Here is a 57,671-nt window from a genome sequence, read left to right as displayed (position 1 = left end):
CGAATCAGGAACGGAACGGAGAAGGTCCCGAGCGCGGCTATCATCTGCACGCTGGGATCTGCATCGGGGAAGAACACTTTGCCAAGTGCGTAGGCCACAAAGCCATAAACACCGAAATCGAACCACTCCATCGCGTTACCTAACGACGCGGCGGTAATGGCTTTACGCAGTTTCGCGTCGTCAATAATCGTGACGTCGCGTAGCGTTATCGGTTTGATTTTTTTCCTTTTTAACATCTCTGTTTTCCTCTTAAGACTCTCGCCCTGTATCGCCCGTTTACCCATCCGTGGCAGGCGTTTTTTATCGGCCTTGCGGCCATTCTTTCAAGCGTAGCAGGTTTACTTACACTAACTGTTCAAAGCCTGTACAACCGAACCTGTTGACGCCTGTTGGGCAGTGAATGAGCGAATTACCCTATCAGGGTTTATAAATGTGATCAAATTCACATAGTTGTAACCGGTAATCATCAACCACCGTTTTTACCTCACTTTTTGCCTCATTTCAAAAAAGCGCGATCGGCTTTCAACCCTCCTTTTTACAAGCCATTTACATCGAAAATAAATAAAGAAACATCGATAAATGTTTACGCGAATTATGTGATCGGTGTAACTAAAACACCGTTTCATTCTTATTGAATAGATATTCCAATCGCCTCATGATAGCCCCACTAATAGCAGCGTTAAGGGCTAACTCATCGGTATTGATGAGTCTGTTCAGGCCGCTCCGCCGCCGCCCATCGTCAATGCGCTGGCTTCTGAATGCTTTAAATCTCTGAAACATCGAATGATTCATTTTTAGCTTCCTCGTTCATCTGAATGACGAGTCGTGAGGATTGAGTATGAAAATTAAGGCCACGATTGAACGTATTCCTGGCGGGATGATGTTAGTTCCGCTCTTGTTAGGCGCCATTCTGAATACTCTGGCGCCCGATACCGGTGCCTATTTTGGCTCCTTTACTAAAGGCATGATTAGCGGAACGGTACCGATTCTGGCGGTGTGGTTTTTCTGTATTGGCGCCTCGATTGACCTGCGCGCGACCGGTACGGTGCTGCGCAAATCGGGCACGCTGGTGCTGACAAAAATTGCTGTCGCCTGGCTGGTGGCGATGATTGCCGCTTCCTTTATTCCCGATACCGGCATTCAGACCGGCTTTTTCGCCGGGCTGTCGGTGCTGGCGATTGTCTCAGCGATGGATATGACCAACGGCGGGCTCTATGCCAGCCTGATGAACCAGTACGGCAGTAAAGAGGAGTCGGGGGCATTTGTGTTGATGTCGCTGGAGTCCGGCCCGCTGATGACCATGGTGATCCTCGGCTCCGCTGGTCTCGCCTCGTTTGAACCGCACCACTTTGTCGGCGCGGTGCTGCCGTTCCTGATCGGCTTTGCCCTCGGCAACCTCGACCACGATCTGCGCGCCTTCTTCAGCAAAGCGACGCCGGTGCTGATCCCCTTCTTCGGCTTCGCGTTGGGTAACACCATCAACCTGAAAGTGATTATGGAGACCGGTCTGCTGGGGATTTTCCTTGGCGTGGCGGTAATTATCATCACCGGTATTCCGCTGATTATGGCGGACCGACTGATTGGCGGCGGGAATGGTACAGCGGGCGTGGCGGCCTCTTCGGCAGCGGGTGCAGCGGTGGCTAACCCGGTGATCATCGCCCAGATTAACCCGGCCTTTGAACCGGTTGCCGCATCAGCGACCGCGCTGGTCGCCGCGAGCGTAATTGTCACCGCCATCCTGGTACCGATTATTACCGCGCTCTATGCACGACGCTTCGGCAAGGTGCCGACACCGGAAGAGATGGCGACGCGAACCGAGTCGACGAGCCACTAAAGGTCGTCGAAAACCTCATCAACCATCGCCGTCGCCAGACGGGCTGCCGAGCAGAGTCTCGGCATCCCCAACGCGACGGGCTGCCAGCTCTGCGTCACCGACCAGCAAATCGGGTGGCGCTCTGCATCACACCAGTCCCCGAGCCAGCCCAGCAGATCTTTATACTCCATCACCCCTGGCGTCGACGGCGCGGCCAGCCATTGATGATAGAAATGGCGCGTCCCCTGCGACGCATCGATGCCCTGCGCCAGAAACTCTGCCGCCATTACCCGCAGGTTATCTTTCAGCATCGTCGCCACATCCTCATTCGCCAGGCGGCAGGCATCGCCAAACGCCCCCCAGCGCAACTCCTCCAGCGCGACGTAGCAGCGTCCGGCCATTGACCAGCCGTTGTAGCTTCCTGCCCGCCAGTGGGTAAAAACTTGTTCACTGTGATGACCCGCCTGCACCGCCAGCCCGCGCTGCGTCAGCGCTTTCTCCTTAAATGCCGCTCGCTGGCTAAAGTGCTCCAGCAACACGTCGTACTGCTGCTGCGCGCCGGGCGTGACGCTGCCGGGACGCCGCTCGGCGTGCTGCATCGCCTTCAGCCGCTGCGTAATGCGCGTCAGCGCCAGATAACCGGGATCGAGCATGCTCGCCAGCTTCTCTGCCAGCCCGAGCCGCAGAGCGTCGTTCTCCTCAAGCTTGCCGGAGATCGCCCACGGGCGCAGCTGCGTCTGGGTCATGATCTCCTGCGCCAGCCGCTCACGAAAAAGCTGCTGCTGTGGCGCGATCGTCGTCTGACGCGACGCATCGATGCCCTGTACCAGATCGACAATAAATTTCGGATGGATAGATTCCAGCACCCGGCCAGGGCCGTCGAGCAGTCGATTTTTCATGGTTGCTCCGCCGCGAAGAGCGTCTGTATATCGTCGCGTAACAGCCGCGCATCCTCATGGATCCAGTGCGCCGTCCTGATACAGTGCAGCAAATGGCGACGCAGCGCGCTCACCGAGGATTCGTTCTGCTGGCGGATCGCCATGCTCTCGCGCAGGCTCTCCTGCAGCCCGGAAAGACTCTGGGAGAACTCAGCAAAAAAGGTCGCCATGCCTGCGGTGACGGAAACATCAACCTGCGCGCTTAACGCTTTGCGGATCTGCTCGCAGAAGTGCGCCACATGGGCGGTCAGCTTCTTATGCAACGTGCCGAGGTCGATCACATACCGGGTACGCGTCGCCACATAGTCGTCCCAGCCCCAGTTGGGGTTATTGAGCCAGCGCGAGACCGTTTCGCGCACGCCGCCAATGCGGCTGGCCTGTGCGGCGCTGGTCTCTTCCGGCGCGATGACATTGTTAAACAGCGTGCGGGCATTGAAGTTGAGCGTGCTCGGCTGAAACGCGGGAAAAGAGATGCGGGCACGAAAACCGGCATGGCTCAGCTCCGCTTTGATGCGCGTTTCGATCGGGCGCATGGCGTCGTTCAGCGAGCGCGTCAGCGTGTTCTCCAGCTCATCAAAGCGCAGCGCCAGTTCACGGCTGATGCGCTCCTGCGCCGCCAGCAGGATCGTCTCGCAGGCGGAGCGCATTTTGCTCAGGGCGATCTGCGCCTGGCCTTCATCTTCCAGCACCAGTTGGCCGGGGCTTAGGCGCTCATCAAGGCGTAAATCGGCCTGGCTCTCGCTGGCCATCGCCATCAGTTGCCCATCATGGAACCAGGCGTCGATCGCTTCGACAATTTCAAACTGCTGACCGTTGATAAAGATCTCTGCCGCCGCGAGTGCCTCTTCCACTTCATGATCGACCTCATCACGCACCCGCGCCTGGCTGCTGCGCAGCAGGGTCATGTCCTCTTCCAGCCGGGTGATATTCTGCTCCAGCTGCTCATAGGCGACGGTCAACCCCTGATAGCGGAAATCGAGATACTCCCGCGCGCTCTGGGTGTAGTTAAGGAGTTTATGCGAGGCGGATCGCAGCGCATAAAGGGAAGCGTTGGCATGGGCCGCGTGCAACAAGTTGCGGATCGGCAGCTCAAACAGCGAATCCTGCCACAGCAGATCGGCGGCGTGACGAATATGTTCAGTATCATCCAGATCCGCCATGCGCCAGCGCCGACCGAGCGCCGCTTCGGCAAAGTCCTGCACCCAGGGCTGATCGTTTGGATCGGGCAAGCGCCCCTTTTTCTGCAACTCGTGACGGGCGCGGTTCGCCAGATAGCCCCACATTGAGGAGACCGGGTAGATCTGCGTCGGTGTGATATTGCCTTTCATTAAGGTGCCAGAGATAAGCGCGCGAACCTGGTGCTCATCGTCGCTGTTGCGATCTTTTTGATCGAACTTATTCACCAGCGCGTAGAGCGGAACCGAGCGGCCAACGGCCGAGATCGCCTGGCGCACCTCTTCATCGGAGATCGATTTCAGCTGGGTATAATCCATCACCGCCAGCACCGCCGAGGCGCGCGCCAGCTGCTCGCTGAGCATCTTCTGTAAATGGGGCTGCCCGGCTTCGTTCGGCCCCGGCGTGTCGAGCAGGGTCAGTTGACCAAGGTTGCTCTCCAGCCCCGCCAGATGGACAAACTCCACTTCGATAACCGGAATATGTTCAATCGCCGCGTAGGCCGAGAAGGGAAAATCGACGCCCAGCGCTTTCGACAGGCGTACAAGATCGTTGAGGCTTTTCAGGCAGTGGAAGATCGGCTGCGCGCCGAGATAGTGCTTATCAAACGCGTCGCCCTGCGCAATGCGCGCCAGCAGCGAGTCCATATCGCGATCGATCTCAATCTTCTGCGCCAGCTTGTCGCGATCGTAATTGAACAGCCGCGTCTGCAACTGCTGCGCAAGCGCATCAATCGGGCCGACGTGGGAGAAGTGGAGCACGGGCTCTTTCTGGCCGGGCGTATGGCGGATCAGCGTCGGCAAGGCCGTCATCGGACGGTTGCGGTTCGGCAACACTTCCGTGCCGACAATCGCGTTGATGGTGGTCGATTTACCCGCTTTCATGGTACCGACAATCGCCAGCACCATCTCCAGCCGGGTAATTTTGCGCAGTTCGTTCTGTAAGGTCGCCTCTTGCGCCTCAACGCCGCGGGCGCTGAAGTGCAGGGGCAACACATTTTTATTTTGCGCCGCGCCGCTGATATTTGTCTCATCAAGCTCCGCTGCCGGCATTTTTTTTAGAGCCAGCAGGTTGTGCAAAGAGAGTTGTAACAGCCGTTCTGCTTCCTGACTTAATTCAAATATTGTTTGTGTGTGCATGTCAAAAGTCTTTCCTTAACGCAAATTTTCTTTGTTTTATTTAGCCGTGGAGTTTTATTAGTGAAGTTTCGGCTTTTATAATTACGTGTAGAAAATATCTTCGAAAAGATAAACACCTGATGGCATTCGGGAAAATAATAATTTCCCCGTAAAAAGGAACAGCAATAGTACTCTGGTCTTTAAAAACCAAAGGGTTAGAGCTTAGCGCATTTTTATGAATAGCCAGGATATATCATCATTGATTTACCCACCCGATCTGAGAGGTAATTATTCGCCGGGAATGGCGCATTTAACAGGTGTGACAGCCTGGTTACAAATAACACCGGTTGCTAACTGTCACCATATCTGAATTAGTAAATGCTGGCAATTTCAACCAGCAAATATTGCAATTATCACACATAAGTAGATTCTCAATGATGTGATGAGATAAGCATCGCTTAAGCGAATGACAGAGGGTATCGCGAGGGTTGTCTTTTTATCTCCGGGATTAAAAAAATAATAACAACGGCAACTGTACGGTTTTGCTGTATAATCGCGCCCTTTCAGGCACTGCGCCTTTTGTGCCGGTAAACATCCGGCTCTCTCTGCTCTTGTTTGAGGTAACCCCTATGCAACTTCCCCACTGCCCAAAATGTAATTCTGAATACACCTATGAAGATAATGGCATGTTCGTTTGCCCGGAATGCGCCCACGAGTGGAACGATGCCGAACCCGCGTCGGTGAGCGATGAATTAATCGTCAAAGACGCAAATGGTAATCTGTTAGCCGATGGCGACAGCGTGACCGTAATTAAAGACTTGAAAGTAAAAGGCAGTTCTTCAATGTTGAAGATCGGCACTAAAGTGAAGAATATTCGCCTGGTGGAAGGCGACCATAATATCGATTGCAAAATCGATGGCTTCGGGCCAATGAAACTGAAATCGGAATTCGTTAAAAAGAATTGATGATTCGCCGGCGGTGTTTACCGCCGGGTGCATCACCGAAACAGGGAGCCGATCGCGGCTCCTTTTTCTTTTTTCATCCTGGCGCAATCAATACATAACCCAATTGCAACATTCCCCCGGCACTCTGGAGGCACATTAACTGAGTCTGCGGGGGAATGATGACTATCCACTTATCCAGACATCCGACCAGCTTCCCAACACGTTACCAGGAGATCGCCGCCAAACTGGAGCAGGAGCTGCGTACCCACTATCACTGTGGTGACTGGCTGCCCGCCGAACAGCAGCTGGCCGCGCGCTTTCAGGTCAACCGCCACACTCTGCGCCGCGCCATCGATCAGCTGGTCGAAAAGGGCTGGGTGCAGCGCCGCCAGGGCGTTGGCGTGTTGGTGTTGATGCGCCCGTTCGACTACCCGCTCAATGCGCAGGCGCGTTTTAGCCAGAACCTGCTCGATCAGGGGAGCCATCCCACCAGCGAACGCCTGCTGGCGGTATTGCGCCCGGCCTCCGGCCATGTCGCCGATGCGCTCGGCATTACCGAAGGCGATAACGTCATTCATCTGCGCACCCGCCGCCGGGTGAACGGTGTCGCGCTTTGTCTTATCGATCACTACTTTGCCGACCGCCAGCTCTGGCCGCTGCTGCAAGCGTTTGACAGCGGATCGCTGCATGACTTTCTGCGCGAGCGCGCCGGTCTTGAGCTGAAGCGCACGCAAACGCGCATCAGCGCCCGCCGTGCGCAGGTGAAAGAGAGCCGCTGGCTGGAGATCCCTAATATGGCACCGCTGCTCTGCGTGCGTACCCTTAACCACCGTGACGGTGAGATCAACGCGACGGAGTACTCCGTCAGCCTGAATCGCGCCGACATGATCGAATTTACCATGGAGCACTGAATGCAGGTTGATACCCCTACGCGCCACACCGGCCGGGTCGAGGCCTCTGTTCCGGTGCGCGGAGAGAATGCATGACACTACAACCCGCCTTCGCGTCAGCGGTTCACGACGCTCAGCACGCCTTTCGTCGCCTGTTAAAAGCAATGAGCGAGCCGGGGGTGATTGTCGCCCTGCCGCAGCTGAAACATAGCTGGCCACCGCTCAATGCGGCGACCACCAGCGTGCTGCTAACGCTGGCAAACAGCGACACGCCGCTGTGGATCGCAAACGCGCTGGATAACGATCTGCTGCGCCAGAACCTGCGCTTTAACACGCAGGCACCGCTGCTGGAGACGCCGCAACAGGCGCTTTTCGCCATTGCCGACAGCACCCTTAACCATCAGCAGCTCAGCGCCCTGCCCGTGGGTCAGCCGTTAAACGCAGAGAGCAGCGCGACGCTGATTTTACAACTGCCTGCGCTCAGCGGCGGGCGGATGTTACGTCTCACCGGCCCCGGCATTCAGGAGGAGCGGATGATCGCCCCGCTGCTGCCGGAGTGCATCACCGATGAGTTAACCGACCGTCCACACTCATTCCCGAGCGGAATCGATGTGATCCTCACCTGCGGCGAACGCGCGCTGGCGATCCCGCGAACCATCCTGGTGGAAGTGTGTTGATGGGGTAAGAATGACCTTAGACCGGGTGTGAGGCGCTGCACGACTTATCCTAACGCATATCAGATATGCCCTTGATCAAGGGATGATGAAAAACCCGCTGCCGACGGGGCCTGAAGCAGGTTATGATGGCCTGCGGATTGTGCTGGATTAGACTGACCATTGTGGCTATATTGCGTCCCGCAACGCCCGGCGATGCAGGGGCGGAAAGCAGCCAGTATGTGGTCGTTTGTAGGATGAAGCGGACAGACTCGCACCAGAGGGTTGCCAGAAAATAACGCAACCGGGTCTTAATACCCGCGTATGACAAGAGGTAACGGGCTCAGCGCGGCTTGATGAGTATCGACTTGCATGAATGTGCTTTTTATTTGTAGCCGGAACCAATGGCGCAGCCCCACCGCTGAGCAGCTGTTTCGCCGCTATCCTGGGCTGAATGCCCGCTCCGCCGGTATGCAACGCCAGGCAAAAAAAACCGTTTCGCCCGCGATTCTCTCCTGGGCAGATGTTATCTGCGTAATGGAAGAGGAGCACAAAGAGCGCCTGCTGACCGACTATACCCGTCTGGTGCAGCATAAACCGCTGCATGTGCTCAATATCCCGAATCACTACGCCTTTATGGACCCGCAGCTGGTCGCCATGCTGGAAGATATTGTTCCCGAACGGCTAGGGCTGCGCGTCCCTGCATAAGCGCTAAAAATTACCCCGCCGGGTGGAGAAACTGCACACGCGGCGCGGGTGAGATCAGCGGCGCGTGCTTATTGACATACTCCGTCAGCAACTCCGCCATCGGCATATCGTAACGATCGCGGATGGCGATGTCGCGAATGCCAAAATCACTCACCTGCTCATTACACGCCACGCGATAGATTTTATCCCGCGCCAGCGGTTGACCGTTGACCTCGATGGAGATCATGCGATCCCCGGCAGGCCGCGTGAAATCGACGCTGAAACGCAGGCCGCTGACGTGGGCATAAGCCCCGGAAATAATGTTCTGCTGCGCATAGTTGTGCTCAATGAACGCTTTGATCTGCTCGCCGCTCATCTCCCGCGTCACCAGCGGCAGGCGAAACGGCAGCGCATTCAGCACCTCGCCATAGGTCACCGGCCCGGCCGGAATGGTGTCGCGCAGAAATGCGCCGACGGTAAAGGCGATATCAGCGTTGGCATACTCCCGCTCGGCATCGGCCAGCAGGCTGCCGAGGTTGGTCTGCCCGGAGCGCACCCGCTCACGCTGGCCGTTGAGGGTAAAGGGGAGCGCCATCACCACTTTATTAAGCACCTCTGCGCTCGCAGCCCGCGCTTGCTCGATACAGGTCTCGGTTTCGCTATCCGCTTTCAGCGCCGTTAAGCTCGCCGCATCCAGCAGCTTTTCACTCCACGCGACGATCTTTTTATCTTTTACCGTGAGCGTCAGATGGCCGAGGTAATCACCATACTGCCCGGCGTTAACCATCACTGTTTTACCCATCTGCTTACCGGCCTGCACGGCAATATGGTCGTGACCATCCACCAGCACATCGATCTCCGGCACCGCTTCCAGCAGCTTGCTGATATTCACCGCCGGGTCGGTTTTCCCGAGATGCGCCAGCACAATGATCAGATCGCTCTTCCCTTTCACCTGTGCCACCGTGTTACGCACCGCCTGAATCGGATCGCTGACGGAAAAACCGGCTAGTTTGCTGTCGGTAGTCGCCACCATCGCATTGAGCGGCGACACGCCGATAATGGCGATATTCAGCCCCGCCATCTTTTTCATCACATAGGGGCGAAAGGCGAGCTTGTCGTGGTAGTAAATATTGGCAGAGACAAACGGGAAACGGGCTTTCTCCCGCAGCGAGAGCAACTCCGTGCCGCCGAAAATAAAGTCCGCATTACCGGGCGTAAAAGCGTCGTAGCCCATGGTGTTCATGGCGCGCACATTGCTCTCGCCCTGCGTCAAATCGGTCACTGGCATGCCGCTTACCGCATCGCCAACGTCGACAAACAGCACGTTGGCGTCCTGCTCGCGCAGATTTTTTACATAGGCGCTCATTTTGCCGTAGCCAATACCCGATTCGCTCATCCCGCGCCCGTGCGTATCCCCGGTGTGGATAAGCGTCACTTTAGCCTCTTGCGCCTGCGGTGCGCTGATGCTCATCAGCAGCAGAAACGCGATAACCCCTTTTTTCATTGTTACGTCCTTTTCCTTTTTATGACCGACAAAAACAAAAAAACCTGAAACGCAGCGCAGAGGTTAATCACCAGTGCGTGGGTTTCAGGTTTAGCCGTGAGGGAGTCACTATCCTTAAGGCAAATAATCTATCGGGCGACAGGCGTCCCGGCAAGCCAGCTTTTTATCACCCTGTGAGCGCCGTCACCTCATACCGCGATGCGTTGCAGGGCCTGCGCCAGCTGCGCGCGGGTGAAGGGCTTGCGTAACAGTTCGACCTCCGGCAGCGCCGGGTTGTGGGCAGGGCGCAGATCCTGGCCGCTGATCAGCAGCATCGGCAAGTTCGGCGCCTGCTGGCGAGCGGCGGCAATCACCTCCGCACCGCTTAAGCGCCCCGGCAGCATTAAGTCGCTGATCAGCGCGCCAATCTCGGTGGAGGCGGCAAGCATCTGCAATGCCGCATCGCCGTTTTCCGCCTCCAGCGTCAGGTAGCCCAGCTCGTGAAGCTGCTCGCACAGGGTCTGGCGCACGTCGACTTCATCCTCCAGCACCAGAATCAGCGTGTCGCTGCGCACATGGCGTGCATCGCTGGCCGGTTCAACGCTGCTCACCGCCGGGAGAGTTGCGCGCGGCAGTTGTAAACGCACCGTGGTGCCCTGCCCTGGGTTACTTTCAATCTCCACCCGTCCGCCGGACTGGCGCACAAAGCCGTAAACCATCGACAGGCCCAGCCCGCTGCCGCTGCCGGTCTGTTTGGTGGTGAAGAAGGGTTCGAACACCCGCGCTTTGACCTCCTGCGACATGCCGCAGCCGCTGTCGATCACCTCCAGCGCCACCATATCCTGCCTGCGTCCGTCGGTGCGGGTGACGCGCTGGTTCCAGGTGCGCACTTTGATCACGCCCGTTTGCCCCTCCATTGCATCGCGGGCGTTCATCACCAGGTTAATGATGGCGTTCTCCAGTTGCCCGACGTCGATCCACGCCGGCCAGGCGGCGTGCTGCGCTTCAATCTCCAGGGTCAGCGTTGAGGGAAGCGAGTGGCGCAGCAGCTCGTCGAGATTCTCCAACAGCGCCTGCATCTCTACCGCGTGCGGGTGGAGCGACTGCTTGCGTGAAAAGGCCAGCAGCCGCTGGGTGAGCAGCGCCCCGCGCTCGGCGGCTTTCAGCGCGCGCGAAATGCGTGCCGCGTCCGGCGAATCGGTTGAGGCCAGCTCCAGGCTGCCAATAATCACCGCCAGCAGGTTATTAAAATCGTGCGCCAGCCCGCCGGTAAGCTGGCCGACCGCTTTCATCTTCTGGCTGTGCAGCAGCGCCTCCTCCAGCCCTTTGCGCTCGGTGCGATCCAGCACCACGTTAACCATGCCGCGCCCCGGCACCGGGCTGAAGCGCAACTCAATGGTGCGGTTATCCGCCAGCCGCAACTCCTGAGTTAACGGCAGCGGGCGCGCCAGGTTCTCCTGCACATGACCGGGAAGATCGCTCACCTGCCGCAGCAGGCTGTGGTAGTGCTGACCGCGCCGCAGCGGCTCCTCGCCGAGGCCCAACAGCAGCGGGTATTGCGGGTTCCACACCACCAGGCAGCCCTGGTTATCAAACAGCGCAAAGCCGTCGCGCATGGCATGAAAAGTGGTCTCCAGCTGCGTACTCTTCTCTTTTAAAAGTGTGGAGGTGTACTCCAGCGAGGCGGTGTTGCGGGCAAAGACGTTAAAGGCGCGCGCCAGTTCGCCTAATTCGTCGCGCCGTTGCAGCGCAGGCACCGAAACATTCGCTTCCCCGCGCGCCAGCCGCGACATGGCACGTGAAATGGCGGTCAGGTTCGATCCCAGATTGCGGTAGATATACCAACCGGCGCAGGCGGTGATCGCCAGTGCCAGCAGGGCAAACAGGCTGATAAAGATGCTGATGGAGCGCATCTCCTGGTGGCTCTGGGCGGTGCGCTGTTCGGAGGCCTGCGCCACTTCCGCCACATACTTGTTGATATCGTTATTAAGCAGCGCGCCCAGCGCTTTGATATGAAACATCGACCAGGTGATCGCCAGATCGCTCTCCTCCAGCTGGCCCGCGAGCGGCATCAGCTTGTTAAGCTCGGCCTGAAAATCGGGCAGGATAAAATCGAGCAGCGGATCGCCCGCCCGCGTTGGGAGCTGGCCGACAATCTCCGCCAGCTGCGCCAGCGTCGCGCGCGGCGACGGCGTCTGGATGGCGGCGAGAAGCAGCCTGTCCATCTCACTGAGCAGGCGCGGATCGGGGGTGTTCAGCCCGTCGCGCGCGGCGATGGTCTGCAAATGGCGTAAATAACTCTGATTCTGGTAGAGGGAGCTGAGCAGCGCGTTGCGCTCAAGGTGGCGGCGCTGCCCGCGCTCCAGCATCTCCGTAACGCTCTGCTGTAACGCCTGGCTGCGGCGGGTGATCTGCGCCACCAGCTGCGGTTCGAGCCGCGCCAGCGGCGCGTTTGCCAGCTGTGTGAGCGAGCGTTGCAAGGCGCTTTGCGTCGCTTTCAGCCGCTCCGCCTCCCCTTTATATTCCTGCGCGCCAACCACCTGCGAAAGCCGCACCGCAGCGGTAGCGACGCTTGCGGTATCGCGCGCGAGGTTCATGCTGGCGGTCATATCATCCAGCGTCTGCTGCTGCACCTGCTCCTGTAACTGGCTGGCGTGGCGAAAGCCGAGCACCGCCACGGCGCAGACCATTAACGTCACCGCCACCACCAGCACATTGAAAAAGAGCAGTCGCCCACGGGCGCTGGTGAAAAAGGGGTTGGCGCGATACGGCATAACGGCTCCGGGAGAGGTCACAACAGTGGCGTGGCGCCACTATGACAAATATGAACAGCTTCTGACATTCTCCATTTACCAACGTGTGATGAAGTGCGTAAATCGTCACTCGCAGGAGCTTCGTCATGCCTAATGTGCCCGTGCTGGAGATGCGTAATATTGCCAAAGTGTTCGGCAAGTTTTATGCCCTCAAAGGGGTGGACCTGACGGTCTGGCCCGGCGAGATCCATGCCTTAATGGGAGAGAACGGTGCCGGCAAAAGCACGCTGATGAAGATCCTCGCCGGGGCCTACACCGCCACCAGCGGCGAGATCCTGATCGACGGCAAGCCTCACACCATTCGCGGGCCAAAAGACGCCCTTGCCGCCGGGATCACCCTCATCTATCAAGAGATGCAGCTCGCGCCCAACTTAACGGTGGCGGAGAACATCTTTCTCGGCAGCGAAATCGCACGCGGCGGGCTGGTGCAGCGCAAAACCATGGCGGCGCAGGCGCAGGCAGTGATTGACCGTCTTGGTGCCAATTTCAGCGCCACCGACCGGGTAATGAAGCTGACCATCGCCGAGCAGCAGCAGGTAGAGATCGCCCGCGCCCTGCACCGCAACAGCCGTATTCTGGTGATGGATGAACCCACCGCCGCCCTCTCCTCCCGTGAAACTCACCGCCTGTTTGAACTCATCATGCGCCTGCGCGATGAGGGGATGGCGATTATCTATATCAGCCACCGCATGGCGGAAGTGTATGAGCTTTCGGATCGCGTCAGCGTGCTGCGCGATGGCCAGTATGTTGGCAGCCTGACGCGCGACAACCTCAACGCCGCCGAACTGGTGCGCATGATGGTCGGGCGACCGCTCAGCGATCTGTTTAATAAAGCGCGCGATATCACCCCCGGTAAACCGCGTCTTACCGTTCACCACCTCACCGATGGCGGCAAGATCCAGCCGGTCAGCCTGCAAGTGCGCGCCGGTGAAATTGTCGGCCTTGCCGGGCTGGTCGGTGCCGGGCGATCCGAACTGGCACAGCTGATTTTCGGTGTGCGCAAAGCGACCGGCGGCATGATTGAGATCGATGGCGAGCCGGTGGTGATCCACTCCCCGCGTGCGGCGATCGATCTCGGCATCGGCTTTTTAACCGAGAACCGCAAAGAGCAGGGGCTGTTCCTTGAACTGGCAGCGCAGGAGAACATCACCATGGCGACGCTGGAGCGCGATGCGTCGTGGGGCATGCTGAACCGCAAAAAGGCGCAAACCCTCTCCGATGACGCGATCAAATTACTCAATATTCGCGTGCCGCACGCACAGGTGCGGGCGGGCGGTTTGTCCGGCGGCAACCAGCAAAAACTGCTTATCTCGCGCTGGGTGGCGATCGGCCCGCGCATCCTGATCCTTGATGAGCCGACGCGCGGTGTTGATGTCGGTGCGAAGAGCGAGATCTACCGGATCATGAACCAGATGGCGCGCGAAGGGGTGGCGATCCTGATGATCTCCAGCGAATTGCCGGAGGTGGTTGGCATGAGCGACCGCGTCTATGTGATGCGCGAAGGCACTATCGCCGGCGAGTTGCAGGGCGAGGCTATCACCCAGGAAGAGATTATGACGCTGGCGACCGGCGTTAACGACACCCATCACCAGGCGGTACACCATGACTGAAATGAAACCACACCCGGCCACCACGCCGCAGCAGGAGGCTAAATCTGCCTCCGCCAAAAAAGTGCTGATGGGCGATCTGATGCAAACCGTCGGCATCCTGCCGATTCTCATCCTGATCGTCGCGGTATTTGGCTTTATCGCGCCGAACTTCTTTACCGAGAGCAACCTGCTGAATATTACCCGCCAGGCGTCGATCAACATTGTGCTGGCGGCAGGCATGACCTTCATCATTCTCACCGGCGGGATCGATCTTTCGGTTGGTTCGATCCTCGGCACCACGGCGGTGGCAGCAATGGTGGTATCGCTGATGCCGGAGCTGTCGATGCTCTCGGTACCGGCGGCGCTGATGCTCGGCCTGCTGCTTGGCCTGTTTAACGGCGCGCTGGTCGCCTTTGCCGGATTGCCCCCCTTTATCGTCACGCTCGGCACCTATACGGCACTGCGCGGTGCGGCCTATCTGCTGGCGGATGGCACTACCGTTATCAACTCGGACATCAGCTTTGAGTGGATCGGCAATAACTATCTCGGCCCGGTGCCGTGGCTGGTGGTGATCGCGCTGGCGGTGATTGCGGTGTGCTGGTTTATTCTGCGCCGCACCACGCTCGGCGTTCATATCTACGCGGTCGGCGGCAACATGCAGGCAGCGCGCCTTACCGGCATCAAAGTGTGGCTGGTTTTGCTCTTCGTTTATGGCATCAGCGGGCTGCTCTCCGGCCTTGGCGGGGTGATGAGCGCCTCGCGCCTTTACAGCGCCAACGGCAACCTCGGCATGGGCTACGAGCTGGATGCGATTGCGGCAGTCATTCTCGGCGGCACCAGTTTTGTCGGCGGTATCGGCACCATCACCGGCACGCTGGTTGGCGCGTTAATCATCGCCACCCTTAACAACGGCATGACGCTGATGGGCGTCTCCTACTTCTGGCAATTGGTGATCAAAGGGGCGGTGATCATCATAGCGGTGCTGATTGACAAATACCGTACCCGACACCATCAGGCAGCATAATAAAACCCTACAAAACAGTAAGATAAGTGAGGATTACAGCATGCGTCTTAAACCTCTTGTCACCGCGCTCTGCGCCACGGCCCTGCTCGCCGCGACGCCGTTCGTCCAGGCGAAAGAACTGAAATCTATCGGCGTTACGGTAGGCGATCTCGCCAACCCCTTCTTTGTGCAGATCACCAAAGGCGCGGAGCTGGAAGCGCGCAAGCTGGCGGGCGATAAGGTCAAAGTGACGCTGGTCTCCAGCGGCTACGACCTCGGTCAGCAGGTCGGCCAGATTGATAACTTTATCGCGGCGAAGGTCGACATGATCATCCTCAACGCCGCGGATTCAAAAGGCATCGGCCCGGCGGTTAAGCGGGCGAAAGAGGCCGGGATTGTGGTAGTGGCGGTGGACGTGGCGGCAGAAGGTGCCGACGCGACAATCACCTCTGATAACACCCAGGCGGGCGAAATGGCCTGTAAATACATCACCGATCGCCTGAAGGGCAAAGGCAATGTGGTGATCATCAACGGGCCGCCGGTTTCTGCGGTACAAAACCGTGTCGAAGGGTGCCAGAAAGAGTTTAAACGTCACCCGGATATCAAGGTGCTCTCAGATAACCAGAACGCCAAAGGCAGCCGCGAAGGCGGGCTGGAAGTGATGACCTCCCTGCTGGCGGCGAACCCGAAAATCGACGGTGTCTTCGCGATTAACGATCCGACAGCGATTGGTGCCGATCTGGCGGCCAAACAGGCACAGCGTAACGAGTTCTTTATCGTTGGCGTTGACGGTAGCCCGGATGGTGAAGAGGCGCTGAAGCGTAAGAACTCGCTGTTTGTCGCTACCCCGGCACAGGATCCGCAGGTGATGGCGGCGCGCGCGGTAGAGATTGGTTACGACATTCTGCAAGGCAAGCCCGCGCCGAAAGAGCCGGTGCTGATCCCGGTGACGCTGATCGATAAGCAGAGCGTCGCCAACTACAAAGGCTGGACGGTGAAATAAGCCCTCTCCCTCCCCGCGCGGGAGGGAAAGCGCCATACGGAGAGACGATGAAACGCTCTGCCATTAATGACATTCTCGGCCACACGCGGCAGTTTTTCTCAAAGCACGACGTGCATCTGCCGCCTTTTGCTAGCTTTGCGCCGACCCAGTGGCGCGAGCTGGATCATGAGGCGTGGCGTGAAGTGTTCGAGCTAAAGCTGGGGTGGGATGTCACCGCCTTTGGCGGCGACAACTTTTACGCCGAGGGGCTGACGCTCTTTACCCTGCGCAACGGCTCGCCGGACGGCGCGCCCTATGCCAAGTGCTATGCAGAGAAGATCATGCATGTGCGCGACGGGCAGCTAACGCCAATGCATCTGCACTGGCGCAAGCGCGAGGACATCATTAATCGCGGCGGCGGAAACTTAATTATTGAACTGTGGAACGCGGATGCGCAGCACCAGACTGACAGCAGCGACGTTACCGTGGTCATCGATGGCTGCCGACACACGCACGCGGCGGGCAGCCAGCTGCGCCTCTCACCAGGGGAAAGCATTTGTGTCACACCGGGGCTTTATCATAGCTTTTGGGGCGAGCCGGGGTTTGGCGATGTGCTGGTCGGCGAGGTTTCATCGGTTAACGATGACCAGCACGACAACCACTTCCTCAACCCGGCGAACCGCTTTAGCGACGTGCTGGAGGATGAACCGGCACATCTGGTGCTCTGTAATGAGTACTCACTCTTTTTAGGGTAAAGGAGGCGGTTATGCCCATGATCTCTCTCGCCGCAGGGCTGGCGCATGCGCGCGAACACCAGTATGCCTTGGGCGCATTTAACGTGCTCGACTCCCACTTTCTGCGCGCGCTGTTCGCCGCCGCCAAGCGGGAGCGCTCGCCGTTTATTATCAATATTGCCGAAGTGCACTTTAAGTATGTCTCGCTGGAGTCGCTGGTGGAGGCGGTGAAGTTTGAAGCCGCGCGCAGCGATATTCCGGTGGTGCTTAACCTCGATCACGGGCTGCACTTTGAGTCGGTGGTGCGCGCCCTGCGCCTCGGTTTCAGTTCGGTGATGTTCGACGGCTCCGCGCTGGAGTATGAAGAGAATATTCGCCAGACGCGGGAGGTGGTGAAGATGTGCCACGCCGTGGGCGTCTCGGTAGAGGCGGAACTGGGCGCGGTTGGCGGCGATGAGGGCGGCGCGCTGTATGGCCACGCCGATGAAGCCTGCTTTACCGATCCGACGCTGGCGCGGGAGTTTGTCGATCGCACCGGCATCGACACGCTGGCGGTCGCCATCGGTAATGCGCACGGCAAATATAAGGGCGAACCGAAGCTCGATTTCGCCCGCCTCGATGCCATTCGCCAGCAGACCGGCCTGCCGCTGGTGCTGCACGGCGGTTCGGGCATCAGCGATGAGGATTTTCGTCGCGCCATTTCGCTTGGCATTCATAAAATCAATTTCTATACCGGCATGTCGCAGGCGGCGCTTGGCGCCATTGAGCAGCGCATGGCGGATCGCCAGCCGCTGTATGATGAGTTCGCCCAGTTGCTGCTCAGTGTTGAAGAGGCGATTGCCGATACGGTGGCCGGGCAGATGCGCATCTTCGGCAGCGCGGGGCAGTGCTGATGGCCCGCCACGGGGTTATCGCCGCCGGCAATATGCTGGTGGATCATGTGCATCATATTGCCCAGTGGCCGGAGCGCGGCTGGCTGGCGGAGATCGTCCAGAGCGAACGCTCGACGGGCGGCGCGCCGCTTAATGTGCTGCTCACGCTGGCGAAAATGCACGTTGGCCTGCCGCTGCAGGCGGTCGGGCTGGTGGGCGAAGATGGCGACGGCGACTACATTATGGCGATGCTCGATCAGTACCATGTTAATCGCCAGCACGTGCAGCGCACCCCTTCTGCCCCAACCTCGATGTCGCAGGTGATGACCGATCCCTCCGGCCAGCGCACCTTTTTCCACTCGCCCGGAGCCAACCGGCTGCTGGATATCGACGCCTTTGAGACGCTTAACGGCGAGATGAAGATTTTCCATCTCGGCTATCTGCTGCTGCTCGACAGCCTTGATAAGGCCGATGAGGAGTACGGCACGCGCAGCGCGCGGCTGCTGGCGCAGATGCGGGAACAAGGCTTTGAGACCTCACTCGATCTGGTGTCGCGCAAAGGCGACCCGCGCTATAAACCGCTGGTGCTGCCCTGCCTGCCGCACCTGGATTATCTGGTGATCAACGAGTTAGAAGCGGGCGAGTTCAGCGGCCTGCCGATGCGCACAGCGCAGGATAAGCCGCACGTTGAGAATATTGGCCGCGCGGCGGCGCAGCTTTTGGCGGCAGGGGTTAAACAGCGGGTGGTAATTCATTGCCCGGAAGGGGCGTGGGGTGAAACACCGGATGAAGCCGGAGCGTGGATCCCGTCGCGGATGTTAAGCCAGGCGGAGATTGTCGGCAGCGTCGGAGCAGGCGATGCCTTTTGCGCCGGATTTTTATACGGTTGCCATGAAGCGTGGCCGTTAGCGCACAGCATTCAGTTAGCCCATGCCTGCGCTCGCGCCAGCTTGTTGTCCGCCAACGCGATTGACGGCGCAAAAACCCTCGAAGAGTTACAGCTTGATATGGCGCTTTAAACGTTCGCAGGCCGGGAAGTTGTAGGCCGGATAAGCGTTAGCGCCATCCGGCATGCGGTGCCATATTCAGCACATCGTTCCACATATTCACATACCGGGGACATTCGTAGGCCGGATAAGCGTTAGCGCCATCCGGCACACGCCGTTTCATTCACACCGTTCCACATATTCACAGACCGGGGACATTCGTAGGCCGGATAAGCGTTAGCGCCATCCGGCATGCGGTGCCACATTCAGCACACCGCCGGATGGCGGCTGCGCCTTATCCGGCCTACGCCGTTTCAGTCACGCCGTTCCACATATTCACAGACCGGATAAGCTAAAGGCGCACCGGCTTGATGTTCCAGATATGCTCCGCGTACTCCTGGATCGTGCGGTCAGAGGAGAAGTAGCCCATATTGGCGATATTGCGCATCGCTTTGGTGGTCCACTCTTCCGGATGCTGATAGAGCGCATCCACTTTATCCTGACAGTCGACATAGCTGCGGAAATCCGCCAGCACCTGGTAGTGGTCACCAAAGTTAATCAGCGAATCGACCAGATCGCGGTAGCGCCCTGGATCCTGCGGGTTAAACAGACCGGTGGCGATCTGCGTTAACACCTGGTGCAGCTCTTCATCTTTTTCGTAATACTCGCGCGGTTTATAGCCCTGACGACGCAGCTCCTCCACCTCATCCGCGGTGTTACCAAAGATAAAGATATTCTCCTCGCCGACGTGATCCATCATCTCCACATTCGCGCCATCCAGCGTGCCGATGGTCAACGCGCCGTTAAGGGCGAACTTCATGTTACTGGTGCCCGACGCTTCGGTACCCGCCAGCGAGATCTGCTCTGAAAGATCCGCCGCCGGAATGATCACCTGCGCAAGGCTGACGCTGTAGTTAGGGATAAAGACAACTTTCAGCTTATCGCCGATATCCGGATCGTTGTTGATCACCTGCGCGACATCGTTGATGAGATGAATAATGTGCTTCGCCATGTAGTAGGCCGAGGCGGCTTTACCGGCAAAGATATTGACGCGCGGTACCCACTCCGCCGTCGGATCGGCCTTGATCCGGTTATAGCGGGTGATGACGTGCAGCACATTCATCAGCTGACGTTTGTACTCATGAATACGTTTGATCTGCACATCGAAAAGCGCTTTCGGGTTGACCACCACGTTAAGCTGCTGGGCGATCACCGTCGCCAGCCGCTTTTTGTTCTCCAGCTTGGCATGGCGCACCGCCTGGTTCACCGCCGGGAAGTCGATATGCTGCTCAAGCTCGCTCAGCTGGCTGAGATCGGTACGCCAGGTGCGGCCAATATGCTCATCCAGCACTTCAGAGAGCGACGGGTTGGCCAGCGCCAGCCAGCGGCGCGGCGTCACGCCGTTGGTGACGTTAAGGAAGCGCATCGGGAAGATGGCGGCGAAATCGGCGAACAGCGACTGCACCATCAGGTTAGAGTGCAGCTCCGAAACGCCATTCACTTTATGGCTCACCACCACCGCCAGCCACGCCATACGCACGCGGCGGCCGCTTGACTCATCAATGATCGACGTGCGGCTCAGCAACTCGATATCGTTCGGGTGCTGCTCCTGCAACGTCTTCAGGAAGTAGTCGTTAATTTCGAAAATGATTTGCAGATGGCGCGGCAGAATTTTGCCGAGCATCTCAACCGGCCACGTCTCCAGCGCTTCGCTCATCAACGTATGGTTGGTGTAGGAGAAGACCTGGCAGGTCACTTCAAACGCCTCGTCCCAGTCGAACTTATGCTCATCAATCAGCAGGCGCATCAGTTCCGGGATCGACAACACCGGGTGAGTGTCATTGAGGTGAATGGCGATTTTGTCCGCCAGGTTGCTGTAGGTCTGATGCAGCTGGAAGTGACGATGCAGAATATCCTGCACCGTCGCCGAGACCAGAAAGTACTCCTGGCGCAGACGCAGCTCGCGCCCGGAGTAAGTGGAATCATCCGGGTAGAGCACGCGGGAGACGTTCTCGGAGTGGTTCTTATCCTCCACCGCCGCGAAGTAGTCGCCCTGGTTGAATTTACCGAGGTTAATCGCACTACTGGCCTGCGCATTCCACAAACGCAGCGTATTGGTCGCGTCTGTATCATAACCGGGGATAATCTGGTCGTAGGCCACCGCGAGGATCTCTTCGGTTTCAACCCAGCGGCTCTTTCTCCCCTCCTGCTGAATGCGCCCGCCAAACCGCACTTTGTAGCGCGTGTTGTGGCGTTTGAACTCCCACGGGTTGCCATACTCCAGCCAGTAATCGGGGGACTCTTTCTGACGCCCCTCGACAATGTTCTGTTTGAACATGCCGTAATCATAGCGAATGCCGTAGCCGCGCCCCGGCAGCCCGAGGGTTGCCAGCGAATCGAGGAAGCAGGCTGCCAGACGCCCGAGGCCGCCGTTACCTAAGCCCGGATCGTTCTCTTCGTCGATCAGCTCTTCAAGGTCGAGGCCCATCTCATCCAGCGCGTTTTTCACATCCTCATAAATCCCGAGCGAGAGCAGCGCGTTGGAGAGCGTACGGCCAATCAGAAACTCCATGGACAGGTAGTAGACCTGGCGCACCTCCTGGGAGAGTTGCGCGCGGGTGGAACGCAGCCAGCGCTCCACCAGCCGATCGCGAACGGCAAACAGCGTGGCGTTCAGCCACTCATGTTTGTTAGCGATAACCGGATCTTTACCGATCGTGAACATCAGTTTATAGGCAATCGAGTGTTTCAATGCCTCGACACTTAGTGTCGGTGAAGCATAGGTAAACGGAGCATTCATATGCGTGATTCCTGGAAAACTATTTCAACCGAGTGTAAAGATCGCGGTATGACTGCGCTGCGACCTGCCAGCTAAAATCCATTGCCATTGCCTGGCGCTGAACAAAACGCCACAGCGAAGGACGGGACCACAATACGAAAGCACGACGAATCGCGCGAAGCAACGCTAATGCGTTGCTGTCCTCAAAAACAAACCCGCTGGCCACGCCGTCGGCGAGGTTCTCCAGTGAGCTGTCAGAGACAGTATCGGCTAACCCGCCGGTGCGTCGTACCAGCGGCAGGGTGCCATATTTCAGACCATACAGCTGCGTTAACCCGCACGGCTCAAAGCGGCTCGGCACCAGAATCACATCCGCGCCGCCCATAATGCGGTGCGAGAAGGCTTCGTGGTAGCCAATCTGCACCCCTACCTGGCCGGGGTGCTCTGCCGCTGCCGCGAGGAAACCCTCCTGCAGCACCGGATCGCCCGCGCCAAGCAGCGCTAACTGACCGCCCTGCTCCAGCAAACCGGGCAGCGCTTCCAGCACCAGATCGAGCCCTTTCTGGCTGGTCAAACGGCTCACCACCGCAAACAGCGGCACTTTGTCGTTCACCTTCAGCCCCATGGCGATCTGCAACTGGCGTTTGTTCTCCGCCTTCTCCTCCAGCGTGTCACGCGTGTAGCGCGCGCCGAGCAGCAGGTCAGTTGCCGGGTCCCAAATCTTCTCGTCAACGCCGTTGAGAATACCGCTCAGGCGGCCCTCTTTCTGGCGCTGGCGCAGTAACCCTTCCATCCCATAGGCAAAGTGCGGTTCGGTGATCTCCCGCGCGTAGGTCGGGCTGACGGCGGTGATGTGATCCGCGTAGTACAGTCCCGCTTTCAGGAAGGAGATCTGGCCGTTGAACTCCAGCCCGTGCATGTTAAAGAAAGACCATGGCAGATCGATGTCATCCATATGCTGCGCATAAAACATGCCCTGGTAGGCAAGGTTATGCACGGTAAACACCGATTTCGCCGAGTGGTCTTTCAGCGCCATATACGCTGGCGTCAGCCCGGCGTGCCAGTCGTGCGCATGCACAATGTCCGGCCGCCAGAAAGGATCGAGACCACAGGCCATTTCACTGCCTACCCAGCCGAGCAGCGCAAAACGCAGCACGTTATCGGTGTAGGCGAACAGGTTAGTGTCATGGTAAGGGCTACCGGGGCGCTCATAGAGGTGCGGCGCATCGATCATGTAGATCCCCACCCCGTTGAAGTGGCCGAAGAGCAGAGAGATCTTGCCGGCGAAGGTATCGCGGCGGGAGATCACTTTTGCGTCGGTTACACCACGGCGAATATCCGGGAACGCAGGCAGCAGAACGCGCGTATCTACCCCATCGGCAATTTGTGCCGCGGGCAGCGCGCCAATCACGTCCGCCAGACCACCGGTCTTCAGCAACGGAAACATCTCAGAACATACATGTAAAACCTGCATTATCGCTCCTGTCAAAACCGTTCGGCTCGCGTTGCCGTTCACGGAAAAACAGCACGCGGACCCCTTCCGCGCAAGGATGTAAGTGGTGCTTTCAACCTTGTAATTTGCGCAGCATTTCGCGCGTAACCAGCACAATGCCCTCTTCCGATCGGTAGAAGCGGCGTGCGTCTTCTTCTGCGTTTTCGCCAATCACCGTGCCTTCCGGTATCTCGCAGGCTCTGTCGATAATGCAGCGGCGCAGGCGGCAAGAGCGCCCGACCCAAACATCAGGCAGCAGAACCGCCGAGTCGATATTGCAAAATGAGTTGATGCGTACGCGGGAGAAAAGCACCGACTGCACAACAACCGATCCTGAAATAACGCAGCCGCCGGAAACCAGCGAGTTCAACGTCATGCCATGGCTACCGGATCTGTCCTGCACGAATTTCGCCGGCGGCAATGATTGATTATAGGTACGGATAGGCCAGTTTTGATCGTACATGTCCAGTTCGGGCATGACCGAGGCCAGATCCAGGTTGGTTTTCCAGTAGGCTTCCAGCGTGCCGACATCGCGCCAGTAGGGCTCGGAATTCGGGTCGGATTGCACGCAGGACAAGGGGAAAGGGTGGGCGAAGGCCATACCGGATTTGACGATTTGCGGAATAATATCTTTACCGAAATCGTGGCTGGAATTTTCGTTTTTATCGTCCGCTTCCAGCAGATCGTAGAGATACTCAGCGTCAAAAATATAGATGCCCATACTGGCGAGCGCGCGGGTCTCATCGCCCGGCATGCTCGGCGGATTGGAGGGTTTCTCGACGAAGTCTATCACTTTGTCGTTCTCATCGACCGCCATTACGCCGAACGCGGTGGCTTCATGCACTGGCACCGGTAAACAGGCCACCGTACACTGCGCGCCCTTCTCAACGTGGTCGAGCAGCATGCGCGAGTAGTCCTGCTTATAGATATGGTCACCGGCCAGAATGACGATGTACTCCGCGCCGTAGCGACGAATAATATCGAGGTTCTGCGTGACCGCATCGGCGGTGCCGCGATACCAGTTTTCACCGTGAACGCGCTGCTGGGCAGGTAGCAGATCGACAAACTCGTTCATCTCGTTGTTGAAGAAAGACCAGCCGCGCTGGATGTGCTGAATCAGCGTGTGGGACTGATACTGGGTGATAACGCCGATGCGGCGGATGCCTGAGTTGATGCAGTTGGAGAGCGCAAAGTCGATGATGCGGAATTTACCGCCGAAGTGCACGGCGGGCTTGGCGCGTTTTTTGGTTAAATCTTTCAGGCGTGTGCCGCGTCCACCCGCCAGAATCAGGGCGACGGATTTTAACGGCAGCTGGCGCGCCAACATTGTAGGGTCGTTCTTATCTAATCTCACCATGACTGACTCCGTTTATCTGACCGCTGAAAGAGGCACACGCCGTGCTTTGGTGCCTGCCAGACAGTTATCACCACCGGATTCTCTTCTCCGGCAAAGGGCGACAGGGCATGCCAGTCGCCGGTCGGTAACGCTATTTCCGCCAATTCAGAGGTGGCGTTCATCACAAGTAAGTGGTTATCCGATAACAGGATTTGCAGGCGAGGCGCCCCCTCCTGCCACTCCTGCGGCGTTAATGGCCGCCCATGCTGATTAAGCCAGGCGACGTTGCCGTCGCCCTCTTCCCACCACGCATCGTCCGTCAGCGCGGCGATGTGCGACCGCGCTTTGATAAGCGCAGCAGTAAAGTCGATTAACCCTTGATCCGCCTGGCGCCAGTCGAGCCAGGTCAGCGCGTTATCCTGACAGTAGGCGTTATTGTTGCCGTGCTGGCTGTGGCCCATCTCGTCGCCCGCCAGCAGCATCGGCGTCCCCTGCGAAAGCAGCAGCGTCGCCAGCAGCGCATGCTGGCTTGCGCGCCGACGCGCCATCACATCGGCGCTGGCGTCCAGCCCTTCGACGCCGTGGTTGAAACTGTGGTTATCGTTAGTGCCGTCGCGGTTATCTTCCCCGTTCGCCTGGTTGTGCTTGTGGTTAAAGCTGACGCAGTCACGCAGCGTAAAACCGTCATGGGCTGTCACCAGGTTGACCGTCGCCGACGGCAGGCGTCCGTTGCGCTTAAAGAGATCGCTGGAGGCGGCAAAGCGCCCGGCAAAAGCCCCCATCGGCAGTGACTCCGTTAGCCAGAAGCGGCGCGCGGCGTCGCGGAAATGGTCATTCCACTCGGCAAAAGGCGCGGGGAAATTCCCCACCTGATAGCCGCCTTCGCCGATGTCCCAGGGCTCGGCAATCAGCTTCAAATCCCGCAGCAGCGGATCGTTTTGGATTGCCGCAAAGAGCGGTGCCTGCGGGTTAAATTCCGGCGTGCGCCCCATTACCGGAGCAAGATCAAAGCGGAAGCCGTCAATGTGAAACGTCTCGACCCAGTAGCGCAGGCAGGCGTGGGCATACTCCACCACCCCAGGCTGGCTCAAATTGAGGGTGTTACCGCAGCCGGTCCAGTTGTGGTAATCGCCATCTTCTCTGATCCAATAGTAGCTACGGTTGTCGATTCCGCGCTGGCTGAAGGTCGGGCCTGCAAGGTCCGTCTCAGCGCTGTGGTTAAGCACGATATCGAGGATCACTTCGATGCCCGCCGCGTGCAGCGCTTTCACCGCCGCGCGGAACTCGTTAATCGCCTGCTCAGGATCGTGGGCGTAAGCCGGATGCAGCGCAAAAAGCGCCAGCGGGTTGTAGCCCCAGTAGTTACTCAGCCCGAGGCGTTGCAGGCGCTGCTCGTGAGCAAAATGAGCAATAGGCAGCAGTTCGAGGGCGGTGATGCCCAGCTGTTTAAACCAGGCGATCATCACCGGATGCGCCAGCGCTTTATAGGTACCGCGGATCTCGTGCGGAATGTCCGGATGCAGCCAGGTCAGCCCTTTGACATGGGCTTCATAAATGACGCTGTTGCCCCACGGCGTGCGCGGCGCTTTATCCCCTTCCCAGTCAAAGTTGTCGTTGACCACCACGCTGCGTAAGCCGAGAGGCGCGCTGTCGTGGGGATCGGGTTGGTCAAAACCGGCGTAGAACAGCGGGCTATCTACCGCCTCACCCTCTACGCGCCGTGCGCAGGGATCGAGCAGCAGTTTCGCCGGGTTAAAGCGGTGCCCCTGCGTCGGTTGCCACGGGCCATGCACCCGGTAACCGTAGCGCTGGCCTGCTTTCGCGCCGGGAAGAAAACCGTGCCAGATATCGCCCGTGCGCGCCGGGAGATCGACGCGCTGCTCATTGCCCTCAGCGTCGAACAGGCACAGCTCCACGCGCTCAGCATGGGCTGAGAAGAGGCTAAAGTTGACGCCCCCGCTCTGCACTTCTGCGCCGAGCGGGCTCGCGGAGCCAGCCGTCAGGGAGATCATTCCCCCTCCCGCACCAGCCAGATGGTGCCGAGCGGCGGCAGGTTGAGCAGCAGCGAGTTGTCACGTCCGCGGTTGGCAATCTCGTCGCTCTGCACCAGGCCACCGTTGCCGGTGTTGCTGCCGTGGTAGTGCATCGAGTCGCTGTTCAACACTTCGCGCCAGCGTCCCGGCTGGTTAATACCGAGGCGGTAACCCTGGCGCGAGACCGGCGTAAAGTTGCTGACGACGATAATTTCGTTGCCCGCTTTATCGCGGCGGACAAAGGCAAACACCGACGCTTCTTCATCGTCGACTACCAGCCACTCGAAGCCGTAGGAGTCAAAGTCCATTTCATGCAGCGGCTTATGGTGACGGTAGAGGGTGTTCATATCGCGCACCAGGCGCTGTACGCCGTGGTGCCAGTTGTCGTCGCCTTCCAGCAGATGCCAGTCGAGGCTGCTGTCGTGGTTCCACTCGCGGCCCTGGGCAAACTCGCAGCCCATAAACATCAGTTTTTTGCCGGGGAAGGCCCACATCCAGGCGTAATAGGCGCGCAGGTTGGCAAACTTCTGCCACGCGTCGCCCGGCATACGATCGAGAATCGACTTCTTACCGTGTACCACTTCGTCATGGGAGAGCGGCAGAATAAAGTTTTCGGTGTGGTTGTAGACCATGCCGAAGGTGAGCTTGTGGTGGTGATACTTGCGGTAGATCGGATCGAGCTTCATGTAATCGAGCGTGTCGTGCATCCAGCCAAGGTTCCACTTGTACCAGAAGCCAAGACCGCCGCCTGATGGCGGGCGCGAGACGCCGGGGAAATCCGTCGACTCTTCCGCCATCGTCACCGCGCCCGGTGCCAGCTCGCCGATAATGCGGTTGGTGTCGCGCAGGAATTTGATCGCTTCAAGGTTTTCGCGGCCGCCGTATTCGTTCGGCACCCACTCGCCCTCTTTGCGGCTGTAGTCGCGGTAGATCATCGACGCCACCGCATCGACGCGCAGCGCATCAATGCCGAAGCGTTCAATCCAGTAGAGCGCGTTACCGACCAGGTAGTTGCTCACTTCCCGGCGGCCATAGTTGTAAATCAGCGTATTCCAGTCCTGGTGATACCCTTCGCGCGGATCGCTGTGCTCGTAGAGGTGTGTGCCGTCAAACTCTGCCAGACCAAAATCATCGGACGGGAAGTGGCCCGGTACCCAGTCGAGGATCACGCCAAGACCGGCGGCGTGCGCGGTGTGGATAAAGTGCAGGAAGTCGTCGCGGGTGCCGAAACGGCGCGTTGGCGCATACATCCCGGTAGGCTGATAACCCCAGCTGCCATCAAACGGATGTTCGTTGATCGGCAGCAGTTCAAGGTGGGTAAAGCCCATCCACTTGGCGTAAGGCACCAGTTGGTCGGCTAACTCACGGTAGCTAAGCCAGAAGTTGTTATCCGTATGGCGTCGCCAGGAGCCGAGATGCACTTCATAAATACTGATAGGCGCATCGAAATTGTTCGCCTGCTTGCGCTCTTCGCTCTGCGTTTTTTTACCCGGCAGGCCGCAAATCAGCGAGGCGCTGTCGGGGCGCATCTGCGCTTCGAAGGCGTAAGGGTCGGATTTGATGCGCAAATGACCGTTCGCATCGAGTAATTCAAATTTATAGAGCTGGCCGTTGAGCGCACCGGGAATAAATAACTCCCAGATACCGCTTTCGCGGCGCAGGCGCATTGGGTGGCGGCGGCCATCCCAGAAGTTGAACTGACCGACCACCGACACGCGCCGCGCGTTCGGTGCCCAGACGGAGAAACGCGTGCCGACGACGCCATCCATCGTATCGGCGTGGGCACCCAGGGTCTCATAGGGACGCAGATGGGTGCCTTCACTCAGCAGCCAGGCATCCAGCTCCTGGATTAATGGGCCGAAACGGTAAGGGTCATCAATCAGATTCTGTTGGCCGTGCCAGAAGACGGCAAACTGATAATTAAAGGGATTTTTGCGGCGCGGCACGATGCCGCTGAAAAAGCCGCGGGAGTCGATACACTCCAGTTTTGCCACTTTACGCCCGGTTTTGGTTTCAATCACCCATACTTCCGTGGCGTCGGGTAAAAGCGCGCGAACTTCCAGACCCGCATCGGTACGGTGCATTCCGAGAACAGAAAATGGATCGGCAAAATGGCCGACAATAAGCGCATTAATCACGTCTTTATCAACATGAACAGACATGGTTCTCATCCTGTTGTTGTGTTATCGCCTCTTCCACCGCCGTTGCGTGCGGTTGCGATACTCTTTTGAACCTGAACGGTGCCGCACGTCATGTGCAATCTGATGCTCCGTTCCACTTTCAGGCAAAATGTAAGACACCCAGCCTAAAGCATAGCCAACGCTTTCAGACTTCTGGGAAAATAAACGCCCATCTTTTAATTTCATTTAAAAAGATCAAAAAAAAGGGTGCCGAAGCACCCTTATAAGGAGGATTGTTCTACGCCAGCTGGCGCAGCATACGTCGCAGCGGCTCTGCGGCACCCCAGAGTAACTGGTCGCCGACGGTAAAGGCGGAGAGGTACTCCGGGCCCATGTTCAGCTTGCGCAGACGGCCAACCGGAGTGGTCAGCGTGCCGGTGACGGCGGCAGGCGTCAGCTCGCGCATTGAGATCTCACGATCGTTCGGCACCACTTTCGCCCACGGGTTATGTGCCGCCAGCAGCTCTTCGATGGTCGGGATGGAGACATCTTTTTTCAGTTTGAGGGTGAAGGCCTGGCTGTGGCAACGCAGCGCGCCGATGCGCACGCAGAGGCCATCAACCGGAATGGCTGACGCGGTATTGAGGATTTTGTTGGTTTCCGCCTGCCCTTTCCACTCTTCGCGGCTCTGGCCGTTATCGAGCTGTTTGTCGATCCACGGGATCAGGCTGCCGGCCAGCGGCACGCCGAAGTTCTCGGTGCTGAGATCGCCGCTGCGGGTCAGCGCCGTTACTTTGCGTTCAATATCGAGAATGGCAGAGGCCGGGTTTTCCAGTTCAGCAGCCACGTGGTGATGCAGCTGGCCCATCTGCGTCAGCAGTTCACGCATATGGCGCGCACCGCCGCCGGATGCGGCCTGGTAAGTGGCGACCGATACCCACTCGATCAGATCGTTGGCGAACAGGCCGCCGAGAGACATCAGCATCAGGCTGACGGTACAGTTGCCGCCAACAAACGTTTTGATGCCTTTATTCAGCCCGTCGGTAATGACGTCCTGGTTTACCGGGTCGAGAATAATGATCGCGTCATCTTTCATACGCAGCGAGGAGGCCGCATCAATCCAGTAACCCTGCCAACCGCTTTCACGAAGCTTTGGATAGATTTCGTTGGTATAATCGCCGCCCTGGCAGGTGACAATGATGTCGAGCGCCTTTAATGCCTCCAGATCGAATGCATCCTGAAGGGTGCCGGTCGTCTGGCCTGCAAACGCGGGCGCGGGCTGGCCGAGCTGCGAAGTAGAGAAGAAAACAGGGCGAATGGCGTCAAAATCATGCTCTTCAACCATGCGTTGCATGAGGACGGAGCCGACCATACCGCGCCAGCCGATAAAACCAACATTTTTCATAACGAGTTCCTGCGAAGATGTGTGCTGTGTATGCGAGCCAGCTGTAACTGGACATCGCTCCACATTACAAAATGCAGCCAAAGTCGCAAGTGAAATTAATAAATGATCGCCACTGCGTTAGAAATGCCGCTAATCACGCCATTTTCGCCGCAAATGTCCGGAATAATAATCAATGAATGAAATCATCTCTGCCGCCGTCTTGTTGATATTAATAATGGATCCGCTGGGCAACCTGCCGATATTTATGTCGGTGTTAAAACACACCGAGCCAAAACGCCGCCGCGCGATCATGATCCGCGAGCTGCTTATTGCGCTGCTGGTGATGTTTATTTTCCTCTTCGCCGGCGAGAAAATTCTTTCTGTCCTCAGCCTGCGCGCCGAAACGGTGTCGATCTCCGGCGGCATTATTCTCTTTTTGATTGCTATCAAGATGATTTTCCCCAGCCCCACCGGCAGTAGCTCAGGCCTGCCCGCCGGCGAGGAGCCGTTTATCGTGCCGCTGGCGATCCCGCTGGTTGCCGGCCCGACGCTGCTGGCGACGCTGATGCTGCTGTCGCATCAATACCCGAATCAGATGGGGCATTTAGTGATTGCGCTGCTTATTGCCTGGGGCGGCACGGTGGCGATTCTGTTGCAGTCATCGCTCTTTTTGCGGTTATTGGGCGAGAAAGGAGTGAATGCGCTCGAGCGGTTGATGGGGCTGATCCTGGTGATGCTCGCCACGCAGATGTTCCTCGACGGCATCCGCATGTGGATGAAAGGGTAACGGGTGACGGGTGCCGGATGGGGTTCGCTGTTGCTGGAACGGCGTAGGCCGGATAAGGCGTAGCCGCCATCCGGCGGTGTGCTCAATGCGGCACCGCATGCCCGATGGCGCTGCGCTTATCGGGCCTACAAATGAGATTCGCTGTTGCTGAAACGGCGTAGGCCGGATAAGGCGTAGCCGCCATCCGGCGATGTGCTCAATGCGGCACCGCATGCCCGATGGCGCTGCGCTTATCGGGCCTACGAATGAGATTCTCTGTTGCTGGAACGGCGTAGGCCGGATAAGGCGCAGCGCCATCCGGCAAAAACTACCCCCTACGCCGCCTTCTCACCGTGCGCGACATCGGCGGCAAACACATATCCCAGGCCGCGCAGCGTTTTGATAAGCGCCGGCTGATGCGGATTGACCTCAATCTTGCGCCGCAGGCGCATAATCAACACATCGATGGTGCGGTCAAATACCTCCACGCTTTCGCTGTGCGTCAGGGTTAAAAGCTGCTCGCGGTTCAGCACGCGCCGCGCGTTTTGCACCAACGCCAGCAACAGGCTGTACTCCCCCTGCGTTAAATCGACCACCTGCTGCTGCGGGTTGATCAATTCGCAACGTATCGGGTCAAGATGCCAACCGTTAAACGCAAAACCGCTGCTTTTCTCCACAGTTGCTTCGGCAGCCAGCACGCCGGTGCGGCGCAGCACGGCATTGACGCGCGCCACCAGCACGCGGGCGTTAAAGGGTTTACCGATATAGTCATCCGCGCCCATCTCCAGGCCGACCACCACATCCGCTTCGCTGCCCATCCCCGTCAGCATCACTACCGGCAACGCAGGGCGGATCTTCTGCAACTGCTGCAACACGCGCAGGCCGTTGATATCGGGCAGCACCATATCCAGCAGCACCAACGCAATCTCAGGATGCTGCGCGCAGAGCGTGATCGCATCCAGTCCGTTATGGCAAAGATGAACCGTAAAGACGTGCTCGCTCAGCACATCCTCCAGCAGCGCACATACCGCCGTATCGTCATCTACTACCAGGATCGCAGGTTTCATTATTCGCTTCCACAGGCTCGCTTTGCTCACTCTTATCTATTCTGTTGGCTGCCTTTAATAAATGCAGTGAATAAATGCTGATTTTTTAAGCGCGGTCACATCCCCTTCGCCTTTCGACACGTCACATTTGACGATGGACTGCGCTTCGTCACTATTTTGCCTGGATTTGCGCCGTAATATCCCCTCACGCCCCTCTGCATTGCGATGGCATAAAAGATGCATAACCGGGAGCGACAGCGGAAACGCAATTTTTAACTGGAGCGAAAGTGATGGAAAAAGTCGTCACGGTTTGCCCGTATTGCGCCTCGGGATGCAAGATTCACCTCGTGGTCGATAACGGCAAAATCGTTCGGGCGGAAGCAGCGCAGGGGAAAACCAACCAGGGAACCCTCTGCCTGAAAGGCTATTACGGCTGGGATTTCATTAACGATACCCAGATCCTGACGCCTCGCCTGAAAACCCCGATGATTCGCCGCCAGCGCGGCGGCAAACTGGAGTCGGTCTCCTGGGACGAGGCGCTTGATTATGTCGCCAGCCGTCTGAGCGAGATCAAAGCAAAATATGGCCCCGATGCGATCCAGACCACCGGCTCATCGCGCGGCACCGGCAACGAAACCAACTACATCATGCAAAAATTCGCGCGCGCCGTTATTGGTACCAATAACGTTGACTGCTGCGCGCGTGTCTGACACGGCCCCTCGGTTGCAGGTCTGCACCAGTCGGTCGGTAATGGCGCGATGAGTAATGCCATCAACGAAATCGATAACACCGATTTAGTCTTTATCTTTGGGTACAACCCGGCGGATTCGCACCCGATCGTCGCCAATCATGTGATTCGCGCGAAGCAAAACGGGGCGAAAATCATCGTCTGCGATCCGCGTAAAATTGAAACCGCGCGCATTGCCGATCTGCATGTCGCGTTGAAAAACGGTTCTAACATTGCCCTGTTGAACGCCATGGGCCATGTGATTATTGAGGAAAAACTCTACGACGAGGGTTTTGTCGCCAGCCGCACCGAAGGATTCGAGGAGTACCGCAAGATCGTTGAAGGCTATACGCCGGAGTCGGTTGAAGAGGTGACCGGCATCAGCGCCCAGCAGATTCGCCAGGCCGCGCGCATGTACGCCAGGGCGAAAACCGCCGCCATCCTCTGGGGCATGGGCGTTACCCAGTTCTATCAGGGCGTGGAGACCGTGCGCTCGCTGACCAGCCTGGCGATGCTCACCGGCAACCTTGGCAAAGCGCACGTTGGCGTCAACCCGGTGCGCGGGCAGAACAACGTGCAGGGTGCCTGCGATATGGGCGCGCTGCCGGACACCTTCCCGGGCTACCAGTACGTGAAAGAAGAAGCCCACCGCGAGAAGTTTGCCAAAGCCTGGGGGGTGGAGAGCTTACCGGCACATACCGGCTACCGCATCAGCGAACTGCCGCACCGCGTGGAGCACGGCGAAGTGCGCGCCGCCTACATCATGGGCGAAGATCCGCTGCAAACGGACGCCGAGCTGTCGGCGGTGCGTAAAGCGTTTGAGGGTCTGGAACTGGTAATTGTGCAGGATATCTTTATGACCAAAACCGCCTCCGCGGCGGATGTCATCCTGCCCTCTACCTCATGGGGCGAGCATGAAGGAGTCTACACCGCAGCGGATCGCGGCTTCCAGCGCTTCTTTAAAGCCGTCGAGCCGAAGTGGGATCTGAAAACGGACTGGCAAATCATCAGCGAGATCGCCACCCGCATGGGCTACCCGATGCACTATCGCAACACGCAGGAGATCTGGGACGAGCTGCGTCATCTCTGCCCGGACTTCTACGGCGCCACCTACGAAAAAATGGGTGAGCTGGGCTACATCCAGTGGCCATGTCGCGATGAGTCAGAGGCCGATCAGGGCACGTCGTATCTGTTTAAGGAGCAGTTCGATACACCGAACGGCAAGGCGCAGTTCTTCACCTGCGACTGGGTCGCGCCGATGGATAAACTGACCGAAGAGTACCCGATGGTGCTCTCCACCGTGCGCGAAGTGGGCCACTACTCCTGCCGCTCGATGACCGGCAACTGTGCCGCGCTCGCCGCACTGGCGGATGAACCGGGCTATGCGCAGATCAACACGGCCGACGCCGCAAGGTTGGGCATTGAAGATGAAGCGCTGGTGTGGGTTAACTCGCGCAAAGGCAAAATCATCACCCGCGCGCAGGTGAGCGATCGCCCGAATAAAGGGGCGGTGTATATGACCTACCAGTGGTGGATCGGGGCCTGTAACGAGCTGGTGACGGAGAACTTAAGCCCGATAACCAAAACGCCGGAGTATAAATACTGCGCAGTGCGCATTGAGCCGATCGCCGATCAGCGCGCCGCCGAGCAGTATGTCATTGATGAGTACAGCAAGCTGAAAACCCGGCTGCGCGAAAGCGCGATGGGTTGAGAAAAGCGGGGGCAAATGCCCCCGTTTTTTTTGCTTTTCACCCCTGCACGCAAAATTTTTGCGCCCTTCATACAAAGTTAAAACATTATTTCATTAACCTGTTGTTTTATCTTTCATTCCTGTAAAGCTCCTCACTTAAGAATCATCGCATGGCTCACAATTCAAAAACGCAAAATTTTTTCGTATTGCGCATTAAAAAATCAAAGTGATTTAATCAACGCATAAAATAATTTTCAGCGTGGGATTAAATATGCAAATACGCACATTAAGTGATCAATTAAATTTATTATTGCTGGGCTTCACCTCATTAAAAGATGAAGGGAAATTTAATGAGCCCAATCTCGACGGCACGCCTGGGGATTATATTTCCTTTACCAGCTGGGAGTGGCCGCAGGGCGTCGGGTTATTTGGCATGGTCAGGCTGTGGGAATTTACGCGCCGGGATGACATTTATAACCAAATCGACCGCTGGTTTGAGGAGAATATCGCCAAAGGGTTACCGCCGCTTAATATCAACACCACCGCGCCGATGCTGCCGCTGTCGCTCTTCTGGTCTCATCACCGTAACCCGCGCTATCAGCAGGTGCTGGATGCCTGGGCCGATCGCGTGATGAGCGAATTGCCGCGCACGCCGGAGCGCGGCTTTCAACATGTGGTTTCCGACGGCATCAACGAGCAGGAGATCTGGGACGATACGCTATTTATGGTGGTGCTGTTTCTCGGCCATTACGGCACCGTGTCCGGCCGTCAGGAGCTGGTGGATGAAGCCGTGCGCCAGTTCCTGCTCCACGCCCGCTATCTTAACGATCCGCACACCGGGTTGTGGTTTCACGGCTGGAGCTTCGCGGAAAAGAGCAACTTCGCCAATGCCCGCTGGGCGCGCGGTAACGCCTGGATCACCGTCGGCATTCTGGAGTTTATTGAACTTACCGATCTTGGCGGCGGCGTGCGCGATTACCTGCTTGAGTGTCTGAAAGCGCAGGTTAACACCCTGCTCGATCTGCAAGCGGAGAGCGGCGCATGGCACACCCTGCTCGATCACCCCGACTCCTATGAAGAGATCTCCGCCACCGCCGGGTTTGGTTACGGGCTGTTAAAAGGCGCACGGCTCGGCATTGGCGATGCGCGCTGGAAAGCGGCGGGATTAAAAGCGCTGGCCGCGGTGCAAAATAATATTGATAGCCGCGGCACCGTACACAATGTTTCCTACGGCACGCGCATGGGCAGAAACCTGCAATTTTATAAGGATATTCCATTACAACCGACGGGCTACGGCCAGGCGCTGGCAATTTTATGCCTCAGCGAAGGTCTGCGTCTGACAGAAAATAAATAAAACAACAGCTCTGTACCTGGAGAAAATAATGACAACGCCGCAAAATAATTATTGTTATTTTCCACTCGCGATAAATAACGCCGTGCGCTACTGGCAATTATCGCCCATTTCTTCCCTGCCCTATGATGTTGCTGACCAGCCAATGCAGGGCGAAATGGATCCCTTTTTCTTTTTAAGTAAACATAAAAACTTTATTCCCCACACCTACCCGTGCCGCACGGAATTTCAGCGCGATTTCGCTGGCAAAAAGCCGACGCCATTTGGCGAGACCGCAATGACAACGTGGTGGTTTCCGTTTGGCTCGGATCGCGTCGATCTCTCCGGCTTCTGGTTTCGCCCAACGCGCGTCGGCGCGCTGGCAAAAAGTCACCTTGTGGCAGAGCAGTCCGGCGAGCACACCTTTCGGCTGACCACCTGCGGGGCGGCGGTCGTTTCGGTGAATGGCAACGAGGTGGCGTGGAAGGCGGATTACCAGCGCAACCTTGAGAGCGTATTTGAATTTACGGTTACGCTGAACGCCGGGTTAAACGAGATTGCCATCTGGTTTGACGATCTGGCCGAGCGCGATATTCGCTTCTTCTTTCAACTCGACTATCTGCAAGGCGCGCCGCTGCACATTGCGCTGCCGACGCCGGTGGACGGTGAGATGACCCGTCATATGGAGCAGTTGCTCGACGGCATCTCCTTTGATCAGGCGACCTACACTTCCGGCCCGGTGCGTCTGCGCTTCCCGCAACCGGCAGCGGAGACCCTGCATCTCGCCATTCGCGTGGTGGGGGATTTTATCTCCTTAGACAAGCCAGTCGAACTTTCGGCAACGCTGCAAAAAGGCGAAACGGAGGTGGAGATTGCGCAGAGCGAAGCGCTGCCCGCCGATTTCCGCAATTTTGTTATCAGCTTAGAGAAAGCAGGCTTTCGCATCACCCGCACGCTGGGGGTGGAGATCTGCCACGCCGAACAGCAGGCGCAGGTGCCCACTACTCCGCAGGCGCGCATCGACGAAGCGCTGCACTATGTGGCGACCCGGGGCGAATACAGCAGTGTTAAAGCGCTGGCGCGGCTGGCCTGTCATATGAATGACGCGCAGACCCACGCGATGCTTGAAGGGGTGCTGCCCTCGGTCGAAGCGTGTCATGACTGCGCAGATTTCACCCTTGTGCCGCTGCTGTGGTGCCGTATCGCCTGGGGCGAGCAGATCGCCGCCGGGACGCGGGCGAAAATCGATCATGCGATCCTCAACTTCCGCTACTGGATGGATGAGCCGGGCAATGATGTGCAGTGGTACTTCTCCGAAAACCACGCCCTGCTGTTTCACACCGCCGCGTATCTGGCGGGTAGCTTCTTTGCCGACAGCACCTTTGCGCGCAGCGGTAGAAGCGGGCGGGAGCAGGCCGACGCTGGGCGCACGCGCGTGCTGGCATGGCTCGATCATTTCGAGCAGTGCGAAATGGCGGAGTGGAACTCGGCACCCTATTTCCCGATTGATTTAAAAGGGTTAACCGCGCTCGCCGCGCTGGCGGACGATGCTGAAATCGTTGCCCGCAGCCAGCGCGCGATCGCCCGTTTATTAGAACAGATTGCGCGTTCTGCCCACCAGGGAACGCTTACCGCCTCGCAGGGGCGCTCCTACGAATACACCTTACGCGCCGGACGCTCGCTGGAGCTATCTGCCCTCTCCCGCCTGCTGTGGGGCAAAGGCAACTACGGCTGCCGCTTCCACGCCCTGCCGCAAATTGCGCTGCTGCTGCGCCAGCAAAAACTGTCGCTGGCGCCGGAACTGGCCGAGGTTGCCGTCTGGCAGGGTGATAGCGCGCTGGAGTGGTGTTTCGCCCAGGGCGCAAACCGCATCGCTCGTCTCTATCACTACAAAACACGCCAGGCGGCGATGGGCTCGATTGCCGGCTATCGCTGGGGCGAATGGGGATATCAGGAGACGCCGATCCACCTGCGTATCGGCGACCGCCCTGAAGCGCAGATGTGGATCAATCACCCCGGCGAAACCCTGCACGGCGGGTTTGGTCGCCCCTCGTACTGGGGCGGGTGCGGCACGCTGCCGCGCGTGCAGCAGTATCGCGGCCTGGCAGTGGTCCTCTTTAACACCCATGACGGGCAACCGGACTTTACCCACGCCTGGCTGCCGCAGAGCGCCTTTGATGAAAAACAGATCGATGCGGCGCGCATTCTGCTGCGCGGTGGTGAAGGCATGGTGCAGCTGACCGGCAACCGGCCTTTTGAGGTGGTCGATGGCGGCCCGACCCGCGAGTGCGAAGTGCGCCTCTCCGGGCGCGAAACCTGCTGGCTGATCCGCCTCAACGACGATCCCGCACTCACCACGCTGGCGCAATTTGCCAGCCACTTTGCTGATTTGCAGGTTGAAACGCGGGGCGACGGCACGCTGCACGTGCGCGATGCGAATTACGGTGAGGTGCTGTTTTATGCCGACGGACGCGTGCAGGCGCAGGGGCGCACACTCGACCCGGCGACGTGGACCGTTGATGGCGAAAGCCGCGAACTCACTCTCTAATCCCTCTGGCGCGTAACGACCCGGCGGGCGACCGTGCGGGTCGGGAGACAGTTTATGGAAACGCAAATTGATAAGGCGCGCAGCCCACAGGCGGCGGCGCAAAACGACGTTAACCCGAATGCGATCCACAACCCCGCCCGGGCGGTGGCGAAGCCGAAAAGCAACTACCGATGGGTGATCTGCTCAATGCTGGTGTTTGCCACCACGGTCAACTATATGGACCGGCAGATCCTCGGCCTGCTGGCACCGATGCTGCAAAAGGATATCGGCTGGACGCAGATCGAATATAGCTGGCTGGTGAATGCCTTCACCATTGCTTACGGCATCGGCACGCTGGTGTGCGGGCGCATTATCGACAAGCTCGGCACCCGCATCAGCTACGCCATCGCGATGGTGGTGTGGAGCGCCGCCGCCATGCTGCACGCGGTGGTCGGCACCGTGGTCGGTTTTATGATTGTGCGCGTGATTTTGGGGCTGGGCGAAGCGGCTAACTTCCCGGCGGCGATGAAAGTGATCTCCGACTGGTTCCCGAAAAAAGAGCGCACGCTGGCGACCGGTATTCTTGGCGTGGCGGTCAACATTGGCGTGGTGATCTCACCGGCATTGATCCCCTTTATCGCCATTCATTACGGCTGGCACGGCGCGTTTCTGATCCTCGGCGGCGTTGGCTTTGTCTGGCTGATCCCGTGGTTTTTAGCCTTTGGTAAGGCGAGCGATAAAGCCACCCAGGAAGAGCTGACGTGGATCCGCCAGGATAAAGAGGAGGCGGTAAATGTCTCCGCCATCAAATGGACGCAGTTGCTGAAGTATCGCCAGCTGTGGGCGTTTGCCCTCGGCAAGATGCTGACCGACCCGATCTGGTGGTTCTTCCTCTTCTGGCTGCCGAAGTGGCTTAACGAGTCGCGCGGGCTGAATATGGAGGGCTTAGGTTTACCGCTGATCGTGATCTACCTGTTTGCGATTGTTGGCAGTCTTGGCGCGGGCTGGCTGCCGGGCAAACTGATGAATATGGGCTTTAGCGCGGCGAAAGCACGTAAAACCACGATGCTGATTTGCGCCTGCCTGGTGACGCCGATTTTTGCCGCCACCCAGGTCGATAATTTGTGGGCAGCGGTGGCGCTGGTCGGTCTGGCGGCGGCCGCGCACCAGGGCTGGTCGGCCAATATTTTGACCTCGGTTTCCGATCTCTTCCCCAATGCGGCGGTCGGCTCCGTGGTCGGGATTGGCAGCACCTTCGGCATGATCGGCAGCGTGATTTTCTCAACGGTTATTGGTGCCGTGCTGGAGTCATCAGGCAATTACTGGGCGCTTTTTGCCATCAGCTCTGTCGCCTATCTGGTCGCCTGGGGCGTGATGTACCTGCTATTGGTGCCAAAAATGGAGCGGGCGAAATTCGATTAACCCGCTCGCGCTTAAAACGGGGCTGCTTCGGCGCCCCGTTTTGCTACCGACTGACGCTCAACCATCGTGCAGGCCAGCTCAATCCGCCGCGGGGTTTCAACGCTGCCGGCAATCATATCCTGCAACAGCTCCAGCGCCAGCGTGCCCATCTCCTGCACCGGCAGATGCACCGTGGTCAGCGCCGGGGAAGCAAACTCCGCCTGCGGCAGATCGTTCATGCCGACCACCGACACCGCCTCCGGCACGCCGATGCCCAGTTTTGTCAGCCCCTGCATCGCCCCCAGCGCCAGCGAATCATTGGCGCACAAAATCGCGGTATGCGGGTGTTTCCCCTTCGCAAACCACGCCATCACCGCCTGCTCAGCCAGCTCCGGCAGCCAGTCGGTCACGGTAAGAATATCGCCCTCGTCGCAGGAGAGGTGCGCATCGCGCATCGCTTCCCGCCACCCCTCTTCCCGCTGCGCAATGGTGCGCCGACCGGGATGGGTAAGAAACAGAATATGCTGGTGCCCGTGGGCAATAAGATAGTCGCAGGCCATGCGGGTGGCAGAGCGGTTGCAGGGCAGCACGCTGGAGAGGCGCATCAACGGATCTTCGCTATTGACCAGCACCGCCGGTTTGCGCAGCCCGGCCACGGCGGTGAGAAAACCGGGGTCATCCACCGTTAACGCCAGCACGCCGCCGATATCGGGCTCGCTCAGCAAAGCCTGCAACGCAGGGTCATCCTGGCCGCTCAGAGCATGGGTCGTTAGCTCGACGCCGAGCACTTTTGCCCGCTCTTTTAACCCCTGCAACACATACCAGCTGAACTGATAGCGGTTGTAATCGAGCATCGCCGCCTGCGACACCGCCAGCACAATACGCGTGCCGCCAATCTCCTGGGCCGGTGTGTAACGCATGGCGCGAGCGACCTCCTGAATGCGGGCGCGCAGCGTCTCGCTTACACCCTTCTCGCCCGAGAGCGCGCGCGAGACGGTGCTAAGCGAGGTGCCGCAACGGGTCGCGATATCGTCCAGCCGCACGCGGCGCAAGGCCGCACCGCTCTGATCATCATCCGCTTTACGCGAAACCATAATTGCGTCCATCCTTCTGCCGGTTCGAAGGCATCAGCATGGCATTTACATAAAGGGTGTCAATGAGTTGGAGAGAGGGAGGTGGAGAAATGAGAGGCGCGTCGTTTTCGCGACCGCGAAGAGAAGAAACGCTCCCCGACGCACACGCACCGGGGAGCGTACGCCGGTTACTGCCCGGCGGTTTTATCAAATTTGCCCAGCATTTCGCGCTCGTAGGCCTGCGCTTTTTTGCGGTCAAACTGGTGTTCCCACTTGGCGATCACCAGCACCGCCAGCGCGTTGCCGACCACGTTCAGCGCGGTACGCGCCATATCGAGGATACGGTCAACACCGGCGATAAACGCCAGCCCTTCCAGCGGAATACCGACGCTGCCAAGGGTTGCCAGCAGCACCACAAACGATACGCCCGGCACACCGGCGATGCCTTTCGAGGTCACCATCAGCGTCAGCACGAGGACGATCTCCTGCCACAGAGTGAGGTCGATACCATAAAGCTGGGCAATAAAGATTGCCGCGATGCTCTGGTAAAGGGTCGAGCCGTCGAGGTTAAAGGAGTACCCGGTCGGCACCACGAAACTGGTGATGGACGGCGGCGCGCCGTAGGCTTCCATCTTTTCGATAATGCGCGGCAGCACGCTTTCCGAACTGGCGGTGGAGTAAGCCAGAATCAGCTCATCCTTCAGGATGCGGATTAGGGTCCAAACGCTCAGCCCGCAGACGCGCGCCACCAGGCCTAACACCACCAGCGCAAAGAAGATGATTGCGACATAAACGAGGATCACCAGCTTCGCCAGCGGCCACAGCGAGGCGAAACCAAAGTTGGCGACCGTCACCGAAATCAGCGCGAAGACGCCAACCGGCGCGTAACGCATCACCATATGGGTGACTTTAAACATGGTTTCGGAAATGGAGCGGAAGACGGTTACCAGCGGCTCGCGGTGCGTTGCCGGCAGCGATGAGAGACCCAGGCCAAACAGCACCGAGAAGAAGATGATCGGCAGCATGTCGCCTTTCGCCATCGACGCGATGATATTGGTTGGCACCAGCGACAGGATGGTTCCCATCAGACCGTGAGCGTGGCTCTGCACGTCCGCGGTGGTGCTTTGGTATTTCGAAATATCCACCGTTGCCAGCTGCGACATATCAATGCCCGAGCCCGGCTGGAAGACGTTGGCCAGCGTAATGCCGAGCACAATCGCAACCGTAGTGATCACTTCGAAATAGATAATGGTTTTCGCGCCAATTCGACCAAGCTGCTTCGCATCGCCAACGCCTGCAATACCCACCACCAGCGTGGAGATGACAATCGGCACCACGATCATTTTGATCAGATGAATAAAGATATCGCCCGCCGGAGACAGGAAATTCGCAATCAGCCATTCACGGCTGTCGCTCTGATAATGCAAGTAACTACCCAGAAGAATACCCAGCACCAGAGCCAGCAATATCTGCCAGGCGAGGCTGATTTTCATATTTTTCATCACTACAGACATCCTCAATGAAGCGCCATTCCATGCACAGGAACGACACATACTGAAAGGGTATGATTTGCGTTGCACGGTATTGCGGGGGTTTTTAACGCGCATTATCAGTACCATTTGCAAGGTGTAACGCGCAACCCTATAGCGGGAGGGGGTTTGACTGATTTTTTAAGGAAAAACCGTCTTTTATTCCAGTTATGAAAAATAACTACTTGTTATAAAAAACTTTTCAGTCTGCGTAATTCCAATATTTAACTTTGGAAATTAATACACTGAAATTGTTCGGTTGCGCACTTTTTAATCATCAGAAATGTCGTACAACCGATCCCACACCGAAATTTCCACTGCGATTTTCTATTTAAAGAGTGAATAATCCATGACAAAAATTATTAATAGCCTATTGGTTCAGTGGTTTATTTTCAGGTGCTTACGCTTGTTCACCTTTTATCCAGCGAATAGCGGAGTAATCAAATCGCCTTATTCCATAACGTACTGTTATGAAGGAAATTTCTCTCTCCGCGTGCTTTTTAGCGCCTTTCAGGTTCGGCACAAACGGTTTTGCCGATTTGCAGTTGCGTTGCCTAATGCGTGATCTATCGCGCAAATAATAAACAAAGCAGGCAAAGGCCCTACAATTAACGTTCTTGTGACATATTATTAACATCTTACAAGGAGAGCAACCGCCATGAGCCAAATACATAAACACGATATTCCCGCGAACATTGCGGAGCGTTGCCTGATCGATCCACAGCAGTATGAAGCCAAATATCAGCAGTCCGTTAGCGACCCGGAGACCTTCTGGGGCGAAGAGGGCAAAATCCTCGACTGGATGAAACCCTACACCACCGTTAAGAACACCTCTTTCGCGCCCGGCAATATCTCCATCAACTGGTATCAGGATGGCACCCTGAATCTGGCCGCGAACTGTCTCGATCGCCATCTCGCCGAGCGCGGCGACCAGCCGGCGATTATCTGGGAAGGCGATGACGCCAGCCAGAGCAAAACCATTACCTATCGCGAACTGCACCGCGATGTCTGCCGCTTTGCCAACGTGCTGGTGGATCTGGGCATTAAAAAAGGCGATGTGGTGGCGATCTATATGCCGATGGTGCCGGAAGCGGCGGTAGCGATGCTCGCCTGCGCGCGTATTGGCGCAGTCCACTCGGTGATTTTCGGCGGCTTCTCGCCGGAAGCGGTTGCCGGGCGAATTATCGACTCCAGCTCGCGCTTAGTGATCACCGCCGATGAGGGCGTCCGCGCCGGGCGCGCGATCCCGCTGAAGAAGAACGTCGATGACGCGCTGAAAAACCCCAACGTGAAGAGCGTTGAACATGTGGTGGTATTCAAGCGCACCGGCGGCAATATTGAGTGGCATGAAGGGCGCGATCTCTGGTGGAGCGATTTAACCGCTACTGCCAGCGATGAGCATCAGCCTGTGGAAGTGGGCGCGGAAGATCCGCTCTTTATCCTCTACACCTCTGGTTCGACCGGCAAACCGAAAGGGGTGCTGCACACCACCGGCGGCTACCTGGTTTATGCCGCGACCACCTTTAAATATGTTTTTGATTACCATCCGGGCGACGTCTACTGGTGTACGGCGGATGTCGGCTGGGTAACGGGCCACAGCTACCTGCTTTATGGCCCGCTGGCCTGCGGTGCCATCACGCTGATGTTTGAAGGGGTGCCGAACTGGCCGACCCCGGCGCGCATGAGTCAGGTGGTCGATAAGCATAAGGTCAATATCCTCTACACCGCGCCGACGGCGATCCGCGCCCTGATGGCGGAAGGGGATAAAGCGATTACCGGCACCGACCGCTCTTCGCTGCGTATTTTGGGTTCCGTCGGCGAGCCGATCAACCCGGAAGCGTGGGAGTGGTACTGGTCGAAAATCGGTAATGGCAAATGCCCGGTGATGGATACCTGGTGGCAGACAGAAACCGGCGGTTTTATGATCACCCCGCTGCCCGGCGCAACCCAGTTGAAGGCCGGTTCCGCCACGCGCCCCTTCTTTGGCGTACAGCCTGCGCTGGTTGATAACGAAGGTAACGCGCTTGAGGGCGCGACCGAAGGCAACCTGGTGATCACCGACTCGTGGCCGGGCCAGGCGCGGACGCTGTTTGGCGATCACGATCGCTTCGAGCAGACCTACTTCTCTACCTTTAAAAATATGTACTTCAGCGGCGACGGCGCGCGCCGGGATGAAGATGGCTACTACTGGATCACCGGGCGCGTGGACGACGTGCTGAACGTCTCCGGCCACCGTCTCGGCACGGCGGAAATTGAGTCGGCGCTGGTGTCGCACCCGAAAATCGCCGAAGCGGCGGTGGTCGGTATTCCGCACAATATCAAAGGCCAGGCGATCTACGCTTACGTGACGCTCAATCACGGCGAAGAGCCGTCGCCAGAGCTCTATACCGATGTGCGGAACTGGGTGCGTAAAGAGATTGGCCCGCTGGCGACGCCGGATGTGCTGCACTGGACCGACTCGCTGCCGAAAACCCGCTCCGGCAAAATCATGCGCCGTATTTTGCGCAAGATTGCCGCTGGCGATACCAGCAACCTCGGCGATACCTCAACTCTCGCCGATCCGGGCGTAGTGGAGAAACTGCTCGAAGAGAAGCAGTCCATTACGATGCCGTCGTAACCCTGGGCCGGATGCGCTGGACGTCGTTATCCGGCTGGCTTTGAAGATAATCATTACGCCGGATGGCGGCTGATGCCCTATCCGACCTACATAAGCCCCCTGCGGGTTGTAGGCCGGATAAGAGGCGTTGCGTCGCCATCCGGCAAAGAAAGCCCCTATAAACCTCTGGAGACCTGCGATGAATGACCTTTATCAGCAGATAGAAAACAGTGCGCATTTCAGGGAGTTAGTTGAAAAACGGCAACGGTTTGCCTTTCTCTTATCCATCATCATGCTGATTATCTACGTCGGCTTTATCATGCTTATCGCTTTTGCCCCGCACTGGCTCGGCACGCCGCTGCATGCGGGCACCACCGTCACGCGCGGCATCCCGATTGGTATCGGCGTGATTTTGATTTCGTTCGTGCTGACAGCGGTCTATGTCTGGCGCGCCAACAGTGAGTTTGAACGGTTGACCCGGGCGGTACTGAGCGAGGTAAAAGCGCCATGAAGAGAGTCCTGACGGCGCTTGCCGCCACACTTCCGCTGGCGGCAAATGCCGCTGATGCCATTACCGGCGCGGTGCAGCGCCAGCCAACCAACTGGCAGGCGATAATCATGTTCCTGATTTTCGTCGTGCTGACCCTCTACATCACCTACTGGGCTTCAAAACGCGTCCGTTCGCGCAATGATTACTATACGGCGGGCGGCAATATCACCGGTTTCCAGAACGGGCTGGCGATTGCCGGTGACTTTATGTCTGCCGCCTCGTTCCTCGGCATCTCGGCGCTGGTCTACACCTCCGGCTACGACGGGCTGATCTACTCCCTCGGCTTCCTCGTCGGCTGGCCGATCATCCTCTTCCTGATTGCCGAACGGCTGCGTAACCTCGGGCGCTACACCTTTGCCGATGTCGCCTCCTATCGCCTGAAGCAGGGGCCGATTCGTATTCTCTCTGCCTGCGGTTCGCTGGTGGTGGTGGCGCTCTACCTGATTGCGCAGATGGTCGGCGCGGGCAAGCTTATCCAGCTGCTGTTCGGCCTGAACTACCATATCGCGGTGGTGCTGGTTGGCGTGCTGATGGTGATGTATGTGCTGTTCGGCGGCATGCTCGCCACCACCTGGGTGCAGATCATCAAAGCCGTGCTGCTGCTGTTCGGTGCCAGCTTTATGGCCTTTATGGTGATGAAACATGTCGGCTTCAGCTTCAATAACCTGTTTAGCGAAGCGATGGCGGTGCACCCGAAAGGCGATGCAATCATGAGCCCTGGGGGGCTGGTGAAAGATCCGATATCGGCGCTGTCGTTAGGCCTTGGGCTGATGTTCGGTACTGCCGGTTTACCGCATATTTTGATGCGCTTCTTTACCGTCAGCGATGCGCGGGAAGCGCGTAAAAGCGTGCTCTACGCCACCGGCTTTATGGGCTACTTCTACATCCTGACCTTTATCATCGGTTTTGGTGCCATCATGCTGGTCGGCGCGAACCCGGCGTTTAAAGATGCGGCGGGCGCGCTGATTGGCGGCAACAATATGGCGGCGGTGCACCTCGCCGATGCCGTGGGTGGCAACCTGTTCCTCGGCTTTATCTCTGCCGTCGCCTTCGCCACCATTTTGGCGGTGGTCGCAGGCCTGACGCTGGCGGGCGCTTCGGCGGTGTCGCACGATCTCTACGCCAACGTCTTCCGCAAAGGGGCGACGGAGCGCCAGGAGCTGCGGGTGTCGAAAATCACCGTGCTGATCCTCGGTGTGGTGGCTATTCTGCTGGGCATTCTGTTCGAGAATCAGAACATCGCCTTTATGGTGGGGCTGGCCTTCTCTATCGCCGCAAGCTGTAACTTCCCGATTATCCTGCTGTCGATGTACTGGTCGAAACTGACCACGCGCGGCGCGATGATTGGCGGCTGGCTTGGCCTGCTGACGGCGGTGATTTTGATGGTGCTCGGCCCGACTATTTGGGTGCAGATCCTCGGCCATGCCGCACCGGTCTTCCCGTATGAATACCCGGCGCTCTTCTCGATTGCCGTGGCCTTTATCGGCATCTGGGTCTTCTCGGCGACCGACAATACCGAAGCGGGCAAACGCGAGCGCGAGCTGTTCCGCGCCCAGTTTATCCGCTCGCAAACCGGCGTCGGTATCGAGCAGGGCCGCGCGCACTAACCTCCCCTCTCCTCCCCGGCCACTTTTGGCCGGGGATCACACTTTCCCCTCTCTGCCATAGGCATATTTCGCCATCGCGCTACAGTAACCTCATCGAATTGAAACAACGTTCCATTAATTCAGCCGGTCAATTCATAAGAGAGGATGCGATGAAGAGCTATGCGTTAGTGGGCACGGGCGGGCGTGCCGGTTTGTATATCTCCGCCATTGGCGGCCAGTGGAGGGAGAATGCCCGCATGGTGGCGTTCTGCGATACCAACCAGACGCGGATGGATTACGCCAACCAGCTATTAATGCAGGAGGGCGCGGCTTCTGTTCCCACATGGCTTGCTGCGCAGTTTGAGGCGATGATCCGCGAAACGCGGCCCGATACGATTATCGTCACCACCATGGACAGAACCCACGATGACTATATCGTGCGCGCCCTGCGCGCGGGCTGCGATGTGATCACCGAAAAACCGATGACCATCGATGAGACGCGCGCGCTGCGTATTCTTGATGCCATTGAAGAGACGGGCAAAACCGTGCGCGTGGCCTTCAACTATCGCTATGCGCCGCACCACAGCAAAGTGCGTGAACTGCTGATGAACAACACCATCGGCGATGTCTACTCAGTGCATTTTGAGTGGCTGCTCAATACCGAACATGGCGCGGACTACTTTCGCCGCTGGCACCGGGAGAAGCGCAACAGCGGCGGCCTGCTGGTGCATAAATCGACCCACCATTTCGATCTGATGAACTTCTGGCTCGACAGCTTCCCACTGCGGGTCTACGCCGAGGGCGGCCTGCGCTTTTACGGCAAAGAGAATGCCGAAAAGCGCGGCGTGACGCACTTCTACCCGCGCACGCACGGCTATGCCGCTGCCCAGGACGATCCGTTTGCGCTGCATATGGCCGACAACCCGTAGTTAAAAGCGCTCTATCTTGATGCGGAACATGAGGATAACTACTGGCGCGATCAGAGCGTGTTCAGCGACGGCATCACCATTGAAGATACGATGTCGGTGCTGGTGAAGTACCAGAATCAGTGCCAGCTGACCTACTCGCTCAACACCTATCTGCCGTGGGAAGGGCTGAACGTGGTGTTTAACGGCAGCCTCGGGCGGCTGGAGATGAAAATCGTCGAGAAATCCTATGTGAACGCGGGCGGCGAGCGCGCGAATGAGGGGAGCCTGACTTCGTGTGATATCACCGTTTTCCCGATGTTTGCCGCGCCGTGGAAAGCGGAGTTTACCCTCGGCGAAGGCGGGCACGGCGGCGGGGATAACGCAATGCTGGCGGATCTGTTTGGCACACCGGAGCATGATCCATTGCAACGCGCAGCCGATCACCGCGCGGGGGCGATGTCGATATTGACCGGCATTGCGGGCAATATCTCTCTCCAGCAGCAGCGGCCGGTCAATTTCAACGAGTTTGAGTTGGTCGCGCGGTTAAGAAAGGCGGCGCACGGCGCATAAAGAGAGGCATCGGAGCCGTTTAGTGCCTGATGGCGCTGCGCTTATCAGGCCTACGGGTTGGCATCATGCCTACGAGTTGGCATCATGCCTACGGTTTTGTAGGCCGGATAAGGCGCAGCCGCCATCCGGCATTGCTGTCTTGCTTACTTGTTCTCGATCAGCAGCGCTTCCAGCAGATCGAGGTCATGCAGCATCTTTTGCAGCGTCTCGTTACTGATCTGGCGGGTGGCGCGCAGATGGTAAAGCTCAGCACGCTCCGAGCGCAGCGCCGCCAGGCGGAAGCGGCGTTCGAGGTTCTCTTCCTGCAGCGTGTTTTCCACATCATTGCGACCATCGGCGCGGCGGCGCAGATTACCAATTACCCGCGAACTCACCTCCGTCAGCAGCTGGGTATCGATATTCTCTTCGGTATCTGCTGCCAGGCGCTCTTCCATCTTCTGGATTGCCACAATCGCCACATCGGCGGTCGCCGCGCGCGCCATGCGCTCCTCTTTCTGCTGCTGGGCGTGGTCACGCACTTCAATACGCTGCAACAGCATCGGCAGGGCAATCACGCCGACAAAGAGCGAAAAGAGGATCACCCCGGCGGCGAGGAACACCAGCTCATAACGCGCCGGGAAAACATCGCCGGTCGGCAGCAGGAGCGGAATCGACAGCACACCGGCGAGGGTAATCGCCCCGCGCACACCGGCAAAGGTGGCAATCAGCAGCTCGCGGGTGCTCCATGCGCCGAACTCCATCGGCTTGTTGGTCAGGAAGCGGCGGCTGAAGTTCTTCATCACCCACAGCCAGCCAAAACGCACCAGCATCAGCGCGGCGTAAATCAGCAGGATATCGGTAAACAGCATCCAGGTTTCAACGTTCGGATCGGCTTCTGCCGCCACCAGCGAGGACTCCAGAATCCCTGGCAGTTGCAGGCCCAACAGCAGGAACACCATGCCGTTAAAGACAAACTCCAGCATCGACCAGGTGCTGTTTGCGCGCAGGCGCATCGCCAGCGGCGCGCTACGCATCACGCCGGAGCGGGTGATGGTCATCCCGGCGGCGACGGCGGCAAGAATGCCGGAGAAGCCGATATGCTCGGCAATCAGGTAAGAGGCGAACGGCAGCAGGAACAGCAGCACGATTTGCGTGGCCGGTTCGTCCCCGCCCCAGCGGCTGAGGAAACGCAGCGAACGGCCATAGAGCCAGCTGACGGCGAAGCCGGCCAGCAGGCCGCCAATTGCCACTTTGAAGAACTCGACCGTGGCGCCGCCGACGGTAAAGACCATCGTGCCCATTGCCACGGCGACCGCGAACTTCAGCGACACCAGGCCGGAGGCGTCATTCATCAGCGCCTCACCCTGCAGGATGCCCATGATCTTTTTCGGGATGCGTCCTTCGCCGACGATGCCAGAGAGCGCCACCGCATCGGTTGGCGACAACACCGCGGCCAGCGCAAAGGCGGGCACCAGCGGGATGCCCGGCACCATCCAGTAAATTAAGAAGCCGATACCCACCACGGTGACCAGCACCAGTGCCAGCGCAAGACCAAATATCTCGCGCCCGTGCTCAAGGAATTCGCGCGTCGGCGTTTTCCAGCCGTCGGCAAAGAGCAGCGGCGGAATAAACAGCACGAGGAAGAGTTCCGGGTCGAACTCAACGTGCAAACCGAAGGTCGGTAAGGCGAGTAACGCGCCGATGGCGATCTGCATCAGCGGTAAGGGGATTTGAAACGGCAGAACTCGAGTGATAACACCGGAGAGCGATACCACAAGGGTCATGATGAGAATGGTAAAGAAGATTTCCATGCGTTCCCTGTTTGCAGTGTGTTGTTATACCCGCATCAGACCTGAGACGGGGTCTTTCAGCTTAACGCAAAGCAACCGGGCTGTGGGCAAAAAAATGGGCAACCGAAGTTGCCCATTGTCCGAATGTTTAATGATTAGATAGCCCAGCCGCCGGCATAGAACGCCACCAGCGCGATAGCGATCACCACGGTGCCGATGTTCAGCTTGCGCCATTCACCGGAAACCACGCGGCCAATCACCAGCGAGGCGAAGCCGATCATAATACCGGTCACAATGTTACAGGTGAGCACAATAAACACCGCGGTAATAAGGCCCGACATGGCGTCAACGAAGTCGGCGAAATCGATTTTCGCCACGTTGCTCAGCATCAGCAGACCAACATACATCAGCGCCGGTGCGGTGGCGTACGCCGGCACCAGGTAAGAGAGCGGAGAGAGGAACAGGATCAGCATAAATAGCACGCCGACGGTGATCGCCGTCAGGCCGGTTTTGCCGCCCGCCGCGGTGCCCGCCGCCGATTCGATATAGACCGCAGCCGGCGCCGCGCCAACCAGACCAGAGAAGACGCTGCTCAGGGAGTCGGTGGTCAGCGCTTTGCCGCCATCGATAATCTGCCCATCTTTATCCAGCAGGTTCGCCTGCCCTGCGACCGCGCGAATGGTGCCGGTAGCGTCAAACACCGCCGTCATCACCAGCGCCAGCACGCTTGGCAGCACCACCGGGTTGAGCGCGCCCATAATATCGAGGCTGCCAATCAGCGAGTTGCCTTTGTCATCGCTCAGGGATGGCATGGCGAAAATACCGGAGAAGTGCACGGTCGGGTCGAAAATCAGGCCAACGACGGAGATGCCGATAATGGTCAGCAGAATGCCGCCCGGCACTTTTAGCTTCTCCAGACCGATAATCACCGCCAGGCCAATCAGCGACATGATCACCGGGAAGCTGGCGAAGTGGCCAAGGGCAACCGGCAGACCGTCAATCGGGTTTTTAACCACAAGGCCGACGCCGTTGGCGGCGATCAGCAGCAGAAACAGGCCGATACCAATGCCGGTGCCGTGCGCAACGCCCTGCGGCAGGTTACGCAAAATCCAGCTGCGAATGCCGGTAGCGGAGATAACGGTAAACAGCACACCCATCAGGAACACCGCGCCGAGCGCGACCGGGACGCTGATCTGCTGCCCCAGCACCAGGCTGAACGCGGTAAAAGCGGTAAGGGAAATCGCACAACCGATAGCCAGCGGCAGGTTGGCCCACAGCCCCATCACGATGGAGCCGACACCGGCAACCAGGCAGGTGGCAACGAAAACGGCGGCCGGCGGGAAACCGGCTTTGCCCAGCATGCCGGGCACCACGATGACGGAGTAAACCATCGCCAGGAAGGTGGTTAAACCGGCCACGATCTCCTGACGAACGGTGCTGCCACGGGCAGAAATTTTGAACAGTGCGTCAAGCGAACCGCCGGTACGCGCAGATGGCGTAGACATAGATACATCCCCTGAGAATTTTATTGTGCGTTGGCATGCGTGGTGGACAGTCCACTGCCGGTCAAACGTCTTCTCCCTGTGCTGCGTTGTGGCAAAGGGCCACAAAAAAGCAAACGTTTAACTCCGCGCATCCAACGGGTGGTCAAAAAAAGGCAAACGATTATCCAGGGTTTATACGCCGCTTTTCAACCAAACTTTGCCGCTTTCTGCCAAATATCGCCGAAAGCGGCTAAGAACTACCCGCCGGATGCGCAAACGTTATCGTCGATGCGCAACTTTGCAACATTCTACGAACATTCTCACTCGCCGGGCAGCGAGAAGGGGCCGCCTTGTTCAATGGCACGTTTCCAGGTCGGGCGCATTTCGACGCGTTTTTTCCACGCCTGCAAATTAGGCAGATTCTCAATGCCACCGCGCGACAGCAGCGCAAATACCGGGAAGCTCATCTGCACATCCGCCATGCTCAGTTCATCACCGGCAAACCATGGGCGGTGCGCCAGCTCCCCTTCAATAAAGCGGGCGTGGGTCTCCAGTTGCTTATTGAGAAACGCGTTTTCGATTCCCTTACCAATCAGCTTGCCGACGCTGCGCACGCCGAACGGCACCGGCGGTTTGCCGAGTTGCCCCACCACCAGCTTCATTAATAGCAGCGGCATCAGCGAGCCCTCCGCATAGTGCAGCCAGAAGCGGTAATCGATTTTCTGCTGCGCCTCGTGCGGCTTGAAGCGCTGCTCCGTGTCGTAGGTCTCTTGCAGGTATTCGAGGATCGCCCCCGATTCGGCGAGGATAAAGCCGTTATCTTCCACTACCGGCGATTTTCCCAGCGGGTGGATCTTTTTCAGCTCGTCCGGTGCCAGCATGTTTTTCTGCCGCTCATAACGCACGATATTGTAGGGAACGCCCAGCTCTTCCAGCGCCCAGAGGATGCGCTGCGAGCGCGATTTATTCAGATGGTGCACTGTAAGCATGACTCTCTCCCGCGTTTATATTCGTTTTAACTATAGAGAAGCGCGGGCAAAGCGCCGAAAAAATCATAATAAAGCTGTTCAAAAAAGAAGCACAATCGCTACGCGCAACTATACTTACAGTGTCAGCACAAACCGGAACCTTACTCGCTACACAAGGGGTGTTGATGTCGGGGGAAACCCTCCCGTTTCGATGCGGGATAGAGCGAAAGACAATGACCGGAAAACGACTAAAGCGCCCCAGCGGGCGCTTTAGTTTTTTTAGGCTCACTCATCTTCCAGCAACCGCGCGCCAGGCCCCTGTTTGCCCAGCGTATCGCCAGGGTTGCGTAGCGGGCAGTCGCTGCGCGACAGGCAGCCGCAGCCGATGCAGCCATCGAGTTCATCGCGCAGAGCGACCAGCGTATGGATACGTCTGTCCAGCTCTTCACGCCACTGGGACGAGAGCGCCTTCCACTCCTTTTTGCTCAGCGCGTGCCCTTCCGGCAGTACGCCGAAGGCCTCGCCGATGGTCGCCAGCGGGATGCCGATACGCTGCGCGATTTTGATAATCGCTACATGGCGCAATACATCGCGCTGATAACGCCGCTGATTACCGGCATTGCGTGAACTTTTTATCAGCCCTTTGCTTTCATAAAAGTGCAGCGTCGAGACGGCGACCCCGCTGCGCTTCGCCACTTCACCGGGGCTGAGAAGGGCTTTGATTCGCGGCGTTTTCTTTTCCATAAAACCTCTTTACCTCAAGTTAACTTGAGGAATTATACTCGCCCGCAGACAAAACGACGAATCGGGAAAGAGGAAGCTTTATGTCCCATCAGCAGATTATTCAGACCTTGATTGAATGGATTGATGAACATATCGACCAACCAATGAACATTGATGTTGTCGCCAAAAAGTCAGGCTATTCAAAGTGGTACTTACAGAGGATGTTCCGCACCGTGATGCATCAGACGCTCGGGGAGTATATTCGTCAGCGCCGCCTGCTGCTGGCCGCCGAAGCGCTGCGCACCACTAAACGGCCGATTTTTGATATTGCGATGGATTTGGGTTACGTCTCGCAGCAGACTTTTTCGCGCGTCTTCCGCCGCGAGTTTGATCGTACGCCGAGCGACTATCGCCACCAGGCGTAACTCACTTTAGCGAAGGCGGCTGCTGCACCCAGCGTTTAAACTCCTGTGGCGGCAGCGCCTTCGCAAAGTGCCACCCCTGGCAAAACTGCACGCCGCGCTTAAGCAGCCAGGCGACCTGCTCTGCCGTCTCCACCCCTTCCGCAATAATCTTCAGCCGCAGGCTCTGCGCCATATCAATAATATGTTCCGCAATTAAGTGGCTGGTGCTGTTAGTGGAGAGCGTGTCGATAAAGGATTTGTCGATCTTCAGGATATCGACGTTCAGCGAGTAGAGATTGTGCAGGTTGGAGTAGCCGGTGCCGAAATCATCGATCGCCACTTCATACCCCGCCTGGCGAAACGCCTGGATCACCGGCGTGGTTTTTGGCACATCGATAAAGCCACGCTCGGTCACTTCAATTTTGATCTGCTCGGCGCGCACCGCATAGTCGCGCGCTTTGTTGGCAATCAGCGAAATTAAGCGCGACGAGTGGAAGTCAGAGGCCGACAGGTTGATGGAGATATAGAGATTCGGCACCACCGCCAGAAAATCCCCTAAATCGTTGAACACCTCATCGACGACATAATCCGTCACGCGCTCAATCATCCCCTCTTTTTCTGCCAGCGGAATAAACTCCGTCGGGCTCATCACCTGGCCGTTAAAACCGGGCCAGCGCAATAGCGCCTCGGCACCGACGCAGGTGCCGTTTTTAATATCAATAATAGGTTGGTAATGAAGGCGAAGCTGACGACGGGTTAGAGCGCGGTGGAGCCTGCGGCGCGGGGAAGTAAATTCCCGCCGTGTTCGCGTCCAGATAAAAAAGATGAGCGCGCTACAGATCATCCCTAACGGCAGCGTAAAAACCGCCTGCCGGTAGAGGGAGTGGAAATAGTTTTCGCGCGACGTCGAAACAATAATGGCGATCGGCCGGGAAGATGCGTACGCAATGGTATAAAAGCGGTCGCCCAGTAAGAAAGAGCTATCCTGGCGATGAATTAGCGAGGCAAAGGTCTTCAGATGGGCGTTCTTGCTGAGGGAGAAAAAGCCGCCGGAGCGTGTATCGTAAACGCCATACGCCAGACGCGGATCGTCTGATGTCACATCGCTATAGGTGAGCGGGTTAATCACCGCGACATAATTTCCCCGCTGCACATAGACCATTTTATAGCCAGCATAAAAAGGGGTATCGCGATAGTAATAGAGCGCCGTGCCATGCTGCCCCTGATAGTCCGCTGGTGAAATAGCATACGATTGCGCGGGCGTAACGGCGCTGGAACATAAAAAGTGGTTGCCCTCGGCATAAATAAGGTCGGCGACATACTGGCTGCCGTGAACAATATTAAGCATCAGGGCACGATGTTGCGGCGTACACGGCGTGCCGCGATAGGCCTCCGCCGCGCGGCGCACGCTATCTGCCTGCTGGATAACGAGATCGGTTTTATTCAGTGCCTGGCGGGCAAATGCGCGCAGGTGCGTGCGCGTATCTTTTACAGCGTGGATATGCGCAACCCATAGCGAGATCATTACCGGGATAAGAACCACCAGTATCATTCCGCTAATTCTGAGCAATTTACGAGGCACACTGAGCTTCATGTCCGCCGAAATCCATGCATTTTATGTGCCTTTTATATTGTTGGGCAGGAGGCTTTTAGAAACAGGTGATTACGTTGCATCAAACCCTGATCATTAGCAACTGACTTTTCTCTTCCGGATCCTGATATTTAACGATGCTGAGAATATTCCACCGTAAGGCAAACTAAAAGTGTGCCCCTGGTTTTATATTTAACTAAATATTTCGCCCTGCCGTTCACCAGGCGAAGCGGCCGCGAATAAGAGAGCGTGACCATATAGGTAATACAGCGTCCATATTGTCTATTTTTCACTCAATTATCCGGCTAAAAGTAGCCATAGCATAAACTGGTACTTAATAGTTAAGTTATAATGTACTCACGCTTAATAATATAAGTCGCCTTAATTATCTGGCGAAAAGTAGCGCAATTTATGCGCCGCGCTTTTCCACAATCAGAACATCCTCATGACCATGATTATCGCGATTTTGTCGTTTTATTGCTGCGCTTATGTAAAATTTATTTCTTATTTCCATGCGAGGGTTAGTTAAATAAAAATATTGAATAAGATCGATCTCGCCTGACCACGATAATGTATCAAGCCGCTTTTTGCCGACTTAAAAAACTAAAAAAGCTCTCTTTTTGTACTGGTGAATAAAACAGCAAATGTGATAGAGTTCACAAATTCCGTGTATGCGGAACCCCACTTTTACATTGTTGTGTTAACCCGACGGACAACTGCTTTCGCACGCTGCGCAGGCCTTTGCTCGCCAGGTGTTTGATTCTCCTGAGGATAGTAAGATGGCAACCCTTACCACCAGCGTGGTGCTGTTCCGCTGGCAGTTATTGAGCGCACTTTTAATGTTTATGGCCAGTACGCTGAACATTCGTTTTCGCCGTTCCGATTACTTCGGGCTTGCGGTGATCAGCAGCGGCATGGGGCTGGCAGCCGCCTGCTGGTTTGCCACCGGCCTGCTTGGCCTGTCGGTGATGGATTTCGCCAAAATCTGGCAACACTTTGCGTCGGTGTGGGAAGAGATGACCCGCAACGCACCGCCAGAGTGGCCAATGGTGATGACCTGATAAGCAGCTGGCCCGGATGATACCCCCAGCAAAGCGCTATTTTCCCAGCTTTGACAGCATCTCCGGGCGCATAAATTTCTGAATAACCAGCATAAAGAGCACCGACGGCATTAACAGAATCAGCGCCGTAATCGACGAGATCTGATAATTCCCGGACATACTGGCGGTATAGAGCAGGATCGGTAAAGTGGTGATATCCGGCGCGCCGACAAAAAAGGTGGCGGTGAACTCATCCAGCGACTCCAGAAAGACGAAGATACTCGCCGCAATCAACCCCGGCGCCGCCTGCGGCAGCGTAATGTGGAAAAAGGTATAGAGCGGCCCGGCACCCAGATTGCGCGAAGCCCTCGCCAGCAGCGGATCGAGTGACGAGAACGCCGCAACGCTGATCCAGATTGAGTAGATCAACCCATGCACGCTGTGCACCAGCACCACCCCGGCAATCGTGCCGTTTAATCCCCACTGATAAAAAAGCCGCGCCACGTTCATATAGACCGTCAGATTCGGAAAGGCCTGCGGAATCAAAAAGAGCAGCATAAAGAAGGCGCGCCACGGCATTCCTCGCTGCGCAAGCGCATAACCCGCCGGCACCGAAATCAGCAGACAGACCAGCACCGACAGCAGCGCAATCAGCACGCTTATCCCCAGCGAGCCGGAGATGTCGCTATAGGGGCTAAATACCTGATTCCAGTATTTCAGCCCCCACTGGCTCGGCAGCGCATGGGGAAAAAACCAGCTCTCCGCCACCGTCCAGATCAGTAAATTAAGCAGCGGCCCGAACAGCGCCAGCACCAGAAAGGTGAGCAGCAGCGTTTGTAAAAGAAAGCTGCCGCGAATTTTTTGCCGTAACCGGTTCATGCCTGCTCCCCTTTTGCCTGCAACGTATGGCGTAAATAGAACCACGACAGCGCAGCGCAAATCAGATAAGAGATCACGCCCATCGCGTTGGCGACCGGGTAATCACCGTACGAGTTGACGCGAAAAGCCATATCTACCGTCATCATGGTCGGCGTGCCGGTGCCAATCATCAACGGTACCGAAAGTACCGACATCATCGTCACGGTCGAGAGCACCATCGCCACGCCGATGGTCGGTAAAACCTGCGGCAAAATAATGTCGAACAAAATACGCACACGCGACGCGCCGAGGTTTTGCGCCGCCAGAATATGGCTGCGATCGACCGCCGCCATCGCCCCGCAAATCAGCAGGGTTGAGAAGGCCATCTGTTTCCAGACGAAGGTAATAATGATCCCGCTCCAGCCGAGCAGCGAGGTGGTCTCTGTCGGCGTTAACAGCCCGGCGGCCACCAGCGCATTGTTCATCAGACCGTTTTTCGCCAGAAAGGTACGCATCATCTGCGCCGTAACGATAAAGGGAATAAAGAGCGGCAGGCGGTAGAGAAACGCCAGTGTCCGGACAATACCCTGCCAGGGCGAGAGCACAATGATGGCGGAAATCGTTATCGACAGCAGGGCGAGGATCGCCAGCGATACCAGCACAATGATCACCGTAAACAGGATGTCGCTGGAGTAGAGCGAGAACATCTTCGC

42 protein-coding genes and 2 pseudogenes (2 of these 44 cut by a window edge) are annotated in these 57,671 nt (G+C 57.6%); 23 read left to right on the top strand and 21 right to left on the bottom strand.

Going from position 1 to position 57,671, the window contains the following annotated elements; translation table 11 throughout:
• On the bottom strand, window positions 1-236 hold the start of the coding sequence (gene proP / locus ACWPW2_RS00745; RefSeq protein WP_454121281.1) for a glycine betaine/L-proline transporter ProP. Its footprint begins 1,267 nt before the window's first position; the window shows 236 of its 1,503 coding nt (coding positions 1-236); its start codon is at window positions 234-236; its stop codon lies beyond the left edge, outside the window.
• Window positions 237-838: 602 nt separating this feature from the next.
• Here proP and kdgT point away from each other — a divergent pair.
• Window positions 839-1,834 carry a 2-keto-3-deoxygluconate transporter gene (gene kdgT / locus ACWPW2_RS00740; protein ID WP_279793811.1) on the top strand — a complete coding sequence of 332 codons (996 nt, stop codon included), beginning with the start codon at window positions 839-841 and terminating at the stop codon, window positions 1,832-1,834.
• On the opposite strand, the gene ACWPW2_RS00735 is transcribed toward kdgT, so the two are convergent.
• Window positions 1,831-2,712: a diguanylate cyclase regulator RdcB family protein gene (locus tag ACWPW2_RS00735; RefSeq protein WP_139566807.1), complete on the bottom strand. Its 882-nt coding sequence runs from the start codon at window positions 2,710-2,712 to the stop codon at window positions 1,831-1,833. The two genes, kdgT and ACWPW2_RS00735, sit on opposite strands and share 4 nt — an antisense overlap.
• Window positions 2,709-5,063 carry a clamp-binding protein CrfC gene (gene crfC, locus ACWPW2_RS00730; RefSeq protein ID WP_333871980.1) on the bottom strand — a complete coding sequence of 785 codons (2,355 nt, stop codon included), beginning with the start codon at window positions 5,061-5,063 and terminating at the stop codon, window positions 2,709-2,711. Before crfC ends, ACWPW2_RS00735 begins: the two co-directional genes overlap by 4 nt.
• Window positions 5,064-5,671: 608 nt before the next feature.
• Between crfC and ACWPW2_RS00725 the strand changes: the two genes are divergently transcribed.
• The 5 genes and pseudogenes from ACWPW2_RS00725 to ACWPW2_RS00705 all read left to right on the top strand — a co-directional run bounded on the left by ACWPW2_RS00725 (window position 5,672) and on the right by ACWPW2_RS00705 (window position 8,237).
• The gene (locus ACWPW2_RS00725; protein WP_023478448.1) at window positions 5,672-6,007 is read left to right on the top strand and encodes a zinc ribbon domain-containing protein YjdM; all 336 of its coding nucleotides are present in this window, start codon (window positions 5,672-5,674) and stop codon (window positions 6,005-6,007) included.
• A gap of 164 nt (window positions 6,008-6,171) precedes the next feature.
• Window positions 6,172-6,897 carry a phosphonate metabolism transcriptional regulator PhnF gene (phnF, locus tag ACWPW2_RS00720; RefSeq protein WP_454123556.1) on the top strand — a complete coding sequence of 242 codons (726 nt, stop codon included), beginning with the start codon at window positions 6,172-6,174 and terminating at the stop codon, window positions 6,895-6,897.
• A 71-nt stretch (window positions 6,898-6,968) separates the two neighbouring features.
• On the top strand, window positions 6,969-7,553 hold the full coding sequence (phnH, locus tag ACWPW2_RS00715; protein ID WP_454121279.1) for a phosphonate C-P lyase system protein PhnH: 585 nt from the start codon (window positions 6,969-6,971) through the stop codon (window positions 7,551-7,553).
• 31 nt (window positions 7,554-7,584) lie between these two features.
• Window positions 7,585-7,704, top strand: a pseudogene (gene phnP / locus ACWPW2_RS00710) (phosphonate metabolism protein PhnP); the annotation flags it as partial.
• A 197-nt stretch (window positions 7,705-7,901) separates the two neighbouring features.
• Complete coding sequence (locus tag ACWPW2_RS00705; protein WP_023478546.1) at window positions 7,902-8,237, top strand: low molecular weight protein tyrosine phosphatase family protein; 336 nt, start codon at window positions 7,902-7,904, stop codon at window positions 8,235-8,237.
• A gap of 10 nt (window positions 8,238-8,247) precedes the next feature.
• Here ACWPW2_RS00705 and ACWPW2_RS00700 read toward each other — a convergent pair whose 3' ends face one another.
• Window positions 8,248-9,720 (bottom strand): bifunctional metallophosphatase/5'-nucleotidase, encoded by a 1,473-nt coding sequence (locus ACWPW2_RS00700; RefSeq protein ID WP_454121277.1) that lies wholly within the window; start codon window positions 9,718-9,720, stop codon window positions 8,248-8,250.
• Window positions 9,721-9,908: 188 nt separating this feature from the next.
• Entirely contained in the window at window positions 9,909-12,473 is a 2,565-nt protein-coding gene (locus tag ACWPW2_RS00695; protein WP_454121275.1) for an ATP-binding protein, read from the bottom strand.
• A 125-nt stretch (window positions 12,474-12,598) separates the two neighbouring features.
• On the opposite strand from ACWPW2_RS00695, the gene ACWPW2_RS00690 reads away from it, so the two are divergent.
• Genes ACWPW2_RS00690 through ACWPW2_RS00665 form a run of 6 tightly spaced genes read left to right on the top strand, consistent with a single transcriptional unit; the run spans window position 12,599 to window position 18,711 of the window.
• Window positions 12,599-14,122 carry a sugar ABC transporter ATP-binding protein gene (locus ACWPW2_RS00690; RefSeq protein WP_023478449.1) on the top strand — a complete coding sequence of 508 codons (1,524 nt, stop codon included), beginning with the start codon at window positions 12,599-12,601 and terminating at the stop codon, window positions 14,120-14,122.
• Between the two features lies 1 nt (window position 14,123).
• The gene (locus tag ACWPW2_RS00685; protein WP_180344267.1) at window positions 14,124-15,125 is read left to right on the top strand and encodes an ABC transporter permease subunit; all 1,002 of its coding nucleotides are present in this window, start codon (window positions 14,124-14,126) and stop codon (window positions 15,123-15,125) included.
• Window positions 15,126-15,165: 40 nt separating this feature from the next.
• On the top strand, window positions 15,166-16,107 hold the full coding sequence (locus ACWPW2_RS00680) for an ABC transporter substrate-binding protein (protein ID WP_042712719.1): 942 nt from the start codon (window positions 15,166-15,168) through the stop codon (window positions 16,105-16,107).
• A gap of 47 nt (window positions 16,108-16,154) precedes the next feature.
• Entirely contained in the window at window positions 16,155-16,841 is a 687-nt protein-coding gene (locus tag ACWPW2_RS00675; RefSeq protein WP_270221130.1) for a D-lyxose/D-mannose isomerase, read from the top strand.
• Between the two features lie 11 nt (window positions 16,842-16,852).
• Window positions 16,853-17,713: a ketose 1,6-bisphosphate aldolase gene (locus tag ACWPW2_RS00670; RefSeq protein ID WP_454121274.1), complete on the top strand. Its 861-nt coding sequence runs from the start codon at window positions 16,853-16,855 to the stop codon at window positions 17,711-17,713.
• Entirely contained in the window at window positions 17,713-18,711 is a 999-nt protein-coding gene (locus tag ACWPW2_RS00665; protein WP_454121273.1) for a carbohydrate kinase family protein, read from the top strand. Before ACWPW2_RS00670 ends, ACWPW2_RS00665 begins: the two co-directional genes overlap by 1 nt.
• 319 nt (window positions 18,712-19,030) lie before the next feature.
• On the opposite strand, the gene glgP is transcribed toward ACWPW2_RS00665, so the two are convergent.
• The 6 genes from glgP to asd form a co-directional block, all read right to left on the bottom strand.
• Window positions 19,031-21,478, bottom strand: a complete 2,448-nt coding sequence (gene glgP, locus ACWPW2_RS00660) for a glycogen phosphorylase (RefSeq protein WP_124970555.1) — start codon at window positions 21,476-21,478, stop codon at window positions 19,031-19,033.
• A 19-nt stretch (window positions 21,479-21,497) separates the two neighbouring features.
• Window positions 21,498-22,931, bottom strand: coding sequence for a glycogen synthase GlgA (glgA, locus tag ACWPW2_RS00655; protein ID WP_023478535.1), 1,434 nt, complete (start codon window positions 22,929-22,931; stop codon window positions 21,498-21,500).
• Between the two features lie 91 nt (window positions 22,932-23,022).
• Window positions 23,023-24,306, bottom strand: a complete 1,284-nt coding sequence (glgC, locus tag ACWPW2_RS00650; protein ID WP_094419145.1) for a glucose-1-phosphate adenylyltransferase — start codon at window positions 24,304-24,306, stop codon at window positions 23,023-23,025.
• Window positions 24,300-26,297, bottom strand: coding sequence for a glycogen debranching protein GlgX (gene glgX / locus ACWPW2_RS00645; RefSeq protein WP_454121271.1), 1,998 nt, complete (start codon window positions 26,295-26,297; stop codon window positions 24,300-24,302). The genes glgC and glgX overlap by 7 nt, the downstream gene beginning before the upstream one ends.
• Entirely contained in the window at window positions 26,294-28,480 is a 2,187-nt protein-coding gene (gene glgB / locus ACWPW2_RS00640; RefSeq protein WP_200134513.1) for a 1,4-alpha-glucan branching enzyme, read from the bottom strand. The genes glgX and glgB overlap by 4 nt, the downstream gene beginning before the upstream one ends.
• A gap of 256 nt (window positions 28,481-28,736) precedes the next feature.
• Window positions 28,737-29,843, bottom strand: coding sequence for an aspartate-semialdehyde dehydrogenase (gene asd / locus ACWPW2_RS00635; RefSeq protein ID WP_042712708.1), 1,107 nt, complete (start codon window positions 29,841-29,843; stop codon window positions 28,737-28,739).
• A 172-nt stretch (window positions 29,844-30,015) separates the two neighbouring features.
• Between asd and ACWPW2_RS00630 the strand changes: the two genes are divergently transcribed.
• The gene (locus ACWPW2_RS00630) at window positions 30,016-30,609 is read left to right on the top strand and encodes a YhgN family NAAT transporter (protein WP_023478474.1); all 594 of its coding nucleotides are present in this window, start codon (window positions 30,016-30,018) and stop codon (window positions 30,607-30,609) included.
• Window positions 30,610-30,923: 314 nt separating this feature from the next.
• On the opposite strand, the gene ACWPW2_RS00625 is transcribed toward ACWPW2_RS00630, so the two are convergent.
• Window positions 30,924-31,655, bottom strand: a complete 732-nt coding sequence (locus ACWPW2_RS00625; RefSeq protein ID WP_454121270.1) for a response regulator — start codon at window positions 31,653-31,655, stop codon at window positions 30,924-30,926.
• Window positions 31,656-31,924: 269 nt separating this feature from the next.
• Here ACWPW2_RS00625 and fdhF point away from each other — a divergent pair, with 269 nt between their 5' ends.
• The 4 genes from fdhF to ACWPW2_RS00605 all read left to right on the top strand — a co-directional run bounded on the left by fdhF (window position 31,925) and on the right by ACWPW2_RS00605 (window position 39,330).
• Window positions 31,925-34,072: a formate dehydrogenase subunit alpha gene (gene fdhF / locus ACWPW2_RS00620; RefSeq protein WP_454121269.1), complete on the top strand. Its 2,148-nt coding sequence runs from the start codon at window positions 31,925-31,927 to the stop codon at window positions 34,070-34,072.
• Between the two features lie 250 nt (window positions 34,073-34,322).
• The gene (gene bglB / locus ACWPW2_RS00615) at window positions 34,323-35,405 is read left to right on the top strand and encodes a beta-galactosidase BglB (RefSeq protein WP_454121268.1); all 1,083 of its coding nucleotides are present in this window, start codon (window positions 34,323-34,325) and stop codon (window positions 35,403-35,405) included.
• A 28-nt stretch (window positions 35,406-35,433) separates the two neighbouring features.
• On the top strand, window positions 35,434-37,929 hold the full coding sequence (locus ACWPW2_RS00610; RefSeq protein ID WP_454121267.1) for a hypothetical protein: 2,496 nt from the start codon (window positions 35,434-35,436) through the stop codon (window positions 37,927-37,929).
• 54 nt (window positions 37,930-37,983) lie between these two features.
• The gene (locus ACWPW2_RS00605) at window positions 37,984-39,330 is read left to right on the top strand and encodes an MFS transporter (protein ID WP_094192994.1); all 1,347 of its coding nucleotides are present in this window, start codon (window positions 37,984-37,986) and stop codon (window positions 39,328-39,330) included.
• 11 nt (window positions 39,331-39,341) lie between these two features.
• On the opposite strand, the gene ACWPW2_RS00600 is transcribed toward ACWPW2_RS00605, so the two are convergent.
• Both ACWPW2_RS00600 and gltP read right to left on the bottom strand, forming a co-directional pair.
• Window positions 39,342-40,415: a LacI family DNA-binding transcriptional regulator gene (locus ACWPW2_RS00600; RefSeq protein ID WP_454121266.1), complete on the bottom strand. Its 1,074-nt coding sequence runs from the start codon at window positions 40,413-40,415 to the stop codon at window positions 39,342-39,344.
• A 155-nt stretch (window positions 40,416-40,570) separates the two neighbouring features.
• A complete protein-coding gene (gene gltP, locus ACWPW2_RS00595) occupies window positions 40,571-41,884 on the bottom strand; it encodes a glutamate/aspartate:proton symporter GltP (protein WP_192869610.1) in 1,314 nt (437 codons plus the stop codon).
• A gap of 685 nt (window positions 41,885-42,569) precedes the next feature.
• Here gltP and acs point away from each other — a divergent pair.
• The 4 genes and pseudogenes from acs (at window position 42,570) to ACWPW2_RS00575 (ending at window position 48,121) form a co-directional block, all read left to right on the top strand.
• Window positions 42,570-44,528, top strand: a complete 1,959-nt coding sequence (acs, locus tag ACWPW2_RS00590) for an acetate--CoA ligase (protein WP_288881638.1) — start codon at window positions 42,570-42,572, stop codon at window positions 44,526-44,528.
• Window positions 44,529-44,706: 178 nt separating this feature from the next.
• Window positions 44,707-45,018, top strand: a complete 312-nt coding sequence (locus ACWPW2_RS00585; RefSeq protein WP_054803074.1) for a DUF485 domain-containing protein — start codon at window positions 44,707-44,709, stop codon at window positions 45,016-45,018.
• Entirely contained in the window at window positions 45,015-46,664 is a 1,650-nt protein-coding gene (actP, locus tag ACWPW2_RS00580) for a cation/acetate symporter ActP (protein ID WP_333871967.1), read from the top strand. Before ACWPW2_RS00585 ends, actP begins: the two co-directional genes overlap by 4 nt.
• 149 nt (window positions 46,665-46,813) lie before the next feature.
• A pseudogene (locus ACWPW2_RS00575) lies at window positions 46,814-48,121 on the top strand (Gfo/Idh/MocA family protein).
• 143 nt (window positions 48,122-48,264) lie between these two features.
• On the opposite strand, the gene ACWPW2_RS00570 reads toward ACWPW2_RS00575, so the two are convergent.
• The 4 genes from ACWPW2_RS00570 to soxR form a co-directional block, all read right to left on the bottom strand.
• Window positions 48,265-49,911, bottom strand: coding sequence for a Na+/H+ antiporter (locus ACWPW2_RS00570; RefSeq protein ID WP_023478511.1), 1,647 nt, complete (start codon window positions 49,909-49,911; stop codon window positions 48,265-48,267).
• 134 nt (window positions 49,912-50,045) lie between these two features.
• Window positions 50,046-51,395 (bottom strand): guanine/hypoxanthine transporter GhxP, encoded by a 1,350-nt coding sequence (gene ghxP / locus ACWPW2_RS00565; protein WP_023478454.1) that lies wholly within the window; start codon window positions 51,393-51,395, stop codon window positions 50,046-50,048.
• Window positions 51,396-51,694: 299 nt separating this feature from the next.
• Window positions 51,695-52,363: a glutathione S-transferase family protein gene (locus ACWPW2_RS00560; protein WP_023478494.1), complete on the bottom strand. Its 669-nt coding sequence runs from the start codon at window positions 52,361-52,363 to the stop codon at window positions 51,695-51,697.
• A 264-nt stretch (window positions 52,364-52,627) separates the two neighbouring features.
• The gene (gene soxR / locus ACWPW2_RS00555) at window positions 52,628-53,086 is read right to left on the bottom strand and encodes a redox-sensitive transcriptional activator SoxR (RefSeq protein WP_187800920.1); all 459 of its coding nucleotides are present in this window, start codon (window positions 53,084-53,086) and stop codon (window positions 52,628-52,630) included.
• Between the two features lie 80 nt (window positions 53,087-53,166).
• Here soxR and soxS point away from each other — a divergent pair, with 80 nt between their 5' ends.
• Window positions 53,167-53,490: a superoxide response transcriptional regulator SoxS gene (gene soxS / locus ACWPW2_RS00550; RefSeq protein ID WP_023478478.1), complete on the top strand. Its 324-nt coding sequence runs from the start codon at window positions 53,167-53,169 to the stop codon at window positions 53,488-53,490.
• Between the two features lies 1 nt (window position 53,491).
• Here soxS and ACWPW2_RS00545 read toward each other — a convergent pair whose 3' ends face one another.
• Window positions 53,492-55,063 (bottom strand): EAL domain-containing protein, encoded by a 1,572-nt coding sequence (locus tag ACWPW2_RS00545; protein ID WP_454121264.1) that lies wholly within the window; start codon window positions 55,061-55,063, stop codon window positions 53,492-53,494.
• Window positions 55,064-55,839: 776 nt separating this feature from the next.
• Here ACWPW2_RS00545 and ACWPW2_RS00540 point away from each other — a divergent pair.
• On the top strand, window positions 55,840-56,121 hold the full coding sequence (locus ACWPW2_RS00540; RefSeq protein ID WP_023478396.1) for a YjcB family protein: 282 nt from the start codon (window positions 55,840-55,842) through the stop codon (window positions 56,119-56,121).
• A 36-nt stretch (window positions 56,122-56,157) separates the two neighbouring features.
• Here ACWPW2_RS00540 and ACWPW2_RS00535 read toward each other — a convergent pair whose 3' ends face one another.
• Together ACWPW2_RS00535 and ACWPW2_RS00530 are read right to left on the bottom strand one after the other, a co-directional pair.
• Window positions 56,158-56,979: an ABC transporter permease gene (locus tag ACWPW2_RS00535; RefSeq protein WP_454121263.1), complete on the bottom strand. Its 822-nt coding sequence runs from the start codon at window positions 56,977-56,979 to the stop codon at window positions 56,158-56,160.
• Window positions 56,976-57,671, bottom strand: partial view of an ABC transporter permease gene (locus ACWPW2_RS00530; protein WP_454121262.1) — the 3' portion only. The gene runs 138 nt beyond the window's last position; the window shows 696 of its 834 coding nt (coding positions 139-834); its start codon lies beyond the right edge, outside the window — the gene reads right to left on this strand; it ends in the stop codon at window positions 56,976-56,978. Before ACWPW2_RS00530 ends, ACWPW2_RS00535 begins: the two co-directional genes overlap by 4 nt.

Source organism: Kosakonia sp. Marseille-Q7440 (assembly GCF_965119485.1).
The sequence above is the reverse complement of the archived record's forward strand: the minus strand, read 5'-3'. Positions and strand labels throughout refer to the sequence as shown.

Excerpts from the sequence above, each read along its gene's own strand:
- kdgT (WP_279793811.1), top strand. The coding sequence starts at position 839 with ATGAAAATTAAGGCCACGATTGAACGTATTCCTGGCGGGATGATGTTA.
- ACWPW2_RS00735 (WP_139566807.1), bottom strand. The coding sequence starts at position 2,712 with ATGAAAAATCGACTGCTCGACGGCCCTGGCCGGGTGCTGGAATCTATC.
- crfC (WP_333871980.1), bottom strand. The coding sequence starts at position 5,063 with ATGCACACACAAACAATATTTGAATTAAGTCAGGAAGCAGAACGGCTG.
- ACWPW2_RS00725 (WP_023478448.1), top strand. The coding sequence starts at position 5,672 with ATGCAACTTCCCCACTGCCCAAAATGTAATTCTGAATACACCTATGAA.
- phnH (WP_454121279.1), top strand. The coding sequence starts at position 6,969 with ATGACACTACAACCCGCCTTCGCGTCAGCGGTTCACGACGCTCAGCAC.
- ACWPW2_RS00705 (WP_023478546.1), top strand. The coding sequence starts at position 7,902 with ATGAATGTGCTTTTTATTTGTAGCCGGAACCAATGGCGCAGCCCCACC.
- ACWPW2_RS00700 (WP_454121277.1), bottom strand. The coding sequence starts at position 9,720 with ATGAAAAAAGGGGTTATCGCGTTTCTGCTGCTGATGAGCATCAGCGCA.
- ACWPW2_RS00695 (WP_454121275.1), bottom strand. The coding sequence starts at position 12,473 with ATGCCGTATCGCGCCAACCCCTTTTTCACCAGCGCCCGTGGGCGACTG.
- ACWPW2_RS00690 (WP_023478449.1), top strand. The coding sequence starts at position 12,599 with ATGCCTAATGTGCCCGTGCTGGAGATGCGTAATATTGCCAAAGTGTTC.
- ACWPW2_RS00685 (WP_180344267.1), top strand. The coding sequence starts at position 14,124 with ATGAAACCACACCCGGCCACCACGCCGCAGCAGGAGGCTAAATCTGCC.
- ACWPW2_RS00680 (WP_042712719.1), top strand. The coding sequence starts at position 15,166 with ATGCGTCTTAAACCTCTTGTCACCGCGCTCTGCGCCACGGCCCTGCTC.
- ACWPW2_RS00675 (WP_270221130.1), top strand. The coding sequence starts at position 16,155 with ATGAAACGCTCTGCCATTAATGACATTCTCGGCCACACGCGGCAGTTT.
- ACWPW2_RS00670 (WP_454121274.1), top strand. The coding sequence starts at position 16,853 with ATGCCCATGATCTCTCTCGCCGCAGGGCTGGCGCATGCGCGCGAACAC.
- ACWPW2_RS00665 (WP_454121273.1), top strand. The coding sequence starts at position 17,713 with ATGGCCCGCCACGGGGTTATCGCCGCCGGCAATATGCTGGTGGATCAT.
- glgP (WP_124970555.1), bottom strand. The coding sequence starts at position 21,478 with ATGAATGCTCCGTTTACCTATGCTTCACCGACACTAAGTGTCGAGGCA.
- glgA (WP_023478535.1), bottom strand. The coding sequence starts at position 22,931 with ATGCAGGTTTTACATGTATGTTCTGAGATGTTTCCGTTGCTGAAGACC.
- glgC (WP_094419145.1), bottom strand. The coding sequence starts at position 24,306 with ATGGTGAGATTAGATAAGAACGACCCTACAATGTTGGCGCGCCAGCTG.
- glgX (WP_454121271.1), bottom strand. The coding sequence starts at position 26,297 with ATGATCTCCCTGACGGCTGGCTCCGCGAGCCCGCTCGGCGCAGAAGTG.
- glgB (WP_200134513.1), bottom strand. The coding sequence starts at position 28,480 with ATGTCTGTTCATGTTGATAAAGACGTGATTAATGCGCTTATTGTCGGC.
- asd (WP_042712708.1), bottom strand. The coding sequence starts at position 29,843 with ATGAAAAATGTTGGTTTTATCGGCTGGCGCGGTATGGTCGGCTCCGTC.
- ACWPW2_RS00630 (WP_023478474.1), top strand. The coding sequence starts at position 30,016 with ATGAATGAAATCATCTCTGCCGCCGTCTTGTTGATATTAATAATGGAT.
- ACWPW2_RS00625 (WP_454121270.1), bottom strand. The coding sequence starts at position 31,655 with ATGAAACCTGCGATCCTGGTAGTAGATGACGATACGGCGGTATGTGCG.
- bglB (WP_454121268.1), top strand. The coding sequence starts at position 34,323 with ATGCAAATACGCACATTAAGTGATCAATTAAATTTATTATTGCTGGGC.
- ACWPW2_RS00610 (WP_454121267.1), top strand. The coding sequence starts at position 35,434 with ATGACAACGCCGCAAAATAATTATTGTTATTTTCCACTCGCGATAAAT.
- ACWPW2_RS00605 (WP_094192994.1), top strand. The coding sequence starts at position 37,984 with ATGGAAACGCAAATTGATAAGGCGCGCAGCCCACAGGCGGCGGCGCAA.
- ACWPW2_RS00600 (WP_454121266.1), bottom strand. The coding sequence starts at position 40,415 with ATGGACGCAATTATGGTTTCGCGTAAAGCGGATGATGATCAGAGCGGT.
- gltP (WP_192869610.1), bottom strand. The coding sequence starts at position 41,884 with ATGAAAAATATGAAAATCAGCCTCGCCTGGCAGATATTGCTGGCTCTG.
- acs (WP_288881638.1), top strand. The coding sequence starts at position 42,570 with ATGAGCCAAATACATAAACACGATATTCCCGCGAACATTGCGGAGCGT.
- ACWPW2_RS00585 (WP_054803074.1), top strand. The coding sequence starts at position 44,707 with ATGAATGACCTTTATCAGCAGATAGAAAACAGTGCGCATTTCAGGGAG.
- actP (WP_333871967.1), top strand. The coding sequence starts at position 45,015 with ATGAAGAGAGTCCTGACGGCGCTTGCCGCCACACTTCCGCTGGCGGCA.
- ACWPW2_RS00570 (WP_023478511.1), bottom strand. The coding sequence starts at position 49,911 with ATGGAAATCTTCTTTACCATTCTCATCATGACCCTTGTGGTATCGCTC.
- ghxP (WP_023478454.1), bottom strand. The coding sequence starts at position 51,395 with ATGTCTACGCCATCTGCGCGTACCGGCGGTTCGCTTGACGCACTGTTC.
- ACWPW2_RS00560 (WP_023478494.1), bottom strand. The coding sequence starts at position 52,363 with ATGCTTACAGTGCACCATCTGAATAAATCGCGCTCGCAGCGCATCCTC.
- soxR (WP_187800920.1), bottom strand. The coding sequence starts at position 53,086 with ATGGAAAAGAAAACGCCGCGAATCAAAGCCCTTCTCAGCCCCGGTGAA.
- soxS (WP_023478478.1), top strand. The coding sequence starts at position 53,167 with ATGTCCCATCAGCAGATTATTCAGACCTTGATTGAATGGATTGATGAA.
- ACWPW2_RS00545 (WP_454121264.1), bottom strand. The coding sequence starts at position 55,063 with ATGAAGCTCAGTGTGCCTCGTAAATTGCTCAGAATTAGCGGAATGATA.
- ACWPW2_RS00540 (WP_023478396.1), top strand. The coding sequence starts at position 55,840 with ATGGCAACCCTTACCACCAGCGTGGTGCTGTTCCGCTGGCAGTTATTG.
- ACWPW2_RS00535 (WP_454121263.1), bottom strand. The coding sequence starts at position 56,979 with ATGAACCGGTTACGGCAAAAAATTCGCGGCAGCTTTCTTTTACAAACG.